Annotated in this window: 43 protein-coding genes and 1 pseudogene; 20 read left to right on the top strand and 24 right to left on the bottom strand. The window is 72.3% G+C overall.

Features of this window, described 5'->3' with window-relative positions; genetic code table 11:
- A pseudogene (locus tag CYJ76_RS06490) lies at positions 1–277 on the bottom strand (bifunctional acetate--CoA ligase family protein/GNAT family N-acetyltransferase); the annotation flags it as partial.
- 99 nt (positions 278–376) lie between these two features.
- Here CYJ76_RS06490 and CYJ76_RS06485 point away from each other — a divergent pair.
- From CYJ76_RS06485 to CYJ76_RS06450, 8 genes are all read left to right on the top strand, one after another.
- Positions 377–2,140 carry an AMP-binding protein gene (locus CYJ76_RS06485; RefSeq protein ID WP_101849589.1) on the top strand — a complete coding sequence of 588 codons (1,764 nt, stop codon included), beginning with the start codon at positions 377–379 and terminating at the stop codon, positions 2,138–2,140.
- 79 nt (positions 2,141–2,219) lie between these two features.
- Positions 2,220–6,125, top strand: a complete 3,906-nt coding sequence (locus tag CYJ76_RS06480; RefSeq protein WP_101849588.1) for a cell wall-binding repeat-containing protein — start codon at positions 2,220–2,222, stop codon at positions 6,123–6,125.
- A gap of 211 nt (positions 6,126–6,336) precedes the next feature.
- On the top strand, positions 6,337–8,745 hold the full coding sequence (locus CYJ76_RS06475; RefSeq protein WP_238138173.1) for a DNA gyrase/topoisomerase IV subunit A: 2,409 nt from the start codon (positions 6,337–6,339) through the stop codon (positions 8,743–8,745).
- A 162-nt stretch (positions 8,746–8,907) separates the two neighbouring features.
- Positions 8,908–9,234, top strand: coding sequence for a hypothetical protein (locus tag CYJ76_RS06470; RefSeq protein ID WP_237769682.1), 327 nt, complete (start codon positions 8,908–8,910; stop codon positions 9,232–9,234).
- Positions 9,235–9,266: 32 nt separating this feature from the next.
- On the top strand, positions 9,267–10,019 hold the full coding sequence (locus CYJ76_RS06465) for a hypothetical protein (RefSeq protein WP_141761908.1): 753 nt from the start codon (positions 9,267–9,269) through the stop codon (positions 10,017–10,019).
- Positions 10,016–11,332 carry a hypothetical protein gene (locus CYJ76_RS06460; RefSeq protein ID WP_144043047.1) on the top strand — a complete coding sequence of 439 codons (1,317 nt, stop codon included), beginning with the start codon at positions 10,016–10,018 and terminating at the stop codon, positions 11,330–11,332. Before CYJ76_RS06465 ends, CYJ76_RS06460 begins: the two co-directional genes overlap by 4 nt.
- Position 11,333: 1 nt before the next feature.
- Positions 11,334–11,969, top strand: coding sequence for an ABC transporter ATP-binding protein (locus tag CYJ76_RS06455; protein WP_070703274.1), 636 nt, complete (start codon positions 11,334–11,336; stop codon positions 11,967–11,969).
- A gap of 186 nt (positions 11,970–12,155) precedes the next feature.
- Positions 12,156–13,478 (top strand): short-chain fatty acid transporter, encoded by a 1,323-nt coding sequence (locus CYJ76_RS06450; protein ID WP_101849609.1) that lies wholly within the window; start codon positions 12,156–12,158, stop codon positions 13,476–13,478.
- Positions 13,479–13,530: 52 nt separating this feature from the next.
- Here the strand turns inward: CYJ76_RS06450 and CYJ76_RS06445 are convergent, their stop codons facing one another.
- Complete coding sequence (locus tag CYJ76_RS06445) at positions 13,531–14,163, bottom strand: thermonuclease family protein (protein WP_101849608.1); 633 nt, start codon at positions 14,161–14,163, stop codon at positions 13,531–13,533.
- 25 nt (positions 14,164–14,188) lie between these two features.
- Here CYJ76_RS06445 and CYJ76_RS06440 point away from each other — a divergent pair, with 25 nt between their 5' ends.
- On the top strand, positions 14,189–14,545 hold the full coding sequence (locus tag CYJ76_RS06440; RefSeq protein WP_144043046.1) for a hypothetical protein: 357 nt from the start codon (positions 14,189–14,191) through the stop codon (positions 14,543–14,545).
- Between the two features lie 337 nt (positions 14,546–14,882).
- Here the strand turns inward: CYJ76_RS06440 and CYJ76_RS06435 are convergent, their stop codons facing one another.
- The 9 genes from CYJ76_RS06435 to CYJ76_RS06395 all read right to left on the bottom strand — a co-directional run bounded on the left by CYJ76_RS06435 (position 14,883) and on the right by CYJ76_RS06395 (position 26,009).
- On the bottom strand, positions 14,883–16,328 hold the full coding sequence (locus tag CYJ76_RS06435) for an APC family permease (RefSeq protein WP_083323352.1): 1,446 nt from the start codon (positions 16,326–16,328) through the stop codon (positions 14,883–14,885).
- A 112-nt stretch (positions 16,329–16,440) separates the two neighbouring features.
- A complete protein-coding gene (locus CYJ76_RS06430) occupies positions 16,441–18,573 on the bottom strand; it encodes a DNA gyrase/topoisomerase IV subunit B (protein ID WP_101849585.1) in 2,133 nt (710 codons plus the stop codon).
- A gap of 58 nt (positions 18,574–18,631) precedes the next feature.
- Entirely contained in the window at positions 18,632–19,132 is a 501-nt protein-coding gene (locus CYJ76_RS06425; protein ID WP_070703247.1) for a DUF456 domain-containing protein, read from the bottom strand.
- Between the two features lie 5 nt (positions 19,133–19,137).
- Positions 19,138–19,332, bottom strand: coding sequence for a DUF7455 domain-containing protein (locus CYJ76_RS06420; RefSeq protein WP_083323351.1), 195 nt, complete (start codon positions 19,330–19,332; stop codon positions 19,138–19,140).
- 134 nt (positions 19,333–19,466) lie between these two features.
- On the bottom strand, positions 19,467–20,159 hold the full coding sequence (locus tag CYJ76_RS06415; RefSeq protein ID WP_070703245.1) for a hypothetical protein: 693 nt from the start codon (positions 20,157–20,159) through the stop codon (positions 19,467–19,469).
- A gap of 92 nt (positions 20,160–20,251) precedes the next feature.
- Positions 20,252–21,421, bottom strand: coding sequence for a DNA polymerase IV (gene dinB, locus CYJ76_RS06410; RefSeq protein WP_101849584.1), 1,170 nt, complete (start codon positions 21,419–21,421; stop codon positions 20,252–20,254).
- Positions 21,415–25,185: a DNA polymerase III subunit alpha gene (locus CYJ76_RS06405; protein ID WP_180802232.1), complete on the bottom strand. Its 3,771-nt coding sequence runs from the start codon at positions 25,183–25,185 to the stop codon at positions 21,415–21,417. The genes dinB and CYJ76_RS06405 overlap by 7 nt, the downstream gene beginning before the upstream one ends.
- Positions 25,185–25,643, bottom strand: a complete 459-nt coding sequence (locus CYJ76_RS06400; RefSeq protein ID WP_101849583.1) for an SAV_6107 family HEPN domain-containing protein — start codon at positions 25,641–25,643, stop codon at positions 25,185–25,187. Before CYJ76_RS06400 ends, CYJ76_RS06405 begins: the two co-directional genes overlap by 1 nt.
- A 51-nt stretch (positions 25,644–25,694) precedes the next feature.
- Positions 25,695–26,009 carry a DUF6504 family protein gene (locus CYJ76_RS06395; protein ID WP_070705672.1) on the bottom strand — a complete coding sequence of 105 codons (315 nt, stop codon included), beginning with the start codon at positions 26,007–26,009 and terminating at the stop codon, positions 25,695–25,697.
- A gap of 217 nt (positions 26,010–26,226) precedes the next feature.
- Here CYJ76_RS06395 and CYJ76_RS06390 point away from each other — a divergent pair, with 217 nt between their 5' ends.
- On the top strand, positions 26,227–27,315 hold the full coding sequence (locus CYJ76_RS06390) for a polyprenyl synthetase family protein (RefSeq protein WP_070705671.1): 1,089 nt from the start codon (positions 26,227–26,229) through the stop codon (positions 27,313–27,315).
- A 3-nt stretch (positions 27,316–27,318) separates the two neighbouring features.
- On the opposite strand, the gene CYJ76_RS06385 is transcribed toward CYJ76_RS06390, so the two are convergent.
- The 3 genes from CYJ76_RS06385 to CYJ76_RS06375 are packed head-to-tail and all read right to left on the bottom strand — an operon-like array spanning position 27,319 to position 29,799.
- On the bottom strand, positions 27,319–27,675 hold the full coding sequence (locus tag CYJ76_RS06385) for an Rv2175c family DNA-binding protein (RefSeq protein WP_070705670.1): 357 nt from the start codon (positions 27,673–27,675) through the stop codon (positions 27,319–27,321).
- A 1-nt stretch (position 27,676) separates the two neighbouring features.
- On the bottom strand, positions 27,677–29,068 hold the full coding sequence (locus CYJ76_RS06380) for a class II 3-deoxy-7-phosphoheptulonate synthase (protein ID WP_101849582.1): 1,392 nt from the start codon (positions 29,066–29,068) through the stop codon (positions 27,677–27,679).
- Positions 29,065–29,799, bottom strand: coding sequence for a lysophospholipid acyltransferase family protein (locus CYJ76_RS06375; protein WP_070705669.1), 735 nt, complete (start codon positions 29,797–29,799; stop codon positions 29,065–29,067). The genes CYJ76_RS06380 and CYJ76_RS06375 overlap by 4 nt, the downstream gene beginning before the upstream one ends.
- Positions 29,800–29,925: 126 nt before the next feature.
- Between CYJ76_RS06375 and CYJ76_RS06370 the strand changes: the two genes are divergently transcribed.
- Positions 29,926–30,711: an alpha/beta hydrolase gene (locus tag CYJ76_RS06370; protein WP_083323668.1), complete on the top strand. Its 786-nt coding sequence runs from the start codon at positions 29,926–29,928 to the stop codon at positions 30,709–30,711.
- Between the two features lie 3 nt (positions 30,712–30,714).
- Here CYJ76_RS06370 and CYJ76_RS06365 read toward each other — a convergent pair whose 3' ends face one another.
- The gene (locus tag CYJ76_RS06365; RefSeq protein ID WP_070705668.1) at positions 30,715–31,677 is read right to left on the bottom strand and encodes an ROK family glucokinase; all 963 of its coding nucleotides are present in this window, start codon (positions 31,675–31,677) and stop codon (positions 30,715–30,717) included.
- A gap of 88 nt (positions 31,678–31,765) precedes the next feature.
- A complete protein-coding gene (locus CYJ76_RS06360) occupies positions 31,766–32,650 on the bottom strand; it encodes a hypothetical protein (RefSeq protein ID WP_141494572.1) in 885 nt (294 codons plus the stop codon).
- A 498-nt stretch (positions 32,651–33,148) separates the two neighbouring features.
- On the opposite strand from CYJ76_RS06360, the gene CYJ76_RS06350 reads away from it, so the two are divergent.
- Positions 33,149–34,897, top strand: a complete 1,749-nt coding sequence (locus CYJ76_RS06350) for a DEDD exonuclease domain-containing protein (RefSeq protein ID WP_101849579.1) — start codon at positions 33,149–33,151, stop codon at positions 34,895–34,897.
- Between the two features lie 9 nt (positions 34,898–34,906).
- A complete protein-coding gene (locus CYJ76_RS06345; RefSeq protein WP_070706201.1) occupies positions 34,907–35,188 on the top strand; it encodes an Lrp/AsnC family transcriptional regulator in 282 nt (93 codons plus the stop codon).
- Positions 35,189–35,210: 22 nt separating this feature from the next.
- Here the strand turns inward: CYJ76_RS06345 and trpD are convergent, their stop codons facing one another.
- On the bottom strand, positions 35,211–36,287 hold the full coding sequence (gene trpD, locus CYJ76_RS06340; RefSeq protein ID WP_101849578.1) for an anthranilate phosphoribosyltransferase: 1,077 nt from the start codon (positions 36,285–36,287) through the stop codon (positions 35,211–35,213).
- Between the two features lie 174 nt (positions 36,288–36,461).
- Between trpD and ctaE the strand changes: the two genes are divergently transcribed.
- From ctaE to CYJ76_RS06310, 6 genes are all read left to right on the top strand, one after another.
- The gene (gene ctaE, locus CYJ76_RS06335) at positions 36,462–37,133 is read left to right on the top strand and encodes an aa3-type cytochrome oxidase subunit III (RefSeq protein WP_446685147.1); all 672 of its coding nucleotides are present in this window, start codon (positions 36,462–36,464) and stop codon (positions 37,131–37,133) included.
- Between the two features lie 58 nt (positions 37,134–37,191).
- The gene (qcrC, locus tag CYJ76_RS06330) at positions 37,192–37,986 is read left to right on the top strand and encodes a cytochrome bc1 complex diheme cytochrome c subunit (protein ID WP_070706198.1); all 795 of its coding nucleotides are present in this window, start codon (positions 37,192–37,194) and stop codon (positions 37,984–37,986) included.
- A gap of 38 nt (positions 37,987–38,024) precedes the next feature.
- Positions 38,025–39,065, top strand: coding sequence for a cytochrome bc1 complex Rieske iron-sulfur subunit (gene qcrA / locus CYJ76_RS06325; RefSeq protein ID WP_070706197.1), 1,041 nt, complete (start codon positions 38,025–38,027; stop codon positions 39,063–39,065).
- Positions 39,062–40,810, top strand: coding sequence for a cytochrome bc1 complex cytochrome b subunit (gene qcrB / locus CYJ76_RS06320; RefSeq protein ID WP_070706196.1), 1,749 nt, complete (start codon positions 39,062–39,064; stop codon positions 40,808–40,810). Before qcrA ends, qcrB begins: the two co-directional genes overlap by 4 nt.
- A gap of 166 nt (positions 40,811–40,976) precedes the next feature.
- Positions 40,977–41,378: a metallopeptidase family protein gene (locus CYJ76_RS06315; protein WP_070706195.1), complete on the top strand. Its 402-nt coding sequence runs from the start codon at positions 40,977–40,979 to the stop codon at positions 41,376–41,378.
- A gap of 77 nt (positions 41,379–41,455) precedes the next feature.
- Positions 41,456–42,205, top strand: coding sequence for a VIT1/CCC1 transporter family protein (locus CYJ76_RS06310; protein ID WP_070706194.1), 750 nt, complete (start codon positions 41,456–41,458; stop codon positions 42,203–42,205).
- Between the two features lie 86 nt (positions 42,206–42,291).
- On the opposite strand, the gene CYJ76_RS06305 is transcribed toward CYJ76_RS06310, so the two are convergent.
- The 7 genes from CYJ76_RS06305 to CYJ76_RS06275 all read right to left on the bottom strand — a co-directional run bounded on the left by CYJ76_RS06305 (position 42,292) and on the right by CYJ76_RS06275 (position 48,716).
- A complete protein-coding gene (locus CYJ76_RS06305; protein ID WP_070703681.1) occupies positions 42,292–42,696 on the bottom strand; it encodes a cytochrome c oxidase subunit 4 in 405 nt (134 codons plus the stop codon).
- A 9-nt stretch (positions 42,697–42,705) separates the two neighbouring features.
- Positions 42,706–44,514, bottom strand: coding sequence for an aa3-type cytochrome oxidase subunit I (gene ctaD, locus CYJ76_RS06300; protein WP_070703683.1), 1,809 nt, complete (start codon positions 44,512–44,514; stop codon positions 42,706–42,708).
- Entirely contained in the window at positions 44,514–45,428 is a 915-nt protein-coding gene (ctaC, locus tag CYJ76_RS06295) for an aa3-type cytochrome oxidase subunit II (RefSeq protein ID WP_101849577.1), read from the bottom strand. The genes ctaD and ctaC overlap by 1 nt, the downstream gene beginning before the upstream one ends.
- Positions 45,429–45,503: 75 nt before the next feature.
- A complete protein-coding gene (gene aat / locus CYJ76_RS06290) occupies positions 45,504–46,199 on the bottom strand; it encodes a leucyl/phenylalanyl-tRNA--protein transferase (protein ID WP_070703687.1) in 696 nt (231 codons plus the stop codon).
- Between the two features lie 43 nt (positions 46,200–46,242).
- Positions 46,243–46,602, bottom strand: a complete 360-nt coding sequence (locus CYJ76_RS06285) for a HesB/IscA family protein (protein WP_070703688.1) — start codon at positions 46,600–46,602, stop codon at positions 46,243–46,245.
- A gap of 97 nt (positions 46,603–46,699) precedes the next feature.
- The gene (locus CYJ76_RS06280; RefSeq protein ID WP_101849576.1) at positions 46,700–48,064 is read right to left on the bottom strand and encodes a dipeptidase; all 1,365 of its coding nucleotides are present in this window, start codon (positions 48,062–48,064) and stop codon (positions 46,700–46,702) included.
- A gap of 31 nt (positions 48,065–48,095) precedes the next feature.
- Entirely contained in the window at positions 48,096–48,716 is a 621-nt protein-coding gene (locus CYJ76_RS06275; protein WP_070703692.1) for a DUF3043 domain-containing protein, read from the bottom strand.
- Positions 48,717–48,796: 80 nt separating this feature from the next.
- On the opposite strand from CYJ76_RS06275, the gene CYJ76_RS12440 reads away from it, so the two are divergent.
- On the top strand, positions 48,797–49,660 hold an 864-nt coding region (locus CYJ76_RS12440; protein WP_101849575.1), incomplete at its 3' end, for an SCO2322 family protein.

Genomic DNA, 49,660 nt, shown 5'->3' with positions numbered 1-49,660 from the left:
CCCCGCCGATCTCGGCCACCAGGGCCACCCGCTGGTCCTGGTCCACCTGGGTGAAGCGGTCCAGGTCGCGGGCCGAGAGCTCGGGGATGGTGGCGAAGAAGCGCAGGTAGCGCGAGCGCTCGGACTGGCGCCGGTGGAACGCGGCCACGGCCTCCCGGTCCCCCGGGCTGATGGGCCGCAGGTGGGCCACGGCGCCGTCACGCAGCACCACGTCCGTCACCCACGTGGCGGCACGGTCCGCCCTGATCTGCTCGGTGGTGGGGGCGACCTCGTCCATGGCCCCAGTGTGGCAGGCGCCCTCCGGGCGGCCGCCACCGCTCCGGACACCCCGGCCCCTGTCATGTGACGCCGGTCACCTGGCGGGTAGGTTGCCCCCATGAGCACTCCCACCGACACCTTCCGGGACGCCCGCGACGCCGTCCTGGCCCTGCACGACGCCGACGACGCGGCCGTGGACGCCTTTGCCGCGCCCCGTTTCACCGAGATCAACTGGGGCCTTCACCACATCGATGCCGTGGCCGCCGGACCCCGCGCCGACGAGCCGGCCCTGCGCATCGTGGACGTGGTGAAGGACGGCACCCGCACCCACCAGCTCACCTGGGCGGAGGTCTCCCGCACCTCCTCGCAGATGGCCAGCTGGCTGCGCGAGGTGGGCGTGGCCCAGGGCGACCGCGTGCTGGTGATGCTGGGCAACCAGACCGAGCTGTGGCAGGTGATGGTGGGCTGCATCAAGCTGGGCGCCCAGGTCATCCCGGCCACCACGCTGCTCACCCCCGAGGACCTCACCGACCGCGTGGCCCGCGGGAAGGTCAAGCACGTCATCACCACCGCCGGCGAGGCACACACCTTCGCCAAGGTGGACGGCGACTTCCAGCGCATCGCCGTCTGCGGCGAGGGCGACACGCCCGAGGGCTGGCTGCGCCTGGAGGACTTCCACGCCGCGAGCGCCGACTTCACCCCCGACGCGCCCACCATGGCCGACGACACGATGCTGCTGTACTTCACCTCCGGCACCACGAGCGCGCCCAAGCTCGTGGAGCACACCCACTCCAGCTACACGGTGGGCGCCCTGTCCACGATGTTCTGGGTGGGCCTGCGCCCCGGCGACGTGCACGTGAACATCTCCTCCCCCGGCTGGGCCAAGCACGCGTGGAGCTCGCTGTTCACCCCGTGGACCGCCGAGGCCACGATCCTCGTGGTCAACCAGCCGCGCTTCGACGCGAAGGCCCTGCTGGAGGTGCTGGCCGCCGAGGGCGCCACCACCTTCTGCGCCCCGCCCACGGTGTACCGCATGCTCATCCAGCAGGACCTCGCCGCCTGGCGCGAGAAGCTGGCCCTGCGCGAGATGGTGGGTGCCGGTGAGCCGCTCAACCCCGAGGTGATCCGCGCCGTGGAGAAGGGCCTGGGCATCACCATCCGCGACGGCTTCGGCCAGACCGAGACCACCGCGCAGATCGGCAACGCGCCGGGTCGCCCGCTCAAGCCGGGTTCCATGGGCCGCCCCCTGCCGGGCTACGACGTGGTGCTGCTCGACCAGGCCACCGGGGCCGAGGTGACCACCCCCGGCGAGGAGGGCGAGCTGTGCCTGCGCCTCGACGGCCCCAAGGGACGCCCCATCGGGCTGATGGTGGGCTACCACGGCGACGAGCAGAAGACCGCTGACGCGATGCGCGACGGGGCGTACCACACCGGTGACGTGGCGGTGCGCGACGAGGACGGCTACATCACCTACGTGGGCCGCGCCGACGACGTGTTCAAGGCCAGCGACTACCGCATCAGCCCGTTCGAGGTGGAGTCCGTGCTCATCGAGCACGAGCTGGTGGCCGAGGCGGCCGTGGTGCCCTCGCCGGACCCGACCCGCCTGTCGGTGCCCAAGGCCTACGTGGTGCTGGTCGAGGGCACCGAGCCGAGTCGCGAGATCGCCGAGTCGATCCTCGCCTACTGCCGCGCCAACCTGGCTCCGTACAAGCGCGTCCGCCGCCTGGAGTTCGGCGAGCTGCCGAAGACCGTCTCCGGCAAGATCCGCCGGGTGGAGCTCAAGGCACGGGAGAACGAGTTCCACCCCGTGGGCGACGACCCCGCCGAGCGCGCCAGCGAGTGGGAGTTCTGGGAGAGCGACTTCCCCGACCTCAAGGGCTGAGCAGGAGGCCGGTGACACCGACGGATGGGCTCCATGCGAGAATGCTTTCAATAACACTTCTCACAAGGAGCCCTTCGTCGTGTCCCTGCACCGCCGCCCCCACGCAGCTGGTCTGACCGCGCTCACCATCCTGTGCCTGACCGGCTCGATGGTGTCGCTGTCGCCCGCCGGCGCCGCCCCCACCGTCCCGCCGACCGCGCAGGACGACAGCCCCCCAAGCACCACCGCCCTGGAGGAGCTCACCACGCTCCCCCCGCAGCAGACGCCGGCTGACCGCAGCTGGTCCGACGGCCTGTACGTGGTGGTGACCGCCGACGAGCCGATCGCCACCTACACCGGGGGCGTGAAGGGCCTGTCCGCCACCGCTGGGAAGGCCGGGGACGCCCGCCCGTCAGCCGTGCGCGCCTATGCCCAGCACCTGACCAGCCAGCAGGACGCGGTGCTCTCTCGCGTGGACGCACCCCGCCCGGTGGAGCGCTACACCCACGCCCTCTCCGGGGTTGCCGTGGAGCTCACCGCGGAGCAGGCCCGGAAGCTGTCCGCCGACCCGCGCGTGCTGTCGGTGACCGAGAACCGTCTGGAGACCCTCCACACCGACCAGTCCCCCGAGATGCTGGGACTCACGGGCCCCGACGGCGTGTGGAAGCACGCCGGCGACACCCAGGGCCAGGGCGTCGTCGTCGGCGTGATCGACTCCGGCATCAACCCGGCCAACCCCTCCTTCGACGACGCCGGCATGACCGCGCCGCCGGCCGACTGGCGCGGAGCGTGCAAGAGCGAGACCCCCGCCGACTTCCCCGAGAGCACGTGCGACAACAAGATCATCGGTGCCAAGGTCTTCCGTGAGGGCCTGGGCGAGCACAAGCTCGCCGACCACGAGTCCCACTCGCCGCTGGACGTCCACGGCCACGGCTCGCACACCGCCAGCACCGCCACCGGTGCCGCCGGCACCAAGGTGTCGGTCAACGGCCTGCCGTCCGGCCCCATCTCCGGCATGGCACCGAAGGCGCACGTGGCGGCCTACAAGGCCTGCTGGGAGCTCGCCGAAGGCCGAGGTGTTTGTCCGACCGTGGACACCACCGCGGCCATCGACGCCGCCGTGGCCGACGGGGTCGACATCATCAACTACTCGATCTCCGGCACCGACCGCGACCTGCGCGACCCGGTCGAGGTGGCCTTCATGAACGCCGCCGCCAGCGGCGTGTTCGTCGCGGCCTCGTCGGGCAACGACGGCCCCAAGGAGGCCACCACCAACCACCCCTCCCCGTGGGTGACCACCGTGGCCGCCGGTGCACACGCCGAGCACCGCAAGACGCTGGTCACCGGCGACGGCCAGCGCTACGAAGGGTCCTCCATGACACCGCCCCTGCCGCAGGAGGCCCCGCTGGTGCTCGCCGACGAGGTGGCCCCCGAGAACGCCTCGCCCAGCACCGAGTGCCGCGCCGGCACGCTGGACCCGGCCAAGGTCAAGGGCACGATCGTGGTGTGCGACCGCAGCGAGGCCAACCCGATGGATCAGTCCCGGGCGGTGAAGGACGCCGGTGGCGTGGGCATGGTGCTGGTCAACACCGAGCCCGGGGACACCCTTACCCACGACCACTGGGTGCCCACCGTGCACCTGGACTCCTCCGCGCGCAAGGGCCTGCGGGCCTACGCCGGCGGCTCCGGGGCCACGGCCTCGCTGGTGGACGAGCACGGGGACTCCTCCACCGTGCCCAGTCTGGCCGACTTCTCCTCCCGCGGCCCGACGAACGCTGCGCAGGGCAATCTGCTCAAGCCCGACCTCACGGCCCCGGGTGTGGACGTCCTGGCCGCCTGGTCCTCCGCGGAGCGTGGCCGCCCCGTGGCCAGGCACGTCTCGGGCACGTCCATGTCCGCACCGCACGTGGCCGGCCTGGCCGCCCTGGTCAAGCAGGCCCACCCGGACTGGTCCCCGATGGCGATCAAGTCGGCCATGATGACCACCTCGCGGAAGATGACCGGCCCGGACGACAACCACCCCTTCGGGGGCGGCGCCGGCTTCGTCGAGCCGCGGGCCTTCCTGGACCCCGGTCTCGTCGTGGACTCCGACGCCTCGGACTGGGAGCGCCTCCTGGCCGGACAGGGTGCGCGGATGGGCCAGGACGTCGACCCCATCAAGCCGTGGCAGCTGAACACCCCGTCCATCGCGGTCGGCGGCCTCCTCGGCGAGCAGACCGTCACCCGCACGGTCACCAACACCACCGGCAGGACCACCACCTGGACCCCGAAGGTGTCCGGCCTGGACGGCGTGGAGACGTCCGTCTCCCCCCAGCGTCTCACTCTGGCCCCCGGTGAGTCCGGCACCGTGACCTTGACCTTCACCGACACCGGCATGCCGGCCCAGCAGTGGGTCACCGGCCGACTCGACCTGACCGCCAGCGGGGTGAACCCCTTCCACCTGCCCATCGCGCTGCGCTCCGAGGCGGTGCAGATGCCCAGTCATGTGCTGGGTCACGCCGGTCAGTCGACCGTGCCGGTGGAGCTGCGTTCCTCGCGCAAGCGCGACGTGGCCCTGCGGACCCACGGGATGGTCCCGGGACGTGAGTGGCGCGGCACCGTGCGCCAGGACAAGGGTGAGGAGTGGACGGGTCGCGAGAAGGAGGCCTACCGCGTGCCCTTCGAGGCGAAGATCGGTGACGTGTTCTGGGCCGAGATCGAGTCCGACGACCCGAACGTGAACCTGGACCTGACCATCACCTGGAAGGAGTTCCCCGGGTACCCGCTGGACCGCGGGCGCACCCCCGCCGCCAACGAGCGCCTCATCGTGCCGAGCATCGGCACCGACGCGGACTTCGAGCTGCACGTGACCGGTACCGACCTCAAGGGCAAGGAGTCCACCGACTTCACCCTGCGGCTGTTCGTCCTGTCGCCCGACGCGGCCGACGCGGGCAACCTCGCCTTCAAGAGCCCGGTGCACCTGCCCCGCATCGCGCCGCACACCGCCGAGGGCGCGGTGTCCGTCGACGACCCCACCAAGGCCTGGCTGGGGATGGTCGAGATGGAGCCGGCCGAGGGCGGTGAGCCGCTGGCCCGCACACTGGTGCACCTGGACCCCTCGAAGGCGGAGAAGGTCTCCCGCGTGGGCGGCGCCAACCGTTACGCCACCGCAGCCCGCCTGGCCCGCAGCATGAAGGGCGACCACGACACGGTGTACGTGGCCTCCGGCCAGGACCACCCTGACGCCCTGGCCGGCGCATCGGTGGCCTCCAGCAAGAATGCTCCGCTGCTACTCACCCGTCGCGACCGTCTGCCGGCCGAGACCCGCGAGGCACTGGCCCAGATCGGCCCCCGCAAGGTGGTCATCCTGGGCGGCGAGAAGGCCGTGAGCCGTGAGGTGGCCGGCCAGTTGGCGGCCGGTGGCAGGACGGTCGAGCGCGTCGCCGGCGCCAACCGCTACGCGACCGCGGCCCGTCTCACTGCCGGGCACGACGCCCCGGTGGACACCGTGTACCTCGCCTCCGGTCAGGACTACCCCGACGCCCTCACCGGTGCTGCCGTGGCCGGTGCCCAGGACGCGCCGCTGCTGCTCACCCGGGGCGACCGCCTGCCCACCGAGACCCGCAAGGCACTTCAGCGGATGCGTCCCGACCGGGTCGTCATCCTCGGTGGTCGCCAGGTGGTGAAGGGCTCGGTCTTCGCCGAGGCGGGCGAGTATGCCGACGCGGTGCGCCGCATCGGCGGCGCCGACCGCTACGAGACGGCCGATTTGGTGGCACGGTCGGTCAAGAAGGACCCCTACCAGGTGTTCGTCGCCTCCGGTGAGAACTACCCCGACGCCCTGACCGCCGCCGCCGTGGCCGGCACGCAGGACACCGCCGTGCTGCTGACGCGCAGTGACCGTCTGCCCGAGCCGACCTCGCGGGCCGTCACCCGCCTCTCGCCGTGGGTCTCCACGGTGGTCGGTGGCGCCACGGCCGTGGGCGACAAGGTCGTCCAGGCCCTGCGCGGCATCACCCGCCGCTGAGCCGATCCACTCCGGCGCCCGCCCCCGTCTTCCGGTGGTCCAGCAGACCACCGGAAGACGGGGGCGGCCTCGTGCCCGGGGCAGTGCGTGCCGGTCCCCCGGCGCGGCGGGCGGATGACGCATCATGTGGCCCGTGCCCAAGAAGTCCGACAAGCCCGCAGAGCCCACCCAGGTGGCCGACACGGTCATCGACATCGACGTCGCCGAGGAGATGAGCTCGGCCTTCCTCGAGTACGCCTACTCCGTCATCTACAGCCGCGCGCTGCCGGACGCGCGCGACGGCCTCAAGCCGGTGCAGCGCCGCATCCTCTTCGGCATGGACGAGCTCGGCCTGCGCCCGGACCGCGGCTACGTCAAGTCCTCCCGCGTCGTCGGCGAGGTGATGGGCAAGTACCACCCGCACGGCGACCAGGCCATCTACGACGCCCTCGTGCGCCTGGCCCAGCCGTTCACGATGCGCCTTCCCCTGGTGGACGGGCACGGCAACTTCGGCTCCCTGGACGACGGACCGGCCGCCAGCCGCTACACCGAGGCCCGCATGGCCCCGGCCGCACTCACCATGACGGCCACGCTGGACGAGGACACCGTGGACATGGTGCCCAACTACGACGACCAGCTCCTGCAGCCCGAGGTGCTGCCCGCGGCCTACCCCAACCTGCTGGTCAACGGGGCGTCGGGCATCGCGGTGGGCATGGCCACCAACATCGCCCCGCACAACCTGCGCGAGGTGGTGGCCGCCGCCCGCCACCTCCTGGACAACCCCGCCGCCACGGTGGAGGACCTCATGCGCTTCGTGCCCGGCCCGGACCTGCCCGGCGGCGGCCGCATCGTGGGGCTCGACGGCATCCGCGACGCCTACCGCACCGGCCGCGGCTCGTTCCGCACCCGGGCCAAGGCCACCATCGAGAACGTCACCCCGCGCCGCAAGGGCATCGTGGTCACCGAGCTGCCCTACCTGGTGGGGCCGGAGAAGGTCATCGCCAAGCTCAAGACGCAGGTGCAGGCCAAGAAGCTGCAGGGCATCGCCGACGTCAAGGACCTCACCGACCGCCACAACGGCCTGCAGCTGGTCATCGAGGTGAAGAACGGCTTCAACCCCGAGGCCGTGCTGGCGCAGCTGTACAAGCAGACGCCGATGGAGGAGTCCTTCGGCATCAACACCGTGGCGCTCGTGGACGGCCAGCCGCGCACCCTGGGGCTCAAGGAGGCCCTGCAGGTGTACGTGGACTTCCGGTGCGAGGTGGTACGGCGGCGCACCGCGTTCCGCCTGGGGAAGCGGCGCGACCGGCTGCACCTGGTGGAGGGGCTGCTGCTGGCCATCCTCGACATCGACGAGGTCATCCAGCTCGTCCGCTCCTCGGACGACGCCGCCGAGGCCCGCACGCGGCTCATGGAGGTCTTCGACCTCTCCGAGGCGCAGGCCTCCTACATCCTGGAGCTGCAGCTGCGGCGCCTGACGAAGTTCTCCCGCATCGAGCTGGAGACCGAGCGCGACGAGCTGCAGGCCGCCATCGCCGAGCTGGAGGCGATCCTGGCCGACGAGGCGCGCCTGCGCGGTGTGGTGAGCGACGAGCTGGCCGCCGTGGCCGCCGAGCACGGCACCCCGCGCCGCACCGTGCTGCTGGAGAGCGAGGCCGCCGCCGCGATGGTGCCCGCCGCCCCGCTGGAGGTGGCCGACGACCCCGTGACCGTGGCGCTCTCGGCCACCGGACTCATCGCCCGCGTGCCCCGCGAGGAGGACACCAGCGGCGCGCTGGTGCGCACCGACGTGCGCCCCGCCGACGCACCCCGGGTGGACCACGACGCCATCGCCTCGGTGGTGGCCGCCACCGCCCGTGGCCAGGTGGGCCTGGTGACCTCTGCCGGGCGCCTGGTGCGGCTGTCGGTGGTGGACCTGCCCGCCCTGCCGGCCGCCGGCTCGCTGGGGCTCACCGGTGGGGCTCCGGTGGCGGCCTTCGTGGACCTGGCCGGCGGCGAGCGCCCGCTGGCCCTGGTGCGCACCGACGACGTGGAGGGCACCGCCGGGCTGGCGCTGGGCACCGCCCGGGGCGTGGTCAAGCGGGTGCGCCCGGAGTACCCGGCGAGCAAGGACGCGATGGAGGTCATCAGCCTGGCCGAGGGCGACGAGCTGGTGGGCGCCGCCGAACTGTCCGACGGCAGCGAGGAGCTCGTGTTCGTCACCGACGCCGCCGCGCTGCTGCGCTACCCGGCCTCGCTGGTGCGCCCGCAGGGGCTGTCCGGAGGCGGTGTGGCCGGCATCAAGGTGCCCGAGGGCGGGCGCGTGGTGGCCTTCGCCGCGGTGCGGACGGGCGGCGAGGGTGAGACCGACGCCCCTGCCCCCGTGGTGGTCACCGTCGCCGGGTCGGCCGGGGCGCTGCCCGGCTCCGGCGGGTCGGTGAAGGTGACGCCGCTGGAGGCCTACCCGGGCAAGGGCCGGGCCACCGCGGGCGTGCGCTGCCACCGCTTCCTCAAGGGTGAGGACGCGCTCGTGCTGGCCTGGGTGGGCGCCGACCCGCGGGCGGTGGACGCGGGGGGCTCGGCGGTGGCCCTGCCGGAGCCCACCGACCGCCGCGACGGCTCGGGCACGCCCGCCCCGGCGGCGATCCTCGGCATCGGCTGAGGCGTCAGACGACGCACCCACGCCTCGAGAACCAAGGACTTGACCCTCCCCCCCGATGGTTCCATGATGTGGGTCGCACCGGGCGGCCGGAAAAGGGGAAAAACCATGCACCGCACTCGCATTCGACCACTGGCAGCCGCTGCACTGGCGGTCGTCGCCGCTGTGTCCGCGACGTCCGCCTACGCCGGTACGAGTTACCGGTCGTACAGCACCACGGTCGGCAAGTTCAACGGCAAGGCGTACACCGCCTCCCAGACCAAGAGCATCAACAGTCGTGCCGGTGATCTCACGTCACAGTCCGTGGGGGGCAACTACAAGGTGGATGCCCGGATGCTCCCCGGCGGCACCGGGGTCTCCGGTGTGACCGACAACCAGGAGTACAAGCTGAACAACTCGATCGGCTCCGGTGCCTCCACGCGTGTGGAGTTCAACAACGGTGTCTTCACGCGGGTGGACGTCCAGGTCAGCGGCACGTGGCGCAGCAACTGAGCACTGTGGCGAGGGGTGCCAGCGTCCGGCTGGTGCCCCTCGCTGTTGCCCTGCTCGTCCTCACCCTGGGCGGCCTCACGAGCTGGTTCGGCACTCAGGGAACGGCCTATGTGAGCCCGTTCCACAGTTATCTCGCCGCCTCCAGCGGACCCGTGGGACTCACACTGCCACTGGCCCTGGCACTCGTCGCCGGCTGGCACCTGCGGTCCTGCCTGACCGACGGGTTCCTCGAGGCGACCCGGACGCGTGCCCCTGTGACCGTCACCCTCCGTCGGCTCTGCTGGCCATGGGCGGTCGTCGCCGGCCTCGCCGCTGCGCTGCTGCCCGTGGTCTACGGACTGGTGACCCTGGAGTTGCTCCCGAGCACGGGCTTCCAGTACTACCCGGACGCCTACCACGTGGCCGAGCAGCACGTGGCGGACTGGAACGCCGATGCGGTGGCCGGCGGCGCCCTGACCCGTCGGACCCCATGGGCCTACGTTGCCGCCCACAGCGCATGGCTCGGCCTCTGGGGGCTGGTGCTCGCCGCGGCCACCCAGGCACTCCTGCTCCTGGTGAGGCGCCATGCGCTGGCGTTTTTCCTCCCCCTCGCGGGTGTCACCGTCGTCTCCGTGGTGCTCGCACTCGCCAAGCTGGAGACCTTCACCCCCACGGCCTCGCAGTTCCCACCCACCTTGGATGTCTTCCCGCTCTGGCACGCTGTGCCCTCGCTGGCCCTGGCCACGGGAGTGACGGCGCTCCTGTGGATGTGCGTGCTGGTGCGGCTGCCTGAACTCCCCCGGTGAGTACCGTGCTCCGACCGAGGACGCTCGGGATACTCGTCGTCGGTGTCGTCTGCGGCTGCCTCTACGGGCTCCACGCCCGCTCGGCCGCCGCGCCCACCGTTGCAGATCACCTCTGGATGCGGCTGACCGACCCCCGGCCCTGGGTGTCCGTGATCCTGCCGGCAAGTCTCGTGGTGGCCGTCTCCGACGGTGTCTGGCACGGCTCCCCGGCCGCGCGCATGCGGCACGGTACCGACCGCTCCCTCACGCGGGCGCTGTTCCTCGATGCCCTCACAGCCTCGTGTGCAGCTCTCGGCGGGTACCTCCTGGGGGCCGCAGCCAGCGCCACCGGCCTGCCGTGGGAGAGCCTGCCCCAGGCGGCACCGACCCTGGCGGCCTGTCTCATGACACTCGCTGCCGCGACGACGCTGCTGAGCACGGCCGTTGCAGGAGCCGCCGCGTGGCGTGCGGCGGCAGGCTGGGCGCTCTGCTGTGCCGTGGTGCTCTGGGCCGTCTGCCAGATCGGCCTGGGCATCCCCGCCCTGGGAGTGGGCCCCGTCGACCTGGCCCTGCCGGGCCCCGAGGCAGGCAGGGTGCGGTCCCTCGCCTCGCTGCTTGCCTGCGCGGCCCTGGCAGTGGCAGTGCAGCGGGGCCCCCTTCGACCCACCTCCGCCTTCTGGACCACCACGGCCGCTGCTGGGCTGTGGACCCTGGCAGCGCCCGCGCTCCAGGGCAACGGGTGGCACTCCTCGGGAGAGGTCCTTCTCCTCACCTGGTGGGGGCACGGCGGCGGGGCGTTCGATGCCCAGGTCTTCACGGTGCACTGGATGGTCACCAACCTCCCGGTGCTCATGGCCCTCCTGGCCCTCGACACCCCTGCCCTGCGCTCAGCGCCCCTGCGTGTCCTCGCCCATGGAAGGACCTGGCCCGTTCTGAAGCCCTCCGTCACGGCCCCTGCCGTTGCCGTGGTCGGCGCAACGGCGTGCACCACCGTGATCGCCACGGTCATGACCGGAGAGCAGCTCTCGTCGTCGCTCCTGCTCGGTGGCCACCTCCTTCTCGGGTGGCTCCTGCACGTGCTCGTCTGGGGCACGCTCACCGTCTCGGTCACGTGGGTCGCCGGTGACCAGAACTGGGGGCTGATAGTCCTCAGCAGCACGCTGCTCCTCGCCCCCCTCGCACCGTGGGAGTCCTCGCACCTCCCGCTCGGCCTCACCGCGCTGGCCCAGGACGCGGGAGCCTCTCCAGCCTGGCTGTGGCTCGCCGCTCCCGTGGCAGCGCTCGCCCTGACCATCCGATGTTCACCACTGCCCCGACAAGGACGTGACCTCTGACATGCACGCCATCTCCGCCCTTGGGCTCTCGAAGGCCTTCCGCGGCACCCCTGTTCTGCGAGACGTCGACCTCACTGTCGAGCACGGTGAGTCCATCGGCCTCAGCGGCCCCAACGGCTCCGGCAAGTCCGTGCTCTTCAAGTTGCTCGTAGGGTTCATGCGACCTGACGCCGGAGAAGTGACCATCGACCCAGCCCTCATGGGGCCCGGACGCAAGTACCCGGAGTCCTTCGGCGTCATGATCAATTCCCCCGGGTTCCTCGGCCATCTGAGTGCCGCGGACAACCTGCGCGAGCTGGCGCACATCCGCAGGGTCGCGGATGAGGCCCGCGTCCGAGAAACCCTCGAGGCCGTGGGGCTGGACCCCACGTCATCGACCAAGGCGAAGAACTTCTCCCTCGGGATGAAGCAGAAGCTGGGCATCGCCCAAGCAATCCTCGAACGACCGCGCGTGCTGCTGCTGGACGAACCCTTCAACGCACTCGACCAGTCGAGTGCCGAGCGCATCACCGGCCTCCTGAGGGACTTCTCCTCGGATGGTGGCACGTTGCTCATGACCAGCCATCGTTCGGAGGACCTCGAGGCCCTCACCCAACGGCGTCTGCGCATCGACGACGCACGGGTGGTCGAGGCCTGAATGACCGAACCCGGCATCGGCTGAGGTTCGACCGCCGGCGCGGCGGGACCCCCGTACCCGGTGTGACCGGGGTCACCCATAGCATCTGGGTGCCCTGTCCCCTCGCCTGGAGGTCCACCCGTGTCCAGCCCCGCGTCCACGGCCACCACCCGCCCCAGCCCGGACCGCCGCCGCGGCCAGGGGGTGATGGGGCCGATCAACCACCTGGTGGAGCGGTTCATCCCCTCCTCGCTGGTGTTCGCCATCGTGCTGACGCTCGTGGTGATGGTCGCCGCGCTGGCGCTCACCGACGCCGGCCCCCGCGAGGTGGTCACGGCCTGGGGTGACGGACTGGCCGGGCTGCTGGCGTTCATCACCCAGATGGCGCTGGTGCTCATGCTCGGCCACGTGCTGGCCCACACCGGCCCGGTGCGCACCCTGCTCACCGGCCTGGCCCGCGTGCCCCGTGGCCGCGTCATGCCCTACGTCTTCGTGGCCCTGGTGACCTGTCTGGCCACCCTCGTCACGTGGGGGCTGGGCCTGGTGGTCGGCGCCCTGCTGGCCAAGGAGGTGGCCGCCCAGGCCCGGCTGCGCGGCGAGAAGGTGCACTTCCCGCTGCTCGTGGCCACCGGCTACACCGGCATGAGCATCTGGCACATGGGCTACTCCGGCTCGGCGCCGCTCACGGCCGCCACCGAAGGCTCCTTCGTGGCCCAGCAGGTGGGCCACACCATCCCCATCACGCAGACCACCTTCAGCTGGTGGAACCTCACCGCGGCCGCGGTGGCGTTGCTGGTCATCCTCGCCACCGTGGCGCTCATGGCCCCGAAGTCCGGTGCGGACGTGGTGGAGATGCCCGAGCACCAGCTGGAGACCGCCCGGCCGGAGTGGACGGTGGAGACCCCGGCCGACGCGGTGGACGCCTCCCGGGTGACCACCACCGTGCTCGGCCTGCTGGTGGTGGCCTACCTGGGCCTGCACTTCGCCGACGGCGGCACGCTCACCCTGGACGTCGTCAACTGGAGCTTCCTGGGCCTGGTGCTGCTGCTGGTGCGCAATCCCTTCGAGCTGGTGGAGCTGGTCAAGGACGCCGCCTCCAACGTGGGCGAGATCCTGCTGCAGTTCCCGCTCTACGCCGGGATCATGGGCATCATGGCCGGCACCGGCCTCATCGCCGTGCTCTCGGACGCGGTGGTCGACACCTCCACGCCGCAGACCTTCGGGCTGCTGGCCTTCCTCTCGGCCGGCCTGGTGAACTTCTTCGTGCCGTCGGGCGGCGGGCAGATCGCCGTGCAGGGGCCGATCCTGCTCGATGCCGCCGAGCGCCTCGGCGTGGACCCGGCGGTGGCGATCATGGCCGTCTCCTACGGCGACCAGTGGACCAACATGGTGCAGCCCTTCTGGGCCCTGCCGCTGCTGGCCATCGCCGGCCTCCGCATCCGCGACGTGCTGGGCTACACCACGATGATCCTGGTCACCGTGGGCGTGGTCCTGGCCGCCACGATGCTGCTCGTGGGCACCGGGGCGTGACCCCACCACGCACGAGGGGTCCGGGCGCCTGCCCGGGCCCCTCGTGCGTGCCTCACACCTTGGCGGCGCGCCACCCGGCCTTGATCGCCTCGGCGGCGGAGCAGAACCACCGCTCCCCCTTGGCCGGCGAGATCTTGGTCTGCGTGTAGTGCCGCTGGCCCGGGGAGTGGAAGATCTTCTCCCCACTGCTGGAGATGTTGCCCTTGATGCGGCACGCGCCACCACCGGGCTCGGCCGGCGCCGGCGGGGTGTCCACCAGGCGGGCCGGCGGCGCGGTGGTGGCCGGAGCCGGGGCGGGCGTCGGGGTCGGGGCAGGGGCGGGGGCCGGAGCGGGGGCGGTGCAGCCGCTGCGCCCCCAGATGCCGAGCCGCTCGGCCTTGGCCGCCCGCTCGGCCGCCAGGTGGGCCGCACGGTTCTGGTACGGCTCGTCGTACAGGTACTCCGGAGCCAGGCCCTGGCGGATCATGCGCACGGCAGCGGAGTCTCCCCCGGCCATGCGGACGTGCCGCACCAGGCGTCCGTACCGGTCCCGGTTGTCCTGGGTGGGGTCGCGCTCCCGGGTGACGGTGGTGCCGGCGACCAGGTTCCGCAGGCCGGCGGACGCCTCGCGGAAGCCGCATTCGCCGATCTCCGGGGTGTCCAGGCCGATGACGCGCACCCGCTCCACCCCGGAGGCCAGACGCACGTCGAGGGTGTCACCGTCGACGACCTTGACCACCGGGCCCCGGGACGCCCCGGCAGCAGCGGGAGCAGCGGGAGCAGCGGCAGCGGCGGCCACCGGGGTGGAGACCGCCGCGGGCGCCGCGGTGCGGGTGGCCGACGGTGTCGTCGTGGGGTCCGCCGCCGTGGCGGACGCCCGCTCCGTGGCCGCGCTGCTGGGTGCTGCCACGGTGGCCGTGGGCGTCGTCGACCCCTCGCTGGCCGAGGAGGCTGAGGAACCATCCGCGCTGCGCGCGGCATTCGTGCGCGTCGGGGACGCGCTCGACGCCGACGCCGTCGTCTCCACCCCGGAGCCGGCCCCCTGCTCGGCCGCCGCGGCCTTCGAGACGTCCCCGGTCTCGGTGTAGCGACCCTCGCTGCCCAGCGAGCCGACGTCGCAGCCGGACAGCGTCACGGCCAGCAGGAGGCCGGGGAGCAGCAGCGACGTGCGGCGGGCCCACCGCCTCGGACGGGAACCGGTCGTCTGGGCATGGTGGGGGGGCGTCAGCGGGCACGGCGCGTCCTCGGCATCGTCGGTGATGGGTCAAGAACTTGTACCACGGGGGCACCGTCGCGGGCGGGCGCCACGCGCAGGCGACCCATGGCGAGGACGCCGACGGGGGCCGCCCCGGGTGGGCGGCCCCCGTCACTGCACCACCGCATCGGCAGAACAGGGTGGTCGGCCCACGTGGGCCGACCGGCCGATCAGGTGAGGTCCTCCGGGTGACGCAGACGGGTCGGCTTGGCGTACAGCGCCCGGTTGAGGAACCAGGTCAGCGCCCACGCCACCACGGCGATGACGACCAACCACCCGGCGATGACGTACTGCTCGGTGTCACGACCGGTCCACGGACCCACCATGTAGGCACACGCGATGGCGCCCACCCACGGGATCCAGGTGGGGGCCTTGAAGTAGTCGTGGTCGATCTCGTGGTCCCGCTTGCGCAGCACGATGCAGGCGACGTTCACCAGGGCGAACACGGCCAGCAGCAGCAGCGCGGTGGTCCCGCCCAGAGCGGAGACCTTGCCGACGAAGGTGATCAGGCCGACCGCGAGCAGGGTGGTCACGATGATGGCAACCCACGGCGAACGACGGCCGCTGTGAACCAGCGCCAGCGGGCGCGGGAGGACGTCCTGCTTGGCCATGCCGTACAGCAGGCGGGAGGCCATGAGCATGTTGATGACCGCGGTGTTGGCCACGGCGAACATGGCGATGAACGGGTAGAAGGTGTCGATCGGCAGGTTCGGGGCGCCGGCCTGGACCACCTTGAGCAGCGGGGTGTCCCCCTCGCCCAGCTCACCCACCGGCACCAGGGCCACGGCGGTGACCGAGACCAGCACGTAGATCGCCGCGGTGATGACCAGACCGGTGAACATGATGCGCGGGAAGGTCTTGATCGGGTCCTTGGTCTCCTCGGCCATGTTCACCGAGTCCTCGAAGCCGACCATGGCGAAGAAGGCCAACGACGTGCCGGCGGTGACGGCGAGGAACGCGTTCTTGTCGCCGCTGGTCTCGAACATCATCGCGCGGGAGAAGTCGACCGGGGCGTCCGAGCCGCCCATGACAGCCCACAGGCCCACGAAGATCACCAGCAGCAGACCTGACAGCTCGACGCAGGTGAGCACCACGTTGAGCATGACCGACTCGGCCACGCCCCGGAAGTTGATGAGGGCCACCAGCAGCATGAAGGCCACGGCCAGCAGGAGCACCGGCAGGGAGTCCGAGGCCCAGTCCGCACCGAGGCCGGCCGAGAGGTTGGACGCGAAGGCCTTGGCTGCGGTGGAGGCCGAGGTGATGCCCGAGGCCATCACCAGGAAGGTCACCATGAAGGTGAGGAACTGGATGCCGAAGGCCTGGTGGATGAAGTTGGCCGCACCACCGGCGTGCGGGTACTTGGTGATGAGCTCGAGGTAGGCGAAGGCGGTGATGATGGCGATCGCGAAGGCGATGACGAACGGCACCCAGACCGCGCCGCCCACCTCGTGGGCCACCTTGCCGGTGATGGCGTAGATGCCGGTGCCCAGGATGTCACCGATGATGAACAGCAGCAGGAGCTTGGGGCCCAGGACCCGCTTCAGCTCGGGTTCGCCCCCGGAAGGGGCTGCCGAGCCGTCCGGGACCGGGGACGTCTGCGAGGTGGCGGTACTCATGGACCATATGGTGCGGCATCGCGTGTGACTGGCACCACGCCGACACGCATTTCGTTGCCAGAGCGAGACCTCCGGCCACCACCGGCCACTCGACGCGAGGTGGCCGGCCCCTTCAGGCGTCGATGCGCTCGGCGTCCAGCTGCGCGGCGTTGCTCACGATGAACTCCTTGCGCGGGGCCACCTCGTTGCCCATGAGCAGGGTGAAGATGCGCTCGCCGGCCTCCACGTCCGCCATCGTCACGCGGCGCAGGGTGCGGTGGGCCGGGTCCATGGTGGTCTCGGCCAGCTGGTCGGCGTCCATCTCGCCCAGGCCCTTGTAGCGCTGCAGCGGGTCCTTGAGCGTGCGCCCGTTCTTGCGCAGGCGCGCCAGCTCCCTGTGGAGCTGGGCTTCGGAGTAGGTGTACACGTAGTCGTTGGCCCTGCCTCGGTTCACCACCTCGATGCGGTGCAGCGGCGGCACCGCGGCGTAGACCCGCCCGGCGTCGACCAGGGGCCGCATGTAGCGGAAGAACAGGGTGAGCAGCAGGGTGCGGATGTGGGCGCCGTCCACGTCGGCGTCGGTCATGATGATGACCTTGCCGTAGCGGGAGGCCTCGAGGTCGAAGCTGCGGCCCGAGCCGGCCCCGATGCTCTGGATGATGGCCGCGCACTCCTCGTTGTTCAGCATGTCGGCCACCGAGGCCTTCTGCGTGTTGAGGATCTTGCCGCGGATGGGCAGCAGGGCCTGGAAGTCGCTCTGGCGCGCCAGCTTGGCGGTGCCCAGGGCCGAGTCGCCCTCCACGATGAACAGCTCGCTGCCCTCGGTGTCGGTGGACCGGCAGTCCACCAGCTTGGTGGGCAGCGAGGAGGTCTCCAGCGCGTTCTTGCGGCGCTGCGTCTCCTTGTGCATGCGCGCCGAGACGCGGGACCTCATCTCCGCGACGATCTTCTCCAGCACGGCCGCGGACTGTTGCTTCTGCCCGCGGGCGGTGCTCGTGAGCAGCGCCGTGAGTTCGGTCTCCACCACCTTGGACACGATGCTGCGCACTGCCGAGGTGCCCAGCAACTCCTTGGTCTGCCCCTCGAACTGCGGCTCGGCCAGACGCACGGTCACCACCGCGGTGAGGCCCGCCAGCACGTCGTCCTTCTCGATCTTGTCCTTGCCCGGCTTGAGCTTGCGGGAGTTGGCCTCCACCTGCTTGCGCACCACCTTGAGCAGCGCGGCCTCGAAACCGGACACGTGGGTGCCGCCCTTGGGCGTGGCGATGATGTTGACGAACGAGCGCTCCACCGTGTCGTACCCGGTGCCCCAGCGCAGCGCGACGTCCACCTCGCAGTCGCGCTCCACCTCGGTGGGCACCATGTGGCCGGCGTCGTCGAGCACCGGCACGGTCTCGGTGAAGGTGCCGGTGCCCTGCAGGCGCCAGGTGTCGGTCACCGCCTCGTCGGCCGCCAGGTACTCGGCGAACTCGGTGATGCCCCCCTCGTGGAGGAAGGTCTCGGTGTGGGTGCCGTTCTCCCCCGGCGTGCCCGGGATGCGGCGCTTGTCGGTGATGCTGATGCGCAGGCCGGGCACCAGGAAGGAGGTCTGGCGGGCTCGGTCGGTGAGCTGCCGGTAGGAGAACTCCGCGTCGGCCAGGAAGATCTGCGGGTCGGCCCAGTAGCGCACGCGCGTGCCGGTGACGCCGCGCTTGACCGTGCCGACCTTCCGCAGCTCGCTGCCGGTGGTGAACGGTTCGAAGGTGCTGCTCGGCGAGGGGCCCGAGGCGTCGTCGGCGAAGACGCCCGGCTCACCGCGGCGGAAGCTCATGCCCCAGGTGGTGCCGGCGCGATCCACCTGCACGTCCAGGCGGGAACTCAGGGCGTTGACCACGCTGGCACCCACGCCGTGCAGACCACCGGATGCGGTGTACGAGCCGCCGCCGAACTTCCCGCCGGCGTGCAACTTGGTGTAGACGAGCTCCACGCCCGTCAGGCCGGTGCGGGGCTCCACGTCCACCGGCACGCCACGGCCGTCGTCGGCCACCTCCACCGAGCCGTCGGCGTGGAGGGTGACGTCCACGCCGGTGGCGAAGCCGCCGAGGGCCTCGTCCACGGAGTTGTCGATGATCTCCCACAGGCAGTGCATGAGGCCCCGGGAGTCGGTGGAGCCGATGTACATGCCGGGCCGCTTGCGCACCGCCTCGAGGCCCTCGAGCACCTGGAGGTGCCGGGCGTCGTAGCCGGTGCTGCTGGTGGTCGAGGCCTTGGCAGTGCGGGGATTCACGGGGCCAAACCTAGGTGACGCCACCGACAGCCTCGTGAGGCGGTGGGGCGTGTCCGCCTCAGAACAGGGCGGGCAGCACCAGGCTCGCCAGCCAGGTGCCGGCGATGAGCATGCCGGCAAGCAGCTCGATGAGGATGCTGGTGCCCACGGCCTTGAGCGCGTGCAGGGTGGCCTGCCAGGGGGTGAGCCCACCGGACGAGCCGCGCAGGGCCTGGGCGAGGAAGACACCGCCCACGAAGCCCACGAACAGGCCCACGACGGGGATCACGAAGAAGCCCACGATGCCGCCGAGCACGCCGACCAGCAGCGTGGAGGTGCGGATGCCGGCGGCCTTCATGCGGCGGCCGGGCACCAGGTACTGCACCACCGTGGCGGTGCCGGCCAGCACGGTGGCGATGCCGAGCACCCACCACGCGGCGGTGGACTGGACCGCCAGCGCCCACACCAGGGTGGAGGCCCACACCACCACCAGGCCGGGCAGCACGAGCAGCGCGCTGCCGACGAGGCCGACCAGCATGGCGGCGCCGACGAGGACGGCGAGCAGGACGGTCCAGTCCATGGGCGTCAGCCGTGCAGCAGGTGCGTCTCGTCGAGCACCTCGACGTCCGCGCGGTCCTGCAGGGCGGGCAGGTGCTCCTGGCCGTGGTGGGCGCAGAAGTGCAGCGGGGAGCCGGCGAGGGTGACGCGCACGTAGGCGCGGGCGCCGCAGCGGTCGCAGCGGTCGGCGGCGGTCAGGACGGGGGCGACGGCAGTCTCCACGAGTACCTCCTGGGTCATGGCTGCTGTGTCAGCAGGTCGTTCCGGGTCCCCGGGTGCGGGGTCCGTGCCCGTGCCAACAGGGGGCGGGGCCGGGACGTTCCGGGTTTCGCCGTGGGCGCAATCGGCCGGGTGCGTCAGCGGCCGCGCTCGTCGCGCCGGGCGTCCCAGCGGCGCTCGAGCCGCTGCATGAAGGACCCCTGGGTGGCCCGGGCACGGCCGGGAGTGCCGGCACGGCCGCTGACAACGGACCCCCCGGCGCGACCGGGGAGACCGTCCACCCGGGACCCGGTGACCCGTCGGCCGCCGTCCCAGACGCTGCCCGGGCGGTCCCGCCCGAAGGGGTCGCGCCCGAGGAGGCCACGCGGCGCGCCCGGGTCGGGCCGCGCAGGGGCCTGACGGTGCTCCCCCCACGAGGAGCGGGAGGAGTTGCCGGGCATGCGCATCCACAGCGCGGCCGCGATGACGAGCAGCGCAAAACCCCCGACCCCCACCCACGGCAGCCGGGCCCAGGCGGCCAGTGCGTACAGCCCGATGGCCACGGCCACCACGAGCAGGCCCACCACCAGGCGTCCGGCACGGGAACGGCGACCGGTGGGGCGGGCGGAGGGGCCGTCGAGGGGGCGGGCACCGGTCGGCGGGGCGTCCTCGTCCAAGGGCGGGGCCGCCGCGGTGGCGCGACCGGCGAACACGGCGAACAGGTCGGCCTCGTGGGAGTCCCGGCGAGCGGTTCGCTCGACCTCGGGCATGTGGGAGTGGTCGCCGTCCTCCACCAGCAGGGACTGCTCCAGGGCGTCCAGTCGGCTCTGCTCGTCTTCCGACAGGGCCATCGGCCACCTCCAGCTCCGGTCCACGACCTCACGGATCCGTCGACGGCTCCCGACGCACGCCGCGGTCCGTCCAGTCTACGAATGCGCACGGCTCACCGACCGGCCCCGGAGAGCAGGCTGGCCGGCCGCACGATGCCGGCCCCGAACCGGGCACTGGCCCGGTCCACCGCCACGTCGGCCTCGCGCCACCCGACCTCCGGCTCGTCCAGCATCGCCTGCCGGGGGGTGCTCTCGGCGGGGGTGAGCCCGGAGAGCACCACCCGCACCATGCGCACGCGGGCACGCTGCAGGCCCAGGGACCGGAAGGCGACCAGGGCCGCCTCGTGCACCTCCCGGCTCACGTCGGTGGGGCGGCGCAGGGTGGTGGAGCGCTGCACGGTGGTGAAGCCCGCGAAGCGCACCGTCACCTGCACGGTGCGGCCCACCGACCCGGCCGCACGCGCCCGGGCGGCCACCCGGTCGGAGAGCAGCAGCAGCCGGGTCTCCACCTGGCGGGGGTCGTCGACGTCGTGGTCGAAGGTCTGGCCGTTGCCGATGGTCTTCTCGGCCACCACCGGGCGCACCCGGGCCGGGTCACGGCCCCACGCCCGCTCGGCCAGGGCGGCCCCGGCGTGGTGGCCGACGATCCGCTGGAGGGTGGGCACCGGCGTGTGGGCCACCTGCCCCACCGTGGTCAGACCGAACCGGGCCAGTTGCTCGGCGGTGCGCTCCCCCACGCCCCACAGCACGCCCACGTCCAGCGGGTGGAGGAAGGGCACGACCTCGGCCGGGGTGACCTCGCGGACACCGTCCGGCTTGGCCTGGCCGGAGGCCACCTTGGCCACGAAGGGGTTGGGGCCGATGCCGACCGAGCAGGTGATCTGCTGCTCGGCGAGCACGGTGCGGCGGATCCACTCGGCCACCTGCTGGGGCGTCCCCCACCGACGGGCGGTGCCACCGAGGTCGAGGAAGGCCTCGTCCACCGAGGTGGGCTGCACCGTGTGGGTGACCTGGCGGAAGACCTCCATGACCGCCTCCGAGACCGCCGCGTACCGCTCGTGGTCGGGGCGCACCACGGTGGCCTGCGGGCACAGCCGCCGGGCCCGGGCCATGGGCATGGCCGAGCGGACCCCGAAGGCCCGCGCCTCGTAGGTGGCCGAGAGCACCACCGACCGGTGGCCGCCACCCACCACCACGGGGTGGCCCCGCAGCTCGGGGCGGTCCACCAGGGCCACCGAGGCGTAGAAGGCGTCCATGTCCACGTGCAGCACCGCGCTCACCATCCCGAGCTCCCCGGGGAGCTGTGCCAGAGCTTGCGCGAGGGCATCCCGCCCGTCCCCGGCGCACCGGCGCGACCGGTCCGACCCGCCCCGGGCGCTCCTGCGGCCAGGCCCCCGACCGCGGGCCCGGCGGCGCCGACGTCGGCATAGGGCGACTGCCGGTAGCCCGAGGCGTGCACGAGCACCCGCCGCCCCAACGGTCCCTGGGCGGCCGCGGCCTCCTGCCCGGCCCGTGCCCGCTCGTGCTGCACGCGGTCCTGCTCCTCCCACGCGGCGAAGAGCCCGTCGACCCCGCCGGAACGGTGTGCCCCGGTCAGCTCCGAGAGCTCCCACGCCCCGGTGGCCCGCAGCGAGACGCCACGGGGGCCGGTGCGGCGCACCACGCCCCGCACCAGCAGGAACCACGACTGGAAGAGCACCTGCGCGTAGGGGCCCTGCACGTCCTCGAAGAAGGTGGCGTCGCTGGCCCCGGTGGGGTCGTTGAGGGTCACGAAGACCACCCGGCGGCCCGACCGGACCGGCGGGGTCTGCGTGGCCACGCGTACCCCGGCCACCAGCACCTCGGTGCCCGACCGCAGCCCCAGCAGGTCCCGGGCCGGCCGCGCACCGAGTGCCCGCAGGGTGGGCAGGTGCGGCTCCAGCACGTGGGCGGTGACGTCCATGCCCAGCACCTCCAACTCGTGGGCCACCTGCTCCTCCCGGGCCATCGGGGGAAGCCCGGCGTCCCCCACACCGCGGGGTGCGGGCAGGTCGAGCATCGGCTGGGTGCCGCGCTCGGCCGCGCGGCGGTCCTGCTCGGCCCGGTCCAGTGCCAGGCGGGCCCGACGCCCCCGCGAGCGCGGCTCCCGCCACCGCTCCAGGTCCACCAGCTCCACCAGCAGGTCACGCCGCCGCTCGGGGGACGCGAAGGCGTCGAACGCCCCGGCCAGCACCATCCGCTCCACCAGCGGGCGGTCCACCCGGGCCCGGTGCCAGAAGTCGGCCAGCGAGGCGTACGGCTGCCCGGCCACGATCCGCCGCGCGTCGTCCTGCCCCAGGCCCTTCACCTCCGACAGGGCCACCCGCAGCCCCCACCGGCGGGCCCGGCGGCGCACCCGCTCCAGGGCCCGGTCGGGGTCCACCTCGGTGAGGGGGACGGACAGGTCGTCGTCGGGCTCCTCCTGCCCCACCGGCTCCACCCGGTAGCCCTCCCCGGAGGCGTTCACGTCGAGCCCCAGCACCGTCACGCCCAGCTCGCGGGCGTCGTCGAGGATGAGCCGCTTGGGGTACATGCCCGGGTCGTGGGTGAGCACCCCGGCCATGAAGTGCGCCGGGTAGTGGGTCTTCAGCCAGGCCGACTGGTAGGTGGGCAGCGCGAACGCCGCCGCGTGCGCCTTGCAGAAGCCGAACGAGGCGAAGGCCGCCAGCACCTCCCAGATGCGGTCGGCCACCTCCCCGGTGAACCCTCGGGCCGCGGCCGCCGGGCGCCACCAGCGCTCCACCGCCTCACGCCCCTCGGCGGTGCCCATCGCGCGGCGGGCCTCGTCGGAGTGCGCCAGGTCCACCCCGGTGGTGGCGGTGATGACCTGCAGCACCTGCTCGTGGAAGACCACCACCCCCTCGGTGCTGCGCAGGTGCTCCTGGAGCGCCGGGTGCATGAGCAACGGCTCGGCCCACCCCTGCCGGGCGGCCAGGAAGGGCGTGATCATGTCCGACTTCACCGGACCCGGCCGGAACAGCGAGATGTCGATGATGACGTCCTCGAAGGTCCGCGGCCCGAACTTGCCCACCAGCTCCCGCTGCCCCGGCGACTCGATCTGGAAGCACCCCAGGGTGCGGGTGGAGCCGATGAGTCCGAAGGTCTCGGCGTCGTCGTGCGGCACCTGGGCCTCGTCGTCGAGGTCGATCCGCACCCCGTCGGTGGCCTCCACGAGGTCCAGGGCGTGGGCCATGGCCGACTGCATGCGGATGCCCAGCACGTCGAGCTTGAGCAGCCCCATGTCCTCCACGTCGTCCTTGTCGAACTGGCTCATGGGGAAGCCCAGCCAGCTGGCCTCCACCGGGGTGCGGTCGCGCAGGCCCAGGTTGGAGAGCACCACGCCGCAGGGGTGCAGGGCGATGTGGCGCGGCAACCCGTCGAGCCGCTCCACGAGGTCGAGCATCCGCTGCAGGCGCGGAGCGTCCAGCCCGGCGGCCCGCAGCTCGGGCAGGTCCCGCACCGCCGCCCGCGCGTCCCGGGCCCGCACGTGCGGGAAGGCCTTGGCGATGGCGTCCACCTCCACCGGGGGCATGCCCAGCACGGCCCCCACGTCGCGCACGGCGTGGCGCACCCGGTAGGTCTCCATCATCGAGACGCAGGTGACCCGGCCGTCGCCGAAACGCTCCAGGACCCGCTCATAGATCTCGGTGCGCCGGTCGGACTCCACGTCGATGTCGATGTCCGGCAGCTCGGCCCGCAGCGGCGAGCAGAAGCGCTCCATGAGCAGGTCGTGCCGCAGCGGGTCCACCCCGCTGATGCCCAGCAGCCGGTTCACCAGCGACCCGGCACCCGACCCGCGGGCGGCCACCCGTCCCCCGGCCTCGCGGATGAGGTCGCACACCTGCGCCACGGTGAGGAAGTAGGTGGCGTACCCCAGCGCCCCGATGGTGGACAGCTCGTCCTCCAGCCGGTCGGCCGCCCGCCGCCGGGCCGCCCCCGGGTACAGCTCCTCCAGGGCCGTCCGGCAGCGTTGCACCAGTCCCGCCATGGCGTCCTGCGCGTCGGCGAAGCCCAGCACCTCCGGCTCGGGCAGGTGCACCGACCCGATGCCCAGGTCGTCGCGGGCCGAGAGCCCGCACTCGACGGCCACCTCGCAGGTGGTGGCCAGCAGCCGGTCGGCCGCCCGCTCCAGCGGCCCGGGCCACGCCGCCCGCTCGGCGAGCCACCGGGCCACCCGCACCATCGTCGGGGTGGAAGCCAGGTGGGCCGCCGAGGTGCGCTGCTCCAGGTGCCGGGGGTCGAGCAGCACGTGGCGCCGTGCGGCGTCGAGCACGTCGGCCACCACCACGTCACCGGGGTCGGCGTGCCGCACCGCGGCGGTGAGCACGGCCCGCACCCCCACCTCGGAGGCCAGGTGCCACAGGCCCACGGCCTGGTCGGTGCACCCGGGCTCCCCGGCCGGGGCACCGGAGCAGACCAGCTCCACCACCACCACGCGCCGCGCGGTGACGTGGTCGCCCACCCGGTGGGCCACCGCGTCCACCCAGCCCTCCAGCAGGCGTCGCGCCTCGGCCCGGCGGCGGGCCAGCACGGCCCGCCCCACGTCGGAGTCCGGCCCCAGCAGCACCCGCACCGCCGGGGCGGCACCGGCCACCAGACCGGTGGTGGTGCGCGGCTCCCCACGATCCCCCGCAGCGTGCGTGGCCGAGACGAGCCGGCACAACGCCGCCCAGCCCACACCGTGGCCTCCCCCGCCCTGCCCCCCGCAGGCCAGCACCCGCACCCGGTGGTGGCTCTCGTCCACCCACGCCCCGCCGCGCACCGGGGAGCGACGGGTGGGCGTGGCGGCCCCCGGCCCCTCGCCCTCGGCGTGGGCCAGGGCCAGGTCCACCCCGAGCACCGGCACCACACCCGCCTCGGTGCAGTCCCGGGCGAAGCGCACGGCGCCGTAGAGCCCGTCCCGGTCGGTGAGGGCCAGGTGGCCCTGGCCCCACGCCGCGGCCCGGTCCACGAGTTCCTGCGGGGTGGAGGTGCCGTACTGCAACGAGAAGCTCGAGGCCACGTGCAGGTGGGCGAAAGCGGCGAACATCAGCGGTCCCCGGTCGGCCAGCCGGCCACCAGCAGGGCCGTGGCGGCAGGCAGAACCGGCAGGCCCAGCAGTCCACGCACGCGCTGCTCGAAGTCGTCCACCTGCCGCACCAGGTCGTCGGCCTCGCGCTGCGAGCAGGCCTGCCCGCGGGCCAGGGCCGCCCGGCGGCGCGCGGACCCGTCGAAGAAGACCGCCCACTCGTGCAGCTCCGGCGCGGCCGTGGCCAGCAGGTCCCACACGCTGCGGGGCCGCGAGGCCCGGCCGGGCACGGTGCGTGCCGCCACCACGGCGGCCGCCGCCCGCAACGCCCCCAGGTGGGCCGCCTCGTAGCGCTCGGCGGGCACCGGGGAGGCGCACGCCTCGGCCAGGCTCGCCCGGGACCGCTCCATGAGGTCCAGCACCGTACCCGCGGGGGCACCGCCGCCCACCGGCACGACCGAGCTCGTCATCGTCGTCATCGTCGTTCCTCCTGCCGTCCTGTCGTCCGTCGTCGTCCCGCCGCAGTCGCCTCAGTCCACGACCCGGTCCAGCTGCCACGCCGCGGCCACACCGGCCGGCGGGGCCACCAGGTCGAAGACCCCGGCCGGACTGTGCCGCCCGGCGCGCGCCTCCACCCGCCACACCTCCTGGTCGCTACCGGCCTCCAGGGCCAGCCCCTCGGCCTCGGTCACGTAGCGCCACCACGGGTGCCGCTGCCGCCACCGGTCCAGCACCTCGCACACCACGTACAGGCGCCCCCGCCACACGAAGGCGTCCGGCTGCCCAGCCGCCTCGCAGGCACCCCGCAGGGTCCGCACCTCCACCGTCTCCGCACACCGCCGCATGCCGCTCTCCTCCCGTCGGGTCGTCATCTCACCGACCCGGACCAACCGTACTGGCGTACGACTTTCCGGATCAAGACCCATTCATCCATACGACACCGACAACCTCCCCCGACCCGCCCCAGGACGCGGCGGACGCCGCTGCGCCTCCCCCTCACCACCCACCCGGGACACCCCACCCGCGCCCACCACCGCGCACCCGCACACCTACGATGACGCCGTGAGCCCCAACCCCCTCGACGACGCCTTCCAGGCCGCGATCACCGCGAGCATCACCGAGCAGGTCGCCGACCACCGGGCCCAGCTCGCTCCCATCGACCCCGCGGCCGACGAGCTGGCCGACGCCATCGGGCTCCTCATGGCCCGCGGCAAGCGCCTGCGCGCCGGGTTCCTGCACTGGGGCCACCTCGCGGCCGGCGGCGAGGCCTCCCCCGCCACCCTGCGCGCCGCCACCGCCATGGAGTTCTTCCAGGCCGCCGCCCTGCTCCACGACGACGTCATGGACGACAGCGACACCCGCCGCGGCGCCCCCACCGCCCACCGCGCCTGGGCCGCCCGCCACCGCGAGCAGGGCTGGGACGGCTCACCGGAGGACCACGGCCTGGCCGGGGCCATCCTCGCCGGCGACCTCTGCCTGGTGTGGGCCGACGCCGCCTTCGCCGGCTGCGGCTGGTCCCCCGAGCAGATGCGCCGCGCCGTGCCCACCTGGAACCTCATGCGCACCCAGCTCATGGGCGGGCAGTTCCTCGACATCCTCAACGCCGCCCGCCCGTGGGACGACGAGGACGCCCCCGCGCGCACCGAGCGGGTGCGCCGGGTCATGACCTACAAGAGCGCCAAGTACTCCATCGAACACCCGCTGCTCATCGGCGCCGACGCCGCCGGGGTGGACCCCACCACCCGTGGGCACCTGAGCACCTACGGCCTCCACCTCGGCCTGGCCTTCCAGCTGCGCGACGACGTGCTCGGCGTGTTCGGCGACAGCGCCCTCACCGGCAAGCCCACCGGCGACGACCTGCGCGAGGGCAAGCGCACCGCCCTCGTGGTGGGCGTCCTCGACGCCGCCTCCCCTGCCGACGCCGCGCGCTTCGAGGCCCTGCTGGGCACTCCCGACCTGTCCCCGGACGACACCGAGTGGATGGCCGGGCTCATCACCTCCACCGGCGCCCTGGCGGCCGTGGAGGCCCAGGTCGATGCCGACCGCGACGCCGCCCTGCACGCGCTGGCGGCCGCCCGGGACTCCATCGACCCGGCGGCCGCCACCGCCCTCGAGCAGCTCGCGTACGTCACCACCGCGCGCAGCGCCTGAGGATCACCAGGCGGTCTCGGACGCCCTCCGGCGGATCTCCGTCTTGTGCCCGGCGTGCAGGTCCTCGATCGCCGAGCCCTCGCGCAGCGTCTCGTCCGGCTCGAACAGCCAGCGGATGACGTCCTCGTCGGACATCCCCCCGTCGGACAGCACCGTGATGGTGCCCGGCAGCGCCTTGAGCACGCCGCCACCGTCGAGGAAGCGCGCGGGCACCTGCAGGGTGTCGTTCTCCCCGCGACGCACCGCCAGCAGCTCGCGGTCCTTGACGAGCTGACGCACCTGGCTGACGCCCAGCCCCGTCCGCTCCACGACGTCCGGGATGGTCAGCCACTCGATGGTGTCGAACAGGTCCTGGGCCATCTCAGTCGCCTCCGAGGGTCGGGTCGTCGGTGATCATCTGCGCCACCCGCAGGGACAGCTCCAGGCTCTGGTTGCGGTTGAGGCGCGGGTCGCAGGGGCTCTCGTAGCGCTGCCCCAGGTCGTCCTCGAGCACCGGCACCACACCACCGATGCACTCGGTGACGTCGCTGCCGGAGAGCTCCACGTGGAGACCGCCGGGCACGGTGCCGGCCGCGCCGTGCACCTCGAAGAAGCCCTGCACCTCGCCGACGATGTCGTCGAAGCGGCGCGTCTTGTGCCCCGAGGCGCTGGTGAACGTGTTGCCGTGCATCGGGTCGGTGAGCCACAGCGGCTGGGCGCCCATGGCCTTCACGGCCTCGACGACCTCCGGCAGGACCTCGCGGATCCGGCCGGCCCCCATACGGGTGATGAAGGTCAGGCGACCGGGGGTCCGCTCCGGGTCGAGGCGGTCCACCAGGCGGCGCACGTCCTCGGCCGTGGTGGTGGGGCCGAGCTTGACGCCGACGGGGTTGCGCACCCGGGCCAGGAAGTCGATGTGCGCGCCCTCGGGGTCGCGGGTGCGCTCGCCGCACCACAAGAAGTGGCCGGAGGTCGCGTACGGGGTGCCGGTCCGCGAGTCGATGCGGGTGAGCGCCTTCTCGTAGTCCAGCACGAGCGCCTCGTGGCTGGCGAAGTACTCGGTGGAGCGGAAGGCCAGCAGGTCGGCTCCGGCGGCGCGAGTGAAGCGCAGCGCCTGCTCGATGCCGCGGCTCACCTCGGTGTACTCGCGCGTGGCCTCGGTGGTGGCCTCGGTGCCCCAGGTGCTGAGGTTCGACAGGTCCGCGTAGCCGCCGGTGGTCCAGGCGCGCACGAGGTTGAGCGTGGCCGCGCTCGCGTTGTAGGCGGCGAGCATGCGCTGCGGGTCGTGGCGGCGGGTCTCGGCGTCGAAGGCGAAGCCGTTGACCATGTCGCCGCGGTAGACGGGCAGCTCGACGCCGTCGCGGGTCTCGGTGTCGCTGGAGCGTGGCTTGCCGAACTGGCCGGCGATACGGCCGAGCTTCACCACGGGAACGCCCGCCTGGAAGGTCATCACGGCCGCCATCTGCAGCAGCACGCCCACCCGGTCGCGGATGAGGTTGGCGGTCACCTGGTCGAAGGTCTCGGCGCACTCGCCGGCCTGCAGCACGAAGCGCTCGCCGCGCGCGGCCGCACCGAGGTGCTCCAGGAGGGTGTCGCACTCCTCGGCGAACACCAACGGGGGCAGACGCCGCAGCGATGCGGTGACCTGCTCGGCCTCGGCCGGGTCGTCCCAGGTGGGCTGCTGCTTGGCCACCAGGTCGGGCCACTCCAGGGCCGGCTCACCGATGCCCACGGCGTTGAGGGGACGGGATGCGGGGACGAAGGGGGTGGTCATGCTCCGTGAGCTGCCTTCCTGCTCTTGACGACGCTGGAGTACTCGTCGACGTACTCCTGACCGGTGATGGACTGGATGCGCCGCATGATCTCGTCGGTGGCGGCGCGCAGGTCGTCGCGGCTGGGCCGCTGCACCGCGCGTGCCTGCTCCTCCGGGGTGGCGTCGGCGTGACGGGACTGCACGAACGCGGTGACGTCGAACGGCTCACCGAAGGTGGCAGTGAACGGGCGGACCTTCGGCACCGCGGCCTCGATGGGCTGGATCTCGGTGGTACCCACCAGGCCGACGGGGACCACCGGCGAACCGGTGGACAGCGCCAGGCGCACCACGCCGGTGCGGCCTCGGTAGAGACGCCCGTCGGGAGAACGCGTCCCCTCGGGGTAGATGCCCAGCAGGTTGCCGTCCTTGAGCACCTGCTCGGCCTCACCCAGAGCCGCGAGGCTGGCCCGGCCACCCGACCGGTCGGTGGGGATCTGCCCGACGCCCCGGAAGAAGGCGGCCATCGCACGCCCCTTGAGGCCGGGCTGCGTGAAGTACTCGGACTTGGCCGGGTAGCGCAGCTGGCGGGGGACCACCAGCGGCAGGGCGATGGAGTCGAAGAAGCTGCTGTGGTTGGCCGCGAGGATCGCCGGGCCGTTGGTCGGCACGTGGTGCAGACCGTGGACGGTGGGGCGGTACAGCGTCTTCAGCGCCGGCCCCAGGGCCACGTTCTTCAACGTCCAGTAGAGCACCTGATCTCCTGCGTCTCGACTCGATCGGTGGGCGGTCGCGACCGACCCACCGGGCGGCGTGGGGGCCGCTGCGCACGGGGCATCATTTCACGGGCCACCGCGCCCGAGCGTGTCAGGATGGCCACCATGCAGCCCTCCCCCAGCGCCCTCGTCTCGGTGCGTTCACCGCTGCCCGGCGGTGGGGCGCGCACCCTGCCCGGACCGGTGGGCGCGCCGCAGGCCGTGCTCCTCCACGGTTTCACCGGGTGCCCGCAGTCGCTCGGCCGGTGGCCGGACGCCCTGGCGGATGCCGGTGTGGCCGTGGACGTTCCGCGCCTCCCCGGGCACGGCCGCACGTGGCAGGCGGCCAACCGCACGGGGTGGGAGGACTGGTACCGCGTGGCCGAGCGCTCGCTGCTGCGCGCCAGCCGCAGCCGCCCCGCCGTGGTCGGCGGCCTGTCGATGGGGGGCGCGCTCGCCCTGGCCCTGGCCATCGCCCACCCGGCCCGGGTGGCCGGTGTGATGTTGGTCAACCCCGCGGTGGCGGCGGTCAACCCCTTCGTCCCGCTCACGCCGCTCGTGCGCCGGGTCCGCCCGGGCATGCCCGGCATCGCCGGCGACGTCGCGGACCCGGACTCCCCCGGTGAGTTGGCCTACGACACCGTGCCCATGCACGCCCTGGACTCCCAGCGGGCCCTGTGGCGGGGTGTGCGGCGCCGCGCGGCGGAGGTCACCTGCCCGGTGCTGCTGATGCGCTCCCGGGTGGACCACGTGGTGCCGGCCCGAAGCAGCGCCACGATCCTGCGCCGGATCTCCTCCCGCGACGTCACCGAGGTCGTGCTCGAGAACAGCTTCCACGTCGCGACGGTGGACCTCGACGCCGAGCGGGTCCACCAGGAGTCGGTGGACTTCGTCCGCCGCATCAGCGGCTGAGCCTCAACGTCCCCGGGCCCGGTCGCTCATGATGGTCGCGGCCCCGATGACCCCGGCGTCGTTGCCCAGGGAGGCCAGCAGCACGTCAGGCCACGGCCGGTGCCCCCGCCCGGTGAGCTGACGCCGGAAGGCGCGCTGCGCCGGCTGGACCAGCAGGTCGCCCGCAGCGCTCACCCCACCGCCGATGACGATGGCCCCGGGGTCGAGCACGGCCGCGAGGCTGGCCGCGCCCTCCCCGAGCCACACCCCCAGCTCGTGGAGCAGCTCCTCGGCTGCCGGGTCCCCCTCCTCGGCCAGGCGGGTCACGTCGGTGCCCTCGAGCCGCTCGGGGTCCCCTCCGCACGCCTCGACGAGGCGGCCGGCCATCGGCGTCCCGCTGCGCACCAGCTCGCGGGCCTCGCGCACCAGGGCGCTGCCGGAGGCGTACTGCTCCCAGCACCCCCGGTTGCCGCACCCGCAGCGCAGGCCGTCGCGCACCACACGCAGGTGACCGATCTCCGCGGCGATGCCGGACGAGCCGCGCAGCAGGTGCCCGTCGTCCACCACCCCACCGCCGATGCCGGTGCCCACCGTGATGAGCGTCATGGTGCGGTGCTCGCGGCCGGCACCGTGACGGAACTCGCCCCAGGCCGCGGCGTTGGCGTCGTTCTCCAGACGCACGGGCAGGTCGGTGCGCTCGGCGAGGCGGGCGCGCAACGGCTCGTCACGCCAGGCGAGGTTCGGGGAGAACAGGATGGTCTCGCCCTCGCGGTCCACGAACCCGGCGCAGGCGATCCCGGCACCGACCACCTCCTGGTCGCCGGCGGCACCTTGGAGCTGGTCGAGCACGTCGACCACGGCCTCGGCGATGGCGTCGACGTCCTCCGCGGGCGTCTCCACCCGCGCACGCTCGAGCACCACCCCCTCCCGGACGAGCGCGCCGGCGATCTTCGTTCCGCCGATGTCGACTCCGATGGCCAGGCTCATGGGGGTCTCCTCGAGGTGGGTCAGGTCGTGGTGGACGGGTGGCCGGTCCGCGGACGACCCGGCGCGTCAGGCGGGCTCGACAGGTGGATCAGCCCACGGCAGGCCAGTCTGCATCACGCACCCCTGCGACGAGCACCTCCCGCACCACCTGCCCCGGCACGCCCTGCCTGGTCAGGAAGTCGCGCAGGGAGCCCGGACCGGGCAGCTGGGAGGACCCCCAGGCGGCGTCGACACGGCGCACCAGGCGCCGGTCGTGGCGCGCCAGCAATTCCACCGACCGCCGCGCCGCGGCATACCGGGCCGCTCGCGCACCAGATCCCTGACCCTCGACACGAGGTTCACTGGGGCGCACCTCGACGTCCACTGCACGGTCACCAACCTGGGAACCCCCGATCGCACCGTGGGCGACCCACTCCGCCACACCCTCTCGCCACCACAGCGGCTCGGCGCGGGACACCACCTGGTCGAAGCGCGCGTGCACGAGCTCGTGCCGCAGCACCAGACCCCGGTCCGCCGAGCCCAGGGCGGTGACGTGCGGGTGCAGCACCACCTCCACCACCCCCTCGCCCTCGGCGGACGCGGACGCGACGCCCCCGCCGCCCGACCGGCCCCGACGGTCCACAGGCGCCAGGCTGGCCCGCCCCGGCACCACGCGGAGACCCCGGGTGATGCCCGGCACCTCGTCCGAGCCCCCGGCGGCCGCGAACTCCCGCCGCCCTGCAGCCAGGCGTACCACCACCGGACGGTCTCCCGGACGCGAGCGCCACACCTCACGGACCGCGTCGTCCGCACGGTGCACCTCCTGGCCCCAGGGCGTGCCCGTGGCGTCCAGCGCAGGCACCTCACCCGATCCACCGTCGCGCACGGCCCCCTCACCCTGTCCCGCCCCGCGGCACCCCGCGACGACCAGGGGAGCCGCCGCGGCCACACCGAGGGCCAGCACACCCCGCCGGGTCGGTCCGTCGTGTCGCATGGGCACAGTCTGGCCCCCGGCCCTAGCCCCGGGAGCCTGCCCCGACGAGCCCGGTCAGGGGCAGGACCTCCGCCCGGGCGCCCAGCGCCGTGCCGAGACCCACGAGTCCGGACCGCACGAGGGCTGCGACCGCCTCCTGCTCACGGGCATCCAGAGCCGCCCCCGCAGTCCCCGGACCCCCGGTTCCCGCACCACACCCGACGCACGGCGCGGCCGTCGACAGCGCCGCACCCACACACTCCGCCTGTCGGACCCCAGCGGTCCGGTCCACCTCGTCCATGGTCACCTCCTGCGAGCCCCAAGGGCCCGTTCGCATCCGACGCCCGGGCGGAACCGCCCTGACACCGACGAGACTAGAACAGGTGACCGACAACATCCGTCCACCTGTCCGCAACCTGTGGACGAGAGGCGCCGGTGGCGCGCCGGACACCGCACGAAGGCACCCCCGCGAGCACAGCAGGTGCTGAGGTTGTCGGTGCCGCCACCTACCGTGCCGGCATGTCCAGCTCCCCCGCCCTCACCGACGGGGTCCAGGCCACCTTCGAGGACCTCGGGACCCCGCTGGCAGACGTCACCTTCGTGGTGTTCGACCTGGAGACCACGGGCACCAACTCGACCGAGAGCGAGATCACGGAGTTCGGTGCCGTCAAGGTCCGCGGCGGCGAGGTGCTCGGCGAGTTCCAGACCCTCGTACGCCCGGCCCGGGGCATCCCGCCGTACATCCAGGTGCTCACCGGCATCACCACGGCGATGGTGGCCCGGGCCCCTTCCATCGAGGAGGTGCTCCCCACCTTCCTGGAGTTCGCCGGGGACGCGGTGCTCGTGGCCCACAACGCCCGCTTCGACACCGGCTTCGTGCGCCACGCCTGCGGGCGGCAGGGACGCCGGGCCCCCACCAACCCGGTGCTCGACACGGTCCACCTGGCCCGGCAGCTCCTGCCCCGCTCGGAGGTGCGCAACCACAAGCTGTCCACGCTCGCCCAGCACCTCGGGGCCCGCACCACACCCACCCACCGTGCCCTGGACGACGCCCGCGCCACGGTCGACGTCCTCCACGGCCTCATCGAGCGCGTGGGGCCGCTGGGCGTCCACTCCCTCGAGGAGCTGCTGGCCTACACCCGCCGCGTCCCGGAGGCACGGCGCCGCAAGCGCTCCCTCGCCGCAGACCTCCCGGAGGCACCGGGGGTCTACCGCTTCCTCGACGCGCAGGGCGAGGTGCTCTACGTGGGCACGGCCGTCAACATCCGCCGCCGCGTGGGCCAGTACTTCACCGCCTCGGAGACCCGCCGCCGCATGGAGGACATGGTGCGGCTGGCCGAGAAGGTGGTGCCCATCGTCTGCCCCACGGCCCTGGAGGCATCGGTCCGCGAGCTGCGCCTCATCCACGAGCACCAGCCGCGCTACAACCGCGCCGGTCGGAAGGCGGGCTCGCTGCCCTACGTGCGCCTCACCGACGAGCCGTTCCCCCGCCTCTCGGTGGTGCGCGCGGTGTCCACCGACGGCGCGACGCACATCGGCCCCTTCCCCAGCACCTCCGCCGCCCGCGAGGCGGTGGCCGCCCTGCACTGCGCCCTGCCGCTGCGGCAGTGCACGCAGCGCATCACCGAGGCCTCCGCGGCCCGGTCCACCACCGCCTGCGCCCTGGCCGACCTGGGCCGCTGCGGAGCCCCCTGCACGGGCGCCACCTCGCGCGCGGAGTACGCGCTGGTCGCCGAGGAGGCACGCCACGCCCTGCGCGACGACCACCGGGCCGCCTGGCGGCACCTCAGCGACCGGATGGAGTCCCTCGCCGCCAGTGAGCGGTTCGAGGAAGCCCGCGCACTGCGCGACGGAGCGCGGTCCTACCTGCGCGCAGCAGCACGGAGGCAACGCCACGAGGCGCTCGCGGACCTCGAGGAGCTGGTCGCCGCCGCCCCCATGACCGCCGGGGGCTGGGAGCTCGTGTGCATCCGCCACGGCCGACTCGCCGGCACGGCCCTGGCGCCCCGCGGCACCGACCCGATGCCGGTGGTGGACTCGCTGCGCGCCACCGCCGAGGTGGTGGCGCCGCGGCCCGACGGCTCCCCGGCCGCCCTGCCGGGCGAGGCCGACCTCGTCCTGGGCTGGCTGGAGCGCGAGGGCGTCCGCCTGGTGACCTCCAGCGGAGGGTGGGCCTCCCCCATCCACTCGGCGGCCGCGGTGACCGGCGTCCTCGACGCCGCGGTGTCGGCGGATCTGCCTGCCCCGGGCCGGCGGGGCCGGGGCTAGGGTGGCGGCATGATCTCCGCCATCGTCCTGATCCACGCAGAGTCCGCCCGCATCCCCCAGGTGGCCACGAGCATCGTGGAGATCCCGGGTGTCGAGAAGGTCTACTCCACCGCCGGCGCGGTCGACCTCATCGCGGTGGTCAAGGTGGAGAAGCACGAGGAGTTCGCCGACGTGATCGCCGATCGTCTCAACAAGGTCGAGGGCATCACCGACACCGAGACGCACATCGCGTTCCGCACCTACTCGGCCCAGGACGAGGCCGAGGCCTTCGCCATCGGCCTCGACGACTGACCGTCGGGCGGGGCGCCGCCCCTCAGGCGGCTCCCGGCCGGGTCGCCCGGACCCACTCCGCGAGAACGCCAGCGGCCGCACCGGAGCCGATGGTCTCCCGGGCCACCTCCACGTGGCGGGCCACGAGCCGCTCGAAGCCGTCCTGGTCCAGCTCCTGCGGGGCCTCGGTGGCCGTCGCCAGGGCCACCCCGGCGTTGAGCACCACGGCCTCGGTGGCCGGACCGTCGGCACCGGCGAGCACCCGGCGCGCCACCTCGGCGTTGTGGGCGGCGTCCCCGCCCCGGAGTTCCTCGATGGTGTGACGCCGCACCCCCACGGCCTCCGGCTCGAGCACGAAGGAAGTGATCTGCCCCCCTCGCACCCACCGCACGTCGGTGGGACCGGCCGGGCTGGCCTCGTCCAGGCCCTCCCGCCCGCGCATCACCGTCGCGGTGGTGCCCCGGTCGGCGAACACGCCCGACAGGATCTCCATGGCCCGCTCCTGCGCGCACCCCACCACGGACACCTGCGGGCGGGCCGGGTTGGTGATGGGCCCCAGGATGTTGAAGGCGGTCGGGATGCCCAACCCGCGCCGGGCCGTCGCCGCGAAGCGCATCGAGGGGTGGAAGGTCTGGGCGAAGGCGAACGAGATGCCGGCCTGCCCGGCCACGCGCGCCACGTCCTCGGGCTCCATCGTGAGGTCCACCCCGAGGGCCTCGAGCACGTCCGCCGCCCCGGACTTCGAGGACGCCGCCCGGTTGCCGTGCTTGACCACCGTCACGCCGGCCGCGGCCGCGACGACGCACGCCATCGTGGAGATGTTCACGGTGTCGTACCCGTCGCCGCCGGTCCCGACGATGTCCACCAGCGGGCGCCCACCGGACTCGACCGGCAGCGGTACCGCGTGCCCCACCATCACGTCGGCCAGCGCGCGCACCTCCTCCACGGTCTCCCCCTTGGCCCGCAGGGCCACCAGGAAGCCCGCCACCTCCACGTCCGTGGCGCGGCCGGACATCACCTCGTCCATGGCCCAGGAGGCGGTGGCACGATCGAGGTCCCGACCGGCCAGGAGGTCGGTCAGGACGGTCCGCCAGGTCCGGTCACCGGGTGCGCTCGCCATGGGCGCACTCTATGGCCACCCCACGGCCGTCACCGACGTCGCACCCCAAGGCCCGGCACGGTCACCCAGGGGCCTTCCCGACCGTGCGTGTCGCGCGCGGTGGCGCGGCAGGAGGCGGCAAATCTGCGACGCGCCGTCGTAGTGGACCAGCCCCTCCCCGCAACGGCTGGGGCCATGGTCCATAATGCTCGCGTGGCGACTGTGAACTATTCCCCTGCGCAAGCCGAGATCCGCTCGAACGCTCTCGGCCCGGTGACGCGTCCGAACATGGCCGCGGTCGGAACGATCGTGTGGCTCGGCTCCGAGCTCATGTTCTTCGCCGGTCTCTTCGCGATCTACTTCACGCTCCGTGCGGTTGCTCCCCACCTGTGGGACCTGCACACCCCGGAGCTGAACGTGCCCTTCGCGCTGGGCAACACGATGATCCTGGTCATCTCCTCGGTGTGGTGCCAGATCGGCGTGATGAAGGCCGAGCACGGCCAGTCCTCGCGCACCGGCGGCCTGTTCGAGATCGGCAAGTGGGGCATGCGCGAGTGGTACGTGCTGACCTACGTCTTCGGCTCCATCTTCATCGCCGGTCAGGTGCTGGAGTACGCCGAGCTCGTGCACGAGGGCTTCACCCTGCAGACCGACTCGTACACGTCGATCTTCTACCTGGCCACCGGCTTCCACGGCATCCACGTGCTGGGCGGTCTGATCGCCTTCCTGCTGATCATCGGCCGCACGTTCACCACCCGCCACTACTCGCACTCGCAGGCCACGGGCGCCATCGTCACCAGCTACTACTGGCACTTCGTCGATGTCGTGTGGATCGTCCTGTTCGCGTCGATCTACCTGCTGAAGTGACGCCCTCGGTGTCCACCCCCCGTTCCGCCCCCGAGTCCCTCGACGATTGGTCCGACCGATGAACTCCCTCCTCGATCTCCGGCGCCACCCGGCTGCCATCCTGGTGCTGCTGCTCGCGGCACTGGCCGTGATGGGTGGCCTCTACACCGCGCTGAAGCCCACCGACGTCCAGGCCGAGGCCCCCGCCGCTGCCTCCGCCGACGACGTCAAGGAGGGCGACAAGCTCTTCCAGGCCAACTGCGCCACCTGCCACGGCAAGAACGGCGAGGGCATCACCGATGCCGGCCCGTCCCTCGTGGGCGTCGGCGCCGCCGCGGTCGACTTCCAGGTCGCCACCGGCCGCATGCCGCTGAGCGGCCCGGGCGTGCAGGCCAAGCGCAAGGCCCCCCAGTTCGACCAGAAGCAGATCGACCAGATGGCCGCCTTCGTCGCGAGCCTCGGCAACGGACCCTCCACCCCCGAGGCCGAGTACACCGACCTCAAGGGCGCCGACCCCGCCCACGGTGGTGAGCTCTACCGCGTCAACTGCGCCATGTGCCACAACTTCAACGGCTCCGGTGGCGCCCTGACGCGCGGCAAGTTCGCCCCCACGCTGGAGGGCGTCGAGCCGAAGCACATCTACGAGGCCATGGAGACCGGCCCTCAGAACATGCCGGTGTTCAACGACCAGAACCTCTCGCCCCAGGACAAGGAGGACATCGCCGCCTACCTGGACGAGATGCACTCCTCGCCCAACCAAGGCGGTAACGACCTCGGCAACCTCGGCCCGGTGGCCGACGGTGTGTTCATCTGGACCCTCGGCATCGGCCTGTTCCTGGGTGCCGCCTACTGGCTGACCCGGAAGTCCAGCTGATGCCCCCCGCCCACATCCCTGCCCACGGAGAGGACGCCATGTCGCACGGCTCCCACCCCCTGGCCCGCCACGAGGGTGACTCCCACCACGACGTGGTGCCCGACCACTTCGAGAACCCCGGCCACCCGCCGCACGTGCTGCGCTGGGCCGACGTCGACCCTGCCGCCGCGCGCCGCGCGGAGCGCCAGGTCGCCGGCTTCTTCCTGCTGTCCATCATCGGCACGCTGGCCTTCATCGTCGCGTACTTCTGGATGGACCAGGACGCCGTCGGCACCGTGCCCGGCATCGGCGCGCAGAACCTGTACCACCTGGTGCTCGGCGTGACGATGGCCCTGTCCCTGCTCGGCATCGGCCTGGGTGTCGTCCACTGGTCCAAGACCCTCATGGACGACCACGAGGTCACCGAGGAGCGCCACGTGCTGGCCTCCGACGCCGAGACCCGCCGGGGCTTCGGCGACACGATCGCCGAGGGCCTGGAGTCCTCGCAGATCATGCGTCGCCCGCTCATCAAGTACACGCTCGGCGGCGCGCTGGGCCTGTTCGCCCTCCCGCTGGGCATCCAGCTGGTCGGCTCGATGGGCCCGCTCCCCCGCAACGACCTCGAGGAGACGTTCTGGGACAAGGGCATGCGTCTGGTCACCGACCCCGACGGCATCCCGATCAAGGCCGCCGACGTGAGCAAGGGATCGGTCTTCCACGTGCTGCCCGAGGGCATCAACGAGGCCGAGCACCCGCTGGACGAGAAGGCCAAGGCCTCCGTCCTGCTGATGCGCCTGAACCCGGACGACATCCAGTCCGACAAGCAGCGCGAGTGGGGTTACGAGGGCATCGTGGCCTACTCCAAGATCTGCACCCACGTGGGTTGCCCCGTTGCTCTGTACGAGCAGCAGACCCACCACCTGCTGTGCCCCTGCCACCAGTCGACCTTCGACGTGACGCAGGACTGCAAGGTCATCTTCGGCCCGGCCAAGCGCCCGCTGCCGCAGCTGAAGATCTCCGTCGACGAAGAGGGTTACCTCACCGCCGACCAGGGCTTCACCGAGCCGGTCGGCCCGAGCTACTGGGAGCGTGAGCTGTGAGCACCGCTGCAGAGTCCCGCACGGCGCGTACGACGCGCCCCGCACCGGTCGTCGCGCCGACGCAGCGCGGCCCGATCCAGAACGTCGCCACCTGGGTGGACGCCCGCACCGGTGGTGCCGGCTTCACCCGGTACCTGATGCGCAAGGTGTTCCCGGACCACTGGTCGTTCATGATCGGTGAGATCGCCATGTACTCGATGGTGGTCTGCCTGGTCTCGGGTGTCTTCCTCACGATGTGGTTCGTCCCCTCCATGGCGCACACCGTCTACGAGGGCGACTACGAGCCGCTGCGCGGCATCGGCATCTCCGAGGCGTACAACTCCTCGCTGGCCATCAGCTTCGACATCAAGGGTGGTCTGCTCATGCGGCAGATCCACCACTGGGCCGCGCTGATCTTCATCGTCGCCATCATGCTGCACGCCCTGCGCGTGTTCTTCACCGGCGCGTTCCGCAAGCCGCGTGAGATCAACTGGGTGATCGGCTGCATGCTGTCGATGATCGCCATCTTCGAGGGCTTCATGGGCTACTCGCTGCCGGACGACCTCCTGTCGGGTACCGGTGTGCGCGCCATGCAGGGCTTCCTGATGTCGGCCCCGATCGTGGGCACCTACCTGTCGTACATGCTGTTCGGCGGTGGCTTCCCGGGCGAGATGATCATCCCCCGCTTCTACGCCTTCCACGTGCTGATCATCCCGGCCATCCTGGTGGGTGTGTTCGCGGCCCACATCATCCTGGTGGCCGTGCACAAGCACACCCAGTACCCCGGACCGGGCCGGACCAACGACAACGTCGTCGGTTTCCGCGTGATGCCGGTGTACGCCGCGAAGGCCGGTGGCTTCTTCTTCATCGTCTTCGGCCTCATCGTGCTGATCTCGGCCCTGGTCACGATCAACCCGATCTGGGCGTACGGCCCCTACGAGCCCACCCAGGTGACGGCCGGTTCTCAGCCCGACTGGTACATGGGCTTCGCCGACGGCGCCCTGCGCCTGCTGCCGGGAAGCTTCGAGTTCGTGCTGTTCGACCGCACCTTCTCGATGAACATCTTCCCGGGCTCGCTGTTCCTCATCCCGTTCATGTACGGCATCGCGATGGTCTACCCCTTCCTCGAGGCGTGGGTCACCGGTGACGACCGTGAGCACCACCTGCTGCAGTACCCGTACAACGCGCCGGTGCGTGCCGGTCTGGGTGCCGCCTTCTTCACCGTCTACCTGGTGCTGTGGGCCGCGGCCGGCAACGACATCATGGCCATCAAGCTGGGGCTGTCGATCAACGACGTCACCAACGTGCTGCGCGCGCTGTTCTTCATCGGGCCGGTGGTCGTGTTCTTCGTCGTGAAGCGCATCTGCCTCTCGCTGCAGCGTCGCGACCGCGACAAGGTGCTGCACGGCCGTGAGTCGGGTCGCATCGTCCGCACCCCGGAGGGTCGCTTCTTCGAGGCGCACGAGGAGCTCTCGGACTACGAGCGCTGGAACCTCGTGCAGCACCCGGACTACCGGGCGCTCACGGCCGAGGAGATCGCCGGCACCGACGAGAACGGCGTGCAGCGCGACCCGTCCTTCATGGACAAGGCCCGCGCCCGCATGACCTCGTTCTTCTTCGAGGACCGCATCCCCGCGGTGACCCCGGCCGAGCTGGCCGAGGCGCACGCCGACGAGCACCACGCCCACGACCACCACCTGGCCGTCCAGGCCCAGAACGAGGTCGCCGTCGTGGAGGAGTCGCTGCAGGGCCAGAAGCGCCACTGACGCGACACCACCCCTGAACGGGCCGCTCTCCCACCGGGAGGGCGGCCCGTTCCGCGTCCCCGCCCTCCTCCCTCGTGGTCCGGGCGCTGCCGGCGCCTCATCCGGGCGCTGCCGGGACAGGCTCGCCTGCCCGGCGCGACGGTGCCCACCTTGAGATACTCCGACCATGGACAGCCGCCGGTACGCCCTCTCCCGCGAGGAGTTCGAGGAGGCCGTCGGCGACGGCCTGGACCGCCTCCCGGAGCGCCTCGTCGACCGCATGGACAACGTGGTGATCCTCGTGGAGGAGGAGCCCACGCCAGAGCAGCTCGCCAGCATCCGCGAGCCGGGCGCCCACGGCCAGGGCACGTCCCTGTTCGGCCTGTACGAGGGGGTGCCGCTCCCCCAGCGCAGCGGCTTCCACCCGCCCCACGTGCCGGACCGCGTGTTCATCTTCCGCGGCCCCCTCTCCCGGGCCTTCCGCACGCCCCACGCGCTGCGCGAGCAGGTCGCCGTCACCGTCCTGCACGAGGTGGGGCACCACTTCGGCATCGACGACGACCGGCTGCACGAACTCGGCTGGGGCTGACGAGTCACGCAAGCGGCGGGCCCCACCCCACGACCCCGGGCCACCAGCGCTCGATGAGGACACCACCAGGAGGAACCATGGACACTCCCGCAGCGCGGCACCCCGAACGCACCGACCCACCCACCGGGCACCCCGGGGAGCCCCACGCCGCCAGCGCCGCCTCCCGGCTCAACTGGCTCCGCGCAGGGGTGCTCGGCGCCAACGACGGCGTCGTGTCCACCTCTGGCCTTGTCATCGGCGTGGCGGCTGCCTCGGCCTCCGACTCGGCGATCCTCGCCGCCGGCATGGCCGGACTGGCCGCCGGTGCCCTCTCCATGGGGGTCGGTGAGTACGTGTCGGTGTCCACGCAGCGCGACACCGAGACCGCGCTGCTGGCCAAGGAACGCCACGAGCTGGCCACCATGCCCGAGGAGGAGCTGGAGGAGCTGGCCGCCCTCTACGCCGCCAAGGGCCTCGACCCCGAGCTGGCACGCGAGGTGGCCGTCCAGCTGACCGCCCACGACGCCCTGGGCGCCCACGCGGAGGTCGAGCTGGGCCTCGACGAGGACGAGCTCACCAACCCCTGGCAGGCGGCCGCTGCCTCGATGCTGGCCTTCACCCTCGGGGCGCTCATCCCCCTGCTCACGATCCTGCTCCTGCCTCCCTCCGTGCGCGTGGCGGGCACCGCCGTCGCGGCGGCCGCGGCCCTCGCGCTCGCCGGCTGGTCCAGCGCCGTGCTGGGCGGCGCGGCCATCGGCCGGGCGGTGGCACGCAACGTCGGCGGCGGCATCCTGGCCATGGCCATCACCTACGGCGTCGGCGCGCTCGTGGGCACCTCGGTGGGCTGAGCCCCCTCCGATCCTCCTCCGGCACACACGAAGGAGCCCGCCCCCTGTCCAGGGGGCGGGCTCCTTCGTGTGTGCGGCGCTGGGCCTCAGACGTGGTGCGGACCGGAGAAGTACTCGTAGGTCCAGCCGATCACGGAGAAGATCAGCATGGCCATGCCGAGCACCACCATCCACCAGCCGATGGCCACGCCCATGAAGACGACGGCACCGGACAGGGCGAGCCACAGCGGCTGCCAGGAGTACGGCGCGAAGTTGCCGTAGTGACCGGCGACCTGGTCGATGTGGCCGTAGCGGTCGTCCTCCGGGCGGGTGGCCGGGAGGGTCTTGGCGGTGACGCCGATGTACCAGCCGATCATGCCCACCATGCCGGCGCAGAGCAGCAGGCCGACCCAGCCGACCGGCTCGTTCCAGCCACTCCAGAAGCCGTACAGCAGCCAGAAGGCCAGGAACGGAGGAACCAGGTACCAGAAGAGCTTGCCTTCAACCTTCATGGGCGTTCCTCACTTGTCCGTGGTGCGAACGGTGGCGCGGGCGTCACCGTAGTCGGCGTTGTCGTGGCGACCGTCCTCCTTGACGCCGCCCTCGTCCGGGGCGTCGGCCAGCTGGCCCATGACACCGGAGTCGGGGGTCGGGGCGTCCAGCGCGGCGACCTCGGGGTGGTTGAGGTCGAACACCGGGCGCTCGGAGCGGATGCGCGGGATGGCGTTGAAGTTGTGGCGCGGCGGCGGGCAGCTGGTGGCCCACTCGAGGGAGGAGCCCCAGCCCCACGGGTCGTCCACGTCGACCTTCTCGCCCTTCTTGGCGGTGATGTAGACGTTCCAGAAGAACGGCAGCATCGAGACGGCGAGCATGAACGCACCGACCGTGGAGATCTGGTTCAGGAAGGTGAACCCGTCCTCGACCATGTAGTCGGCGTAACGACGCGGCATGCCCTCGACACCCAGCACGTGCTGCACCAGGAAGGTGATGTGGAAGCCGAAGAACAGGATCCAGAAGTGGATCTTGCCCAGGGTCTCGTTGAGCATCTTGCCGGTGAACTTGGGCCACCAGAAGTAGAAGCCCGCGAACATCGCGAACACCACGGTTCCGAAGATCACGTAGTGGAAGTGGGCCACCACGAAGTAGGAGTCCGTCAGGTGCAGGTCCACCGCGGGGGCGGACAGGACGATGCCGGTCAGACCACCGAAGAGGAAGGTCACGAGGAAGCCGAGCGACCACAGCATCGGGGTCTCGAAGCTCAGCGAGCCGCCCCACATGGTGCCGATCCAGTTGAAGAACTTCACGCCGGTGGGCACCGCGATGAGCATGGTCATCACGGAGAAGAAGGGCAGCAGCACCTGGCCGGTGCCGAACATGTGGTGGGCCCACACGGACATCGACAGCGCGGCGATGGTGATCGTCGCCATGATCAGGGTCTTGTAGCCGAAGATCGGCTTGCGGCTGAACACCGGGACGATCTCGCTGATGATGCCGAAGAACGGCAGGGCGATGATGTACACCTCGGGGTGGCCGAAGAACCAGAACAGGTGCTGCCACAGCATGGCGCCACCGTTGGAGACGTCGTAGATGTGCGTGCCGACGATGCGGTCGGCGGCCATGCCGAACATGGCGGCGGTCAGCACCGGGAAGACCAGCAGCACCAGGATCGAGGTCACCAGGACGGTCCAGGTGAAGATCGGCATACGGAACATGGTCATGCCCGGCGCACGCATGCAGATGATCGTGACGATGAAGTTCACCGAACCAAGGATGGTTCCGAAACCACTCAGACCCAGACCCATGACCCAGAGGTCACCACCCAGCCCGGGGCTGTAGGTGGGGCCGGCCAGCGGCTGGTAGGCGAACCAGCCGAAGGAGGCAGCGCCGTCCGGGGACAGGAAGCTGGCGGCGGCGATGAGGCCACCGAACAGGTAGAGCCAGTAGGCGAACATGTTCAGACGCGGGAAGGCCACGTCCGGGGCGCCGATCTGCAGCGGCATGAGCGCGTTCGCGAAGCCCGCGAAGAGCGGCGTCGCGAAGAGCAGCAGCATGATCGTGCCGTGCATGGTGAACAGCGCGTTGAACTGGTCCTTGGACTGCAGGACCTGCATGCCCGGGTCGAACAGCTCGGCGCGGATGAACAGCGCCATGAGCCCGCCGAGGCAGAACCACGCCACGGTGGTGATGAAGTAGAGGTTTCCGATCACCTTGTGGTCGGTGGTCGTCAGGTACTTGACCGCCAGGGCACCGGCCCGCGTTTGCGGACGAGCCACGCTGTGCGCCTCGTCAGCCACGCGGGGGGCGACCCCGGGGTGAGAGATGGTAGCCATCAGTTGTCCTTCCCGCCCTTGCTGATCCACTCGTTGTGCTTCGGGTCGCGCTCGTGCACGCCCTTCTCACCCTGGATCAGCTCCTTGCGGTCGTAGCCGGTGTCCAGGAAGCCCTGCTTGCCGTCGTCGGCCAGCTTCTTCATCTGCTTGTCGTACTCGTCGCGCTCGACCACCTTCACCTGGAAGAGCATCTCCGAGTGGTAGGTGCCGCAGAGCTCGGCACACTTGCCCTGGTAGGTGCCCACCTTGGTGGGGGTCACCTGAAAGCGGTTCACCACACCCGGGATCATGTCCAGCTTCTGGAGGAACTGGGGCACCCAGAAGGAGTGGATGACGTCGCGCGAGGTGAGCACGAACTCGGTGCGCTCGTTGACCGGCAGGTACAGGGTGGGCAGCTTGTCGGCCACACCGTCCTTGCCCGTGAGCACGGCCTGCTGGCCGGAGTCGTGCACGTCGTCGCTCAGGTAGTTGAAGTCCCAGCTCCACTGCTTGCCGGCGACGTTGACGATGTTCTGCGGCTCCTGCTCGACGCTCATGAGCGCGTCCTCGGTCTTCACGTTCTGCACGAAGAGCGCGGCGACCATGACGATCGGCACGACCGTGTAGAGGATCTCGATCGGCACGTTGTACCGGAACTGCTTGGGGACCTCGGCGTCGTTCTTGCGGCGGTAGGCCAGCACGCACCAGAGCATCAGGCCCCACACCAGGATGCCGACCGCCAGGGCGGCGATCCACATGCCCACCCAGAACGAGATGACGCCGTCGGCATTCTCGCTGGCGCCCTCGGGGAGGTACCCGCGGGCGATCTGGTCCGAGCTCCCGCAGGCGCTCAGGACCATCGCACCGATGGTGGCCGCTCCGGCCAGGACCGCGGGGCGCTTCCAGCGCCGTGTGTGATCGGGGTGCCTGTGCACTCGATGCCACCTTCCGTGAAGCTGTGTCGTCAGTGCACGCGGTTCAGGGGCATGCACTGCAGTTGCCCCATCATCCTACCCAACGTCGGAGTTCGCCACGGGGGCGGCTCGCCGCCACGGATCATCCTCGTCGGTGGCGGCGTCCAGGCGCCGCAGGTACTCCGCGCGCGGCAGCGTGGTCACCCCCATCGAGGCGAGGTGGTCGGTGCGCCACTGCACGTCGACCAGCCCCCGCTCCCCCACCACGTCCATGACGCGCGCCATGCCCACCATCGCCGCCTTCGAGGCGTCCGTGACGTGATGGAACATCGACTCCCCCGCGAAGAAGCCCCCGATCCCCACCCCGTAGAGGCCGCCCACCAGCCGGCTCTCCTGCCACACCTCCACGCTGTGGGCGTGGCCCAGCCGGTGCAACCGGCCGTAGGCCCGCCGAACCGTCGGGGTGATCCACGCGCCCTCGCGCCGGGGGTCGGCGCAGGCGGCGACCACGTCGTCGAAGGCGGCGTCGGTGGTCAGGGTGAACGCCCGCATCGACCGGCGCAGGGACCGGCTCACGTGCAGCCCCCCGGGCAGGAGCACCCCCCGCTCCTCGGGGAACCACCAGCCGACCGGCCCGCTGCCGCCTCCCCCGACCCCCATCGGGAACACGCCGTGCGTGTAGGCCGACAGGAGCGTCTCCGGGGCCAGGTCGCCCCCGACGCCGACGAGGTCGTCCCCCGGCACGGCGCTGGCGACCGCGGCCGCGAAGTCCAGACGGCACCGCAGACGCACGGCTCACCCCCTCCGGTGGGGGTGAGCCGTGCGGTGCCCGGACTCAGCTGAAGGAGTCACCACAGGCGCAGGAGCTGCCCGCGTTCGGGTTGTCGATGGTGAAGCCCTGCTTCTCGATGGTGTCGGCGAAGTCGATGGACGCGCCGTCGAGGTAGGGGGCGCTCATGCGGTCCACGACCACCTCGACGCCGTCGAAGTCACGGGTCAGGTCACCGTCGAGCGTGCGCTCGTCGAAGTACAGCTGGTAGATCAGGCCGGAGCACCCACCGGGCTGCACACCGATGCGCAGGCGCAGGTCGTCGCGGCCCTCCTGGGCGAGCAGGCTCTTGACCTTGTCGGCGGCGACCGGGGTCAGGGTGACGCCGTGGGTGGCCTCGGAGGTGGTCTGGTCCTGGACGGTCATGTCTGTCCTCACTCGGGGTGCGGCTTGATGGGTCCTCAAGGGTACGCCTCGTCCCCGCCGGGCATTCCCGACGGGGACGAGGCGGCGGGGGCGCCGGTCAGTCGGCGAGGCTCGAGAGCAGGAGCGCCTCGGCGACGCAGACCTTCTCGAACTCCCCCAGGTGCAGGCTCTCGTTGGCGCCGTGGGCGCGGGTGTCGGGGTCCTCCACGCCGGTCACGAGGATGGACGCCTCGGGGAACTTCTCGGCGAACATCGCGATGAACGGGATGGAGCCGCCCAGACCGATGTCGACGGCGTCGGTGCCCCAGGCAGCGCCGAAGGCGCTGCGCGCCGCGTCGTAGGCCGGGCCGGAGGCGTCGGCGCGGAAGCCGCTGCCGGCGTCCTGCAGGGTCACCTCGAGGGTGGCACCCCAGGGCGCGTACTCGCGGAGGTGCGCCTCGATGGCCTCGAAGGCGGCCTGCGGGTCCTGCGAGGGCGCCAGGCGGAAGGACAGCAGACCGGTGGTGCTGGCCAGTAGGGTGTTGGAGGCCTCGGAGACCCGCGGGGCGTCCACGCCGATGACGCTGGCGGTCGGCTTGGCCCACAGGCGCTCGGTGAGGCTGCCGGTGCCGACGAGCCGGCTGTCGGGGAGCATCCCGGACTCGCTGCGGAAGTCGGCCTCGTCCATCTCCAGGTCCCCCACCGGGTCGACGGCCAGGCCCTTGACGGCCACGTCGCCGGCCTCGTCGTGCAGGCTGGCGGCCAGGCGGGAGAAAGCGGTGAGCGAGTCCATGGCCGGGCCGCCGTACATACCCGAGTGCACCGCGTGGGAGAGCGTGGAGACCGTCACCTGCACGCGCACCATGCCGCGCAGGGAGGTGGTCAGGGCCGGCACGCCGACCTTCCAGTTGGCCGAGTCGGCCAGGACGATGGCATCGCAGGCCAGCTTGTCGCCGTGCTTCTCGAGGATGTCCGGGAGGCTCTCGGAGCCGTACTCCTCCTCCCCCTCCACGAAGACGGTGACACCCACCGGCGGGCGTCCGTCGTGGGCCCGCAGGGCGGCGACGTGGGCCATGACGCCCGCCTTGTCGTCGGCGCACCCGCGGCCGAAGAGGCGGTCCCCCTTGCGGGTGGGCTCGAAGGGCGGGGTGTCCCAGTCGGCCTCGTCCCCGGGCGGCTGCACGTCGTGGTGGGCGTAGAGCAGCACCGTGGGGGCGCCCTCCGGCGCCGGGAGCGTGCCGATGACCGCCGGCGCCCCACCCTCGGTGACGATCTCCACCTCGAGGCCGGCGCCCTCCAGCAGGCGGGCGGTGGCCTCGGCGGAGGCCTGCACGTGGGACTGGTCGAAGGACGGCATCGACACGCTGGGGATGCGGGCGAGCTCCACCAGCTCGTCGATCACCTGCGGCATGCCGTCCAGGACGGCCTGGCGCAGGGCGGCGTCGTCGCGCCGGGGTGCGGGGGCGGGTGTGTTCTGGGTCATGTCCCCGACCCTATGCGGTGCCCGCGGGCGCTCAGCGCAGGGCGCGGGGCTTCTCGCCGCGGCCCACGGCCGGGCGCGGGGTGCGGGCGCCGCGCATCTGGAAGGAGCGCAGGATGACGTAGGTGGCCAGGCCCTTGCCCTCCTCGGCCCGGCGCGGGAACACGCGGGCGACCTCGCCCCTGAGGCGGCGGGCCAGCAGCCAACCGTCCACGAGCCCGGCGACGAGCATCCCGTAGACGAGCACGAAGATCGGCAGGCGGAAGGTGGCGGCCAGCTCCGGGCGGGCGATCATCACGACGGTGAGCAGCAGGGTCACCAGCAGGATCGGCAGCATGACCTGCCCGACGGTGAAGCGAGAGTCCACGCGGTCACGCACGTAGGCACGCACCGGACCACGGTCGCGCGCCGGCAGGTAGGCGTCGTCCCCGTCGAGCATCCCCTGGCGGGCACGGGCCCGCTCCTCGGCGCGCTCGCGACGCTCGGCCTCCTTGGCGGCCTTGCGGTCGGTCACCACCAGCGGCTTGCGGCGGGCGGCCTGCGCCTCGCGTCGCTTGGGGGTGGGGCGCCCCTTCTTCCGCTGGCCCTCGGGGCGGGTGTCCACCTCCTCCACGGGCTGGGGTTCCTCGGTCTGCACGGTGTCTCGGTGGGCCATGGGCGAAGGGTACGTGGTGACATACTGCGCGACGCAGACCAGCCGGCACCGAACGCACCCACCGAGGGGGAGGGACCACGATGGACCGCACGACGGACCGAGGACGCCGGGACGCTCCCGGGCCCCGCCGCCCCCGCACGGCGCTGGCCCTGGCCCTCACGGTCACCGCCGCCCTCTCGGCGGCCTCCCCCGCCCACGCCGAGCCCGCCCACCGGTACTGGTCGACCTGGACGCTGCAGGGCACCAGCTGGCAGGTGCCCGAGCGCAGCGCCACCGAGGAGGTCCCCGCCGACGGATCCGTCGTCGGGCTGCGCTTCGCCCTGCTCCCGGCGTCGGCCACCAACGGTCGCTCCCCGCGCGCGACGCCGTCGTTCGAGGAGGTGTGCGGCCGGACCGCGCCGGAGGCCGGCACCAAGCGGGTCGGCGTGGTGGTGGACCACGGTCGCCCCGAGGAGTCCGCCTCCCGCCCGCAGGACGCCCCGCAGGTGGAGACGGCCTGCGCCGTGGCCCCGGTGGACGCGACCCTGGTCGCCACCGTGCGCCACGCGCTCGACGTGCAGGGCACCCCGCCGATGGTGTGCGCCGTCGACGGTCACCCGGCCGAGGGCTGCTCGGCCAACCGCGTGGCCGACGCGGACCCGGCCGTGCTGGAGGCCACCGAGGAGCCGGTGGAGCCCGTGCGGCGCACGGCCCCCGAGCCCACCGACCCGGACACGGCGCCCGCGGCGACCCCCTCCCCCGAGGCCTCCCCGTCCCCCTCCGGCGGCGAGGAGTCCGCCGGGGAGGGCCCGGCACCGACCGCCGGCGAGGACGCCCCGGCCGCCCCCGAGCGACGGGAGGCACCGGACGGCGCCCTCGTGCCCTGGTACGTGACGGCCCTGGCCCTGGCCCTGCTCGCCGGCGGGCTCTGGATGCTGCTGCGCCCGCTCCCCGCCGGACGGGGC

Source organism: Kytococcus schroeteri, from assembly GCF_002847825.1.
Lineage (GTDB): Bacteria > Actinomycetota > Actinomycetes > Actinomycetales > Dermatophilaceae > Kytococcus > Kytococcus schroeteri.
Note: the sequence above shows the minus strand (reverse complement) of the source record. Positions and strands in the feature narration are given on the sequence as shown.

Excerpts from the sequence above, each read along its gene's own strand:
- CYJ76_RS06485 (WP_101849589.1), top strand. The coding sequence starts at position 377 with ATGAGCACTCCCACCGACACCTTCCGGGACGCCCGCGACGCCGTCCTG.
- CYJ76_RS06400 (WP_101849583.1), bottom strand. The coding sequence starts at position 25,643 with ATGACGACGATGACGAGCTCGGTCGTGCCGGTGGGCGGCGGTGCCCCC.
- CYJ76_RS06345 (WP_070706201.1), top strand. The coding sequence starts at position 34,907 with ATGATCTCCGCCATCGTCCTGATCCACGCAGAGTCCGCCCGCATCCCC.
- CYJ76_RS06380 (WP_101849582.1), bottom strand. The coding sequence starts at position 29,068 with ATGACCACCCCCTTCGTCCCCGCATCCCGTCCCCTCAACGCCGTGGGC.
- dinB (WP_101849584.1), bottom strand. The coding sequence starts at position 21,421 with ATGGTGAGCGCGGTGCTGCACGTGGACATGGACGCCTTCTACGCCTCG.
- trpD (WP_101849578.1), bottom strand. The coding sequence starts at position 36,287 with ATGGCGAGCGCACCCGGTGACCGGACCTGGCGGACCGTCCTGACCGAC.
- ctaD (WP_070703683.1), bottom strand. The coding sequence starts at position 44,514 with ATGGCTACCATCTCTCACCCCGGGGTCGCCCCCCGCGTGGCTGACGAG.
- CYJ76_RS06370 (WP_083323668.1), top strand. The coding sequence starts at position 29,926 with ATGCAGCCCTCCCCCAGCGCCCTCGTCTCGGTGCGTTCACCGCTGCCC.
- CYJ76_RS06415 (WP_070703245.1), bottom strand. The coding sequence starts at position 20,159 with ATGGCCCTGTCGGAAGACGAGCAGAGCCGACTGGACGCCCTGGAGCAG.
- CYJ76_RS06425 (WP_070703247.1), bottom strand. The coding sequence starts at position 19,132 with ATGGACTGGACCGTCCTGCTCGCCGTCCTCGTCGGCGCCGCCATGCTG.
- CYJ76_RS06285 (WP_070703688.1), bottom strand. The coding sequence starts at position 46,602 with ATGACCGTCCAGGACCAGACCACCTCCGAGGCCACCCACGGCGTCACC.
- CYJ76_RS06405 (WP_180802232.1), bottom strand. The coding sequence starts at position 25,185 with ATGTTCGCCGCTTTCGCCCACCTGCACGTGGCCTCGAGCTTCTCGTTG.
- CYJ76_RS06280 (WP_101849576.1), bottom strand. The coding sequence starts at position 48,064 with ATGACCCAGAACACACCCGCCCCCGCACCCCGGCGCGACGACGCCGCC.
- CYJ76_RS06350 (WP_101849579.1), top strand. The coding sequence starts at position 33,149 with ATGTCCAGCTCCCCCGCCCTCACCGACGGGGTCCAGGCCACCTTCGAG.
- CYJ76_RS06385 (WP_070705670.1), bottom strand. The coding sequence starts at position 27,675 with ATGGCCCAGGACCTGTTCGACACCATCGAGTGGCTGACCATCCCGGAC.
- qcrA (WP_070706197.1), top strand. The coding sequence starts at position 38,025 with ATGTCGCACGGCTCCCACCCCCTGGCCCGCCACGAGGGTGACTCCCAC.
- CYJ76_RS06305 (WP_070703681.1), bottom strand. The coding sequence starts at position 42,696 with ATGAAGGTTGAAGGCAAGCTCTTCTGGTACCTGGTTCCTCCGTTCCTG.
- CYJ76_RS06395 (WP_070705672.1), bottom strand. The coding sequence starts at position 26,009 with ATGCGGCGGTGTGCGGAGACGGTGGAGGTGCGGACCCTGCGGGGTGCC.
- CYJ76_RS06455 (WP_070703274.1), top strand. The coding sequence starts at position 11,334 with ATGCACGCCATCTCCGCCCTTGGGCTCTCGAAGGCCTTCCGCGGCACC.
- CYJ76_RS06365 (WP_070705668.1), bottom strand. The coding sequence starts at position 31,677 with ATGAGCCTGGCCATCGGAGTCGACATCGGCGGAACGAAGATCGCCGGC.
- CYJ76_RS06360 (WP_141494572.1), bottom strand. The coding sequence starts at position 32,650 with ATGCGACACGACGGACCGACCCGGCGGGGTGTGCTGGCCCTCGGTGTG.
- CYJ76_RS06315 (WP_070706195.1), top strand. The coding sequence starts at position 40,977 with ATGGACAGCCGCCGGTACGCCCTCTCCCGCGAGGAGTTCGAGGAGGCC.
- CYJ76_RS06475 (WP_238138173.1), top strand. The coding sequence starts at position 6,337 with ATGAGCTCGGCCTTCCTCGAGTACGCCTACTCCGTCATCTACAGCCGC.
- ctaE (WP_446685147.1), top strand. The coding sequence starts at position 36,462 with ATGGTCCATAATGCTCGCGTGGCGACTGTGAACTATTCCCCTGCGCAA.
- CYJ76_RS06275 (WP_070703692.1), bottom strand. The coding sequence starts at position 48,716 with ATGGCCCACCGAGACACCGTGCAGACCGAGGAACCCCAGCCCGTGGAG.
- CYJ76_RS06310 (WP_070706194.1), top strand. The coding sequence starts at position 41,456 with ATGGACACTCCCGCAGCGCGGCACCCCGAACGCACCGACCCACCCACC.
- CYJ76_RS06450 (WP_101849609.1), top strand. The coding sequence starts at position 12,156 with ATGGGGCCGATCAACCACCTGGTGGAGCGGTTCATCCCCTCCTCGCTG.
- CYJ76_RS06435 (WP_083323352.1), bottom strand. The coding sequence starts at position 16,328 with ATGAGTACCGCCACCTCGCAGACGTCCCCGGTCCCGGACGGCTCGGCA.
- qcrC (WP_070706198.1), top strand. The coding sequence starts at position 37,192 with ATGAACTCCCTCCTCGATCTCCGGCGCCACCCGGCTGCCATCCTGGTG.